This is a genomic window from Vibrio sp. YYF0003, assembly GCF_036350715.1.
In the GTDB taxonomy this organism is placed as follows: domain Bacteria; phylum Pseudomonadota; class Gammaproteobacteria; order Enterobacterales; family Vibrionaceae; genus Vibrio; species Vibrio natriegens.
Genome location: NZ_JAZDWA010000001.1, coordinates 1,243,622 through 1,301,292, shown reverse-complemented (window position 1 = coordinate 1,301,292; position 57,671 = coordinate 1,243,622). Strand labels below are relative to the sequence as shown.

49 protein-coding genes, 1 pseudogene and 1 riboswitch (1 of these 51 cut by a window edge) are annotated in these 57,671 nt (G+C 45.1%); of the genes and pseudogenes, 23 read left to right on the top strand and 27 right to left on the bottom strand.

The window, feature by feature from the left end:
• A pseudogene (locus V1U08_RS05685) lies at positions 1 to 1,410 on the top strand (M16 family metallopeptidase); it begins 1,321 nt to the left of the window's first position.
• 58 nt (positions 1,411 to 1,468) lie between these two features.
• On the opposite strand, the gene V1U08_RS05680 reads toward V1U08_RS05685, so the two are convergent.
• Positions 1,469 to 2,566 carry an AarF/UbiB family protein gene (locus V1U08_RS05680; RefSeq protein WP_330470144.1) on the bottom strand — a complete coding sequence of 366 codons (1,098 nt, stop codon included), beginning with the start codon at positions 2,564 to 2,566 and terminating at the stop codon, positions 1,469 to 1,471.
• A gap of 290 nt (positions 2,567 to 2,856) precedes the next feature.
• Between V1U08_RS05680 and katG the strand changes: the two genes are divergently transcribed.
• From katG to V1U08_RS05665, 3 genes are all read left to right on the top strand, one after another.
• Positions 2,857 to 5,028 (top strand): catalase/peroxidase HPI, encoded by a 2,172-nt coding sequence (katG, locus tag V1U08_RS05675; protein WP_330470143.1) that lies wholly within the window; start codon positions 2,857 to 2,859, stop codon positions 5,026 to 5,028.
• A 557-nt stretch (positions 5,029 to 5,585) separates the two neighbouring features.
• Positions 5,586 to 5,670: riboswitch (cyclic di-GMP riboswitch) on the top strand.
• A gap of 270 nt (positions 5,671 to 5,940) precedes the next feature.
• Positions 5,941 to 7,512, top strand: a complete 1,572-nt coding sequence (locus V1U08_RS05670) for a glycoside hydrolase family 68 protein (RefSeq protein WP_065298040.1) — start codon at positions 5,941 to 5,943, stop codon at positions 7,510 to 7,512.
• A gap of 72 nt (positions 7,513 to 7,584) precedes the next feature.
• Positions 7,585 to 9,207, top strand: coding sequence for a glycoside hydrolase family 32 protein (locus V1U08_RS05665; protein ID WP_330470142.1), 1,623 nt, complete (start codon positions 7,585 to 7,587; stop codon positions 9,205 to 9,207).
• Between the two features lie 310 nt (positions 9,208 to 9,517).
• Here V1U08_RS05665 and V1U08_RS05660 read toward each other — a convergent pair whose 3' ends face one another.
• The 6 genes from V1U08_RS05660 to V1U08_RS05635 all read right to left on the bottom strand — a co-directional run bounded on the left by V1U08_RS05660 (position 9,518) and on the right by V1U08_RS05635 (position 14,308).
• Positions 9,518 to 9,802, bottom strand: a complete 285-nt coding sequence (locus V1U08_RS05660; RefSeq protein WP_330470141.1) for a hypothetical protein — start codon at positions 9,800 to 9,802, stop codon at positions 9,518 to 9,520.
• Between the two features lie 80 nt (positions 9,803 to 9,882).
• Positions 9,883 to 10,293, bottom strand: a complete 411-nt coding sequence (locus V1U08_RS05655; RefSeq protein WP_330470140.1) for a hypothetical protein — start codon at positions 10,291 to 10,293, stop codon at positions 9,883 to 9,885.
• Positions 10,294 to 10,302: 9 nt separating this feature from the next.
• Positions 10,303 to 10,524, bottom strand: a complete 222-nt coding sequence (locus V1U08_RS05650) for a hypothetical protein (protein ID WP_014235041.1) — start codon at positions 10,522 to 10,524, stop codon at positions 10,303 to 10,305.
• Positions 10,525 to 10,535: 11 nt separating this feature from the next.
• Positions 10,536 to 12,101 carry a M6 family metalloprotease domain-containing protein gene (locus V1U08_RS05645; RefSeq protein WP_330470139.1) on the bottom strand — a complete coding sequence of 522 codons (1,566 nt, stop codon included), beginning with the start codon at positions 12,099 to 12,101 and terminating at the stop codon, positions 10,536 to 10,538.
• A 757-nt stretch (positions 12,102 to 12,858) separates the two neighbouring features.
• Positions 12,859 to 13,317, bottom strand: a complete 459-nt coding sequence (locus tag V1U08_RS05640; protein ID WP_118120848.1) for an exoribonuclease R — start codon at positions 13,315 to 13,317, stop codon at positions 12,859 to 12,861.
• A 157-nt stretch (positions 13,318 to 13,474) separates the two neighbouring features.
• Positions 13,475 to 14,308: a helix-turn-helix domain-containing protein gene (locus V1U08_RS05635; protein ID WP_065303139.1), complete on the bottom strand. Its 834-nt coding sequence runs from the start codon at positions 14,306 to 14,308 to the stop codon at positions 13,475 to 13,477.
• Positions 14,309 to 14,559: 251 nt separating this feature from the next.
• Between V1U08_RS05635 and V1U08_RS05630 the strand changes: the two genes are divergently transcribed.
• The 5 genes from V1U08_RS05630 (at position 14,560) to V1U08_RS05610 (ending at position 20,632) form a co-directional block, all read left to right on the top strand.
• The gene (locus V1U08_RS05630) at positions 14,560 to 15,699 is read left to right on the top strand and encodes a tyramine oxidase subunit B (RefSeq protein ID WP_330470138.1); all 1,140 of its coding nucleotides are present in this window, start codon (positions 14,560 to 14,562) and stop codon (positions 15,697 to 15,699) included.
• A 35-nt stretch (positions 15,700 to 15,734) separates the two neighbouring features.
• On the top strand, positions 15,735 to 16,154 hold the full coding sequence (locus tag V1U08_RS05625) for a RidA family protein (RefSeq protein WP_014235036.1): 420 nt from the start codon (positions 15,735 to 15,737) through the stop codon (positions 16,152 to 16,154).
• Between the two features lie 94 nt (positions 16,155 to 16,248).
• Positions 16,249 to 17,541, top strand: coding sequence for an NAD(P)/FAD-dependent oxidoreductase (locus V1U08_RS05620; RefSeq protein ID WP_330470137.1), 1,293 nt, complete (start codon positions 16,249 to 16,251; stop codon positions 17,539 to 17,541).
• 38 nt (positions 17,542 to 17,579) lie between these two features.
• On the top strand, positions 17,580 to 18,980 hold the full coding sequence (locus V1U08_RS05615) for an APC family permease (protein WP_330470136.1): 1,401 nt from the start codon (positions 17,580 to 17,582) through the stop codon (positions 18,978 to 18,980).
• Between the two features lie 728 nt (positions 18,981 to 19,708).
• The gene (locus V1U08_RS05610) at positions 19,709 to 20,632 is read left to right on the top strand and encodes an OmpA family protein (RefSeq protein ID WP_330470135.1); all 924 of its coding nucleotides are present in this window, start codon (positions 19,709 to 19,711) and stop codon (positions 20,630 to 20,632) included.
• Between the two features lie 210 nt (positions 20,633 to 20,842).
• Here V1U08_RS05610 and putP read toward each other — a convergent pair whose 3' ends face one another.
• Together putP and V1U08_RS05600 are read right to left on the bottom strand one after the other, a co-directional pair.
• Positions 20,843 to 22,294: a sodium/proline symporter PutP gene (gene putP, locus V1U08_RS05605; RefSeq protein ID WP_330470134.1), complete on the bottom strand. Its 1,452-nt coding sequence runs from the start codon at positions 22,292 to 22,294 to the stop codon at positions 20,843 to 20,845.
• A gap of 49 nt (positions 22,295 to 22,343) precedes the next feature.
• Positions 22,344 to 22,730 (bottom strand): ectoine synthase, encoded by a 387-nt coding sequence (locus V1U08_RS05600; RefSeq protein WP_014235031.1) that lies wholly within the window; start codon positions 22,728 to 22,730, stop codon positions 22,344 to 22,346.
• A 137-nt stretch (positions 22,731 to 22,867) separates the two neighbouring features.
• Here V1U08_RS05600 and V1U08_RS05595 point away from each other — a divergent pair, with 137 nt between their 5' ends.
• Positions 22,868 to 23,755: a LysR substrate-binding domain-containing protein gene (locus V1U08_RS05595; protein ID WP_020333509.1), complete on the top strand. Its 888-nt coding sequence runs from the start codon at positions 22,868 to 22,870 to the stop codon at positions 23,753 to 23,755.
• Between the two features lie 125 nt (positions 23,756 to 23,880).
• Here V1U08_RS05595 and V1U08_RS05590 read toward each other — a convergent pair whose 3' ends face one another.
• Together V1U08_RS05590 and V1U08_RS05585 are read right to left on the bottom strand one after the other, a co-directional pair.
• On the bottom strand, positions 23,881 to 25,080 hold the full coding sequence (locus tag V1U08_RS05590; RefSeq protein ID WP_330470133.1) for a type III PLP-dependent enzyme: 1,200 nt from the start codon (positions 25,078 to 25,080) through the stop codon (positions 23,881 to 23,883).
• A gap of 263 nt (positions 25,081 to 25,343) precedes the next feature.
• The gene (locus tag V1U08_RS05585) at positions 25,344 to 26,258 is read right to left on the bottom strand and encodes a LysR family transcriptional regulator (RefSeq protein ID WP_014235028.1); all 915 of its coding nucleotides are present in this window, start codon (positions 26,256 to 26,258) and stop codon (positions 25,344 to 25,346) included.
• Between the two features lie 83 nt (positions 26,259 to 26,341).
• Between V1U08_RS05585 and V1U08_RS05580 the strand changes: the two genes are divergently transcribed.
• Positions 26,342 to 27,682, top strand: a complete 1,341-nt coding sequence (locus V1U08_RS05580; RefSeq protein WP_330470132.1) for an aspartate aminotransferase family protein — start codon at positions 26,342 to 26,344, stop codon at positions 27,680 to 27,682.
• Positions 27,683 to 27,707: 25 nt separating this feature from the next.
• Entirely contained in the window at positions 27,708 to 29,204 is a 1,497-nt protein-coding gene (locus V1U08_RS05575; RefSeq protein ID WP_330470131.1) for a CoA-acylating methylmalonate-semialdehyde dehydrogenase, read from the top strand.
• 71 nt (positions 29,205 to 29,275) lie between these two features.
• Here V1U08_RS05575 and V1U08_RS05570 read toward each other — a convergent pair whose 3' ends face one another.
• The gene (locus V1U08_RS05570) at positions 29,276 to 29,923 is read right to left on the bottom strand and encodes a glutathione S-transferase family protein (protein ID WP_330470130.1); all 648 of its coding nucleotides are present in this window, start codon (positions 29,921 to 29,923) and stop codon (positions 29,276 to 29,278) included.
• Positions 29,924 to 30,041: 118 nt separating this feature from the next.
• Here V1U08_RS05570 and V1U08_RS05565 point away from each other — a divergent pair, with 118 nt between their 5' ends.
• Positions 30,042 to 30,875 carry a LysR family transcriptional regulator gene (locus V1U08_RS05565; protein ID WP_330470129.1) on the top strand — a complete coding sequence of 278 codons (834 nt, stop codon included), beginning with the start codon at positions 30,042 to 30,044 and terminating at the stop codon, positions 30,873 to 30,875.
• 87 nt (positions 30,876 to 30,962) lie between these two features.
• Here V1U08_RS05565 and V1U08_RS05560 read toward each other — a convergent pair whose 3' ends face one another.
• On the bottom strand, positions 30,963 to 31,277 hold the full coding sequence (locus V1U08_RS05560) for a DMT family transporter (RefSeq protein ID WP_330470128.1): 315 nt from the start codon (positions 31,275 to 31,277) through the stop codon (positions 30,963 to 30,965).
• 94 nt (positions 31,278 to 31,371) lie between these two features.
• Between V1U08_RS05560 and V1U08_RS05555 the strand changes: the two genes are divergently transcribed.
• The 4 genes from V1U08_RS05555 to V1U08_RS05540 all read left to right on the top strand — a co-directional run bounded on the left by V1U08_RS05555 (position 31,372) and on the right by V1U08_RS05540 (position 34,203).
• Entirely contained in the window at positions 31,372 to 32,259 is an 888-nt protein-coding gene (locus tag V1U08_RS05555; protein ID WP_065303130.1) for a LysR family transcriptional regulator, read from the top strand.
• 168 nt (positions 32,260 to 32,427) lie between these two features.
• A complete protein-coding gene (locus tag V1U08_RS05550; RefSeq protein ID WP_014235021.1) occupies positions 32,428 to 32,853 on the top strand; it encodes a DoxX family protein in 426 nt (141 codons plus the stop codon).
• A 243-nt stretch (positions 32,854 to 33,096) separates the two neighbouring features.
• Positions 33,097 to 33,429, top strand: a complete 333-nt coding sequence (locus V1U08_RS05545; RefSeq protein ID WP_014235020.1) for a YggL family protein — start codon at positions 33,097 to 33,099, stop codon at positions 33,427 to 33,429.
• A gap of 21 nt (positions 33,430 to 33,450) precedes the next feature.
• Positions 33,451 to 34,203 (top strand): alpha/beta fold hydrolase, encoded by a 753-nt coding sequence (locus V1U08_RS05540; RefSeq protein ID WP_330470127.1) that lies wholly within the window; start codon positions 33,451 to 33,453, stop codon positions 34,201 to 34,203.
• Positions 34,204 to 34,242: 39 nt separating this feature from the next.
• On the opposite strand, the gene V1U08_RS05535 is transcribed toward V1U08_RS05540, so the two are convergent.
• From V1U08_RS05535 to tnaC, 4 genes are all read right to left on the bottom strand, one after another.
• Entirely contained in the window at positions 34,243 to 34,590 is a 348-nt protein-coding gene (locus tag V1U08_RS05535) for a RidA family protein (RefSeq protein WP_065298059.1), read from the bottom strand.
• 250 nt (positions 34,591 to 34,840) lie between these two features.
• Positions 34,841 to 36,055, bottom strand: a complete 1,215-nt coding sequence (locus V1U08_RS05530; RefSeq protein WP_065298060.1) for an aromatic amino acid transporter — start codon at positions 36,053 to 36,055, stop codon at positions 34,841 to 34,843.
• Positions 36,056 to 36,122: 67 nt separating this feature from the next.
• Positions 36,123 to 37,583, bottom strand: coding sequence for a tryptophanase (gene tnaA / locus V1U08_RS05525; RefSeq protein ID WP_330470126.1), 1,461 nt, complete (start codon positions 37,581 to 37,583; stop codon positions 36,123 to 36,125).
• Between the two features lie 277 nt (positions 37,584 to 37,860).
• Positions 37,861 to 37,935 (bottom strand): tryptophanase leader peptide, encoded by a 75-nt coding sequence (gene tnaC / locus V1U08_RS22900; RefSeq protein ID WP_076633468.1) that lies wholly within the window; start codon positions 37,933 to 37,935, stop codon positions 37,861 to 37,863.
• Between the two features lie 507 nt (positions 37,936 to 38,442).
• Here tnaC and V1U08_RS05520 point away from each other — a divergent pair.
• Positions 38,443 to 39,456, top strand: coding sequence for an HlyD family secretion protein (locus tag V1U08_RS05520; RefSeq protein ID WP_330470125.1), 1,014 nt, complete (start codon positions 38,443 to 38,445; stop codon positions 39,454 to 39,456).
• Between the two features lie 6 nt (positions 39,457 to 39,462).
• Positions 39,463 to 41,001, top strand: coding sequence for an MFS transporter (locus tag V1U08_RS05515; RefSeq protein ID WP_330470124.1), 1,539 nt, complete (start codon positions 39,463 to 39,465; stop codon positions 40,999 to 41,001).
• A gap of 67 nt (positions 41,002 to 41,068) precedes the next feature.
• Here the strand turns inward: V1U08_RS05515 and V1U08_RS05510 are convergent, their stop codons facing one another.
• The 6 genes from V1U08_RS05510 to V1U08_RS05485 all read right to left on the bottom strand — a co-directional run bounded on the left by V1U08_RS05510 (position 41,069) and on the right by V1U08_RS05485 (position 45,484).
• Entirely contained in the window at positions 41,069 to 41,680 is a 612-nt protein-coding gene (locus V1U08_RS05510; protein ID WP_330470123.1) for a TetR/AcrR family transcriptional regulator, read from the bottom strand.
• Between the two features lie 13 nt (positions 41,681 to 41,693).
• Entirely contained in the window at positions 41,694 to 41,837 is a 144-nt protein-coding gene (locus V1U08_RS05505) for a hypothetical protein (RefSeq protein ID WP_155759769.1), read from the bottom strand.
• Positions 41,803 to 42,564, bottom strand: coding sequence for an iron ABC transporter ATP-binding protein (locus V1U08_RS05500; protein WP_014235012.1), 762 nt, complete (start codon positions 42,562 to 42,564; stop codon positions 41,803 to 41,805). Before V1U08_RS05500 ends, V1U08_RS05505 begins: the two co-directional genes overlap by 35 nt.
• Before the next feature lie 11 nt (positions 42,565 to 42,575).
• Positions 42,576 to 43,526, bottom strand: coding sequence for an iron chelate uptake ABC transporter family permease subunit (locus V1U08_RS05495; RefSeq protein WP_014235011.1), 951 nt, complete (start codon positions 43,524 to 43,526; stop codon positions 42,576 to 42,578).
• Positions 43,519 to 44,475: an ABC transporter permease gene (locus tag V1U08_RS05490; protein WP_330470122.1), complete on the bottom strand. Its 957-nt coding sequence runs from the start codon at positions 44,473 to 44,475 to the stop codon at positions 43,519 to 43,521. Before V1U08_RS05490 ends, V1U08_RS05495 begins: the two co-directional genes overlap by 8 nt.
• A gap of 88 nt (positions 44,476 to 44,563) precedes the next feature.
• On the bottom strand, positions 44,564 to 45,484 hold the full coding sequence (locus V1U08_RS05485; RefSeq protein ID WP_081280791.1) for a siderophore ABC transporter substrate-binding protein: 921 nt from the start codon (positions 45,482 to 45,484) through the stop codon (positions 44,564 to 44,566).
• A 196-nt stretch (positions 45,485 to 45,680) separates the two neighbouring features.
• Here V1U08_RS05485 and V1U08_RS05480 point away from each other — a divergent pair, with 196 nt between their 5' ends.
• Positions 45,681 to 46,619, top strand: a complete 939-nt coding sequence (locus V1U08_RS05480) for a LysR family transcriptional regulator (protein WP_330470236.1) — start codon at positions 45,681 to 45,683, stop codon at positions 46,617 to 46,619.
• 137 nt (positions 46,620 to 46,756) lie between these two features.
• Positions 46,757 to 48,787 (top strand): TonB-dependent receptor domain-containing protein, encoded by a 2,031-nt coding sequence (locus V1U08_RS05475; RefSeq protein ID WP_330470121.1) that lies wholly within the window; start codon positions 46,757 to 46,759, stop codon positions 48,785 to 48,787.
• Positions 48,788 to 48,858: 71 nt separating this feature from the next.
• On the opposite strand, the gene V1U08_RS05470 is transcribed toward V1U08_RS05475, so the two are convergent.
• The 3 genes from V1U08_RS05470 to V1U08_RS05460 form a co-directional block, all read right to left on the bottom strand.
• On the bottom strand, positions 48,859 to 50,070 hold the full coding sequence (locus V1U08_RS05470) for a multidrug effflux MFS transporter (RefSeq protein WP_020333488.1): 1,212 nt from the start codon (positions 50,068 to 50,070) through the stop codon (positions 48,859 to 48,861).
• Positions 50,067 to 50,711, bottom strand: coding sequence for a recombinase family protein (locus V1U08_RS05465; protein ID WP_014235005.1), 645 nt, complete (start codon positions 50,709 to 50,711; stop codon positions 50,067 to 50,069). The genes V1U08_RS05470 and V1U08_RS05465 overlap by 4 nt, the downstream gene beginning before the upstream one ends.
• 257 nt (positions 50,712 to 50,968) lie before the next feature.
• Positions 50,969 to 52,408 (bottom strand): sucrose-specific PTS transporter subunit IIBC, encoded by a 1,440-nt coding sequence (locus V1U08_RS05460; protein ID WP_014235004.1) that lies wholly within the window; start codon positions 52,406 to 52,408, stop codon positions 50,969 to 50,971.
• A 388-nt stretch (positions 52,409 to 52,796) separates the two neighbouring features.
• On the opposite strand from V1U08_RS05460, the gene V1U08_RS05455 reads away from it, so the two are divergent.
• A complete protein-coding gene (locus V1U08_RS05455) occupies positions 52,797 to 53,783 on the top strand; it encodes a LacI family DNA-binding transcriptional regulator (RefSeq protein WP_329354307.1) in 987 nt (328 codons plus the stop codon).
• Positions 53,784 to 53,884: 101 nt separating this feature from the next.
• Here V1U08_RS05455 and glgX read toward each other — a convergent pair whose 3' ends face one another.
• Positions 53,885 to 55,867 carry a glycogen debranching protein GlgX gene (glgX, locus tag V1U08_RS05450; protein WP_330470120.1) on the bottom strand — a complete coding sequence of 661 codons (1,983 nt, stop codon included), beginning with the start codon at positions 55,865 to 55,867 and terminating at the stop codon, positions 53,885 to 53,887.
• 456 nt (positions 55,868 to 56,323) lie between these two features.
• Here glgX and V1U08_RS05445 point away from each other — a divergent pair, with 456 nt between their 5' ends.
• Positions 56,324 to 57,601 carry a maltoporin gene (locus tag V1U08_RS05445; RefSeq protein ID WP_014235001.1) on the top strand — a complete coding sequence of 426 codons (1,278 nt, stop codon included), beginning with the start codon at positions 56,324 to 56,326 and terminating at the stop codon, positions 57,599 to 57,601.
• Positions 57,602 to 57,671: the final 70 nt, after the last annotated feature.

The window sequence follows — 57,671 nt, the reverse complement described above, 5'->3', positions numbered from 1 at the left end:
ATGAGCAAAAACGAAACGCGCGCGCAGTTTCCCGATGTATTCTCATCTCTAAATACGGCTTATTTCCAACCCGGAGAAAAACCATTGTCGATGGAAGCGAGAGCGGGTGGTTTCCTTCAGCCAGTTAAGGAAGGCAGCATTATCAGTGCTCGCAAAGAGGCGGGAGGGTTTGAGGTATATACACTCTCTAATGGCGTCGATGTATGGTTCCAAAAGGACGAAAAAGCGGGTGGGCGCGCTTACATTTACTTTGCAAGCCAAGGCGGTAAAGCGGCAGTAGATAAGCCGCTTTACCCAGCTTATGAGATAGCCACCATGGCAGCGGTAAGAAGCGGGCTCGGGTACTTTTCAGGTTCGGAGTTAGACAGTTACTTACGTAGCAACAATACTTCTATTGTTCCGATGTTAGATACCACCAGTCACGGCGTAAAAGTCACCACGCAAAAAGCACAGTTGGAAAGTGCATTGAATGCAATTTATAACCTGAGCACAGAAATTAAGGTCGATGAGCGCCAACTGACAGCGGTAAAGCAAGAATTTAAACAGCAGCGTCGCGCGTTTTTTGAGTCACCAATGGGAAAGTTGGTTCAGGAAGCCAATCAAAATGCTTATCTGCCGGAAAGTCGCCATCGTATTTTGGATAGCGATGGTGTCGAGAGCGTTACCGCAGAACAGATACTTGCGGTACACAAGCGTTTGTTTAAGTTCAATAACGGCTTCAAAATGGTGGTGGTTGCGGACATAGAACCAGAGCAACTTGAACCTCTGTTGACCAAGTTTGTTGCTTCTATCGAAATGACACCTGGTGAGCCTATTGATTACCACGTGGCTTTGAATCCGCAGGCATCTGGTCGCTCTGTAATGACGGATGGTCATGAGCCGTCTTCACTTTATTTGCAGCGTTTGACCAACGCCAATGATGTTACCCAAAGCGCGAGAGACACGATGGTTGTCGATATCTTACAGCGCATCAGTGCTGGACGCGTAATGGCTCAATTACGTGAAGATCTGAGTTTGGATTACAGTCCGAGTATTTACCCGATGATACAGGATCGTGAGCAAGTCTCGGATTGGATCTTTGAATCGCAAGTCGACCCAAAAGATGTGGCGATCATGGACAGTCAGTTAAATAAAATTTTTGATGATCTGGCGAAAAACATTACCCAGAAAGAGGTCGATATCGCAGCGAAACAATTGGTGGTCGCCATGCAAGGAATGAAGGACAGACCTAGCCAGCGAGCATGGGCATATGGTCGTTATCTGGTGCATGATTATGGGCTGGATCTGTTGTTGAATGTGGAACAAACGGCTAAAAGCATCACTTTGGAAGAGGTTAAGTCGCGTGCGCGATCAGTATTTGGACCGAAAGCAAAACGCACAACGATCATTCTTAATCCAATTAAGAAGTAGCACAATCGTCACTTAGCCCAAGTGAGAAGATGGACATTTTACTTGGGCTATTCAGTGGTTACTGGTGGTTTTTACTGAGCTGATATTCCTTCACCAAAGCAAGTTTGTCGCGGTAGGAGTCCATAAGTTCTTGCTTTGATTTCCCTTCATTTTGGTAGAACAGTGCACCTTGTTCGCTGAGAAAATCATAATGCTCGTTTACCATCTCAAGAACCGTATTGACGCGCTTTAGCGTTGTTGCAGTACAACTTTTCCCATCAATATCATCTTCGATATCCAAAACATGCGAGCGAAACATCTCAACAATAAATAAGTCCTCTAAGGCTTTTTTATTCTGAAGGGCGGTTTGGTATTTGGTCACTTGCGCTTCTTTGTGGTTTAAAACGGCAGAACTGGCGTGGTTAAGACGTAGCCACTTGCATTGCTCTAGTAAGACGCTAAGTGCTTCATGTTTAACGTTTTTGAATAGGGTTAATGATTCTTGGTGAGAATAACCTTGCTGCACAAGCCAGCCCGAAAGGAATCGAGTTTCAAAGCGCTCACAAAACTGAAAGATAGGCGCATTAAGGCCGTCACTGTTGAGCTCCGTTAGCGGGTCGAAGGGGTACATGTAACCGAAGTCGAACAGCCAGAGTTTATGGTCGTCATCTACGAGCAGATTGCCACTACATAAGTCCCACTCGAACAGGCCAATTTTTTCACACGCAGATAAGGTTGAGAATAGCTGGTAAAGCAATGAGGAAGATACATCGCTGACGGGTTCCCCTTCTATCCACTCAGAAAGAATGATGCCTAAGCGATAATCAGCGTACACGGTCGGCACGATGCATTCGAAGTCCACGGAGGTGTGCGTAGAATCTTTCTGCTTTTGCAAATCAGAACGACGCTGCACTTCATTCAGGAACGACAACTGTCCATTAAGATTTTGCACCTTGGCTTCAGGGCGCTTCTTTTTCAGAGTGTAGTCTTTTCCGCCAAACCGAACCCGAAATACTTCAGCCGTTAATCCACTTTGAAAAGCTTCCACCACATAAGGAGAAGCCTCCGTCGTCCGAGCCAATTGTTCCGGAGATATCGGACAATCGTCAATATTGCCAACGATGAGGTTTTCTCCGCTCTTTTCAAATTGCATCTGCTGCTTTTGACGTTTGTCCATGTGAATGCCCATCTTCCTATTGATTCTGATTATTTTATCAAGAGTGTCAGTTTGTAAATCCTCCTTACTTCATAAACTAAGAGGCTGAGTTTTAAGGCGCATATCGGGAACTGAAGTTTTGTGAGGATGATCTGTATGCGTGTGTCATACCTTTCTGACCAATTTGTCATACAGTTCTTAAACCATGATTAAAGGGGTAAGTGTTTGAAAATTAGCCTAGAGCTTATGCTAACTTAGCGATAAATGAGATTCACTTACAAAAAGATATTTATCTCTTTAAGGAAAACTTTATGAGTAAAAATAGCCATTCAGCAGGAAAATGCCCGGTGATGCATGGCGGTATGACATCTACGGGGTCTACTGTTATGGATTGGTGGCCGAATGCCCTAAACCTAGATATTCTTCATCAGCACGATAAAAAGACCAACCCTCTGGGTGACAGTTTTAGCTATCGTGAAGCATTGAAAACGCTGGATGTAGAAGCGCTGAAAAATGATCTAAAAGATCTGATGACAGATAGCCAAGAGTGGTGGCCAGCGGATTGGGGTCATTACGGTGGTTTGATGATCCGCATGGCGTGGCACTCAGCAGGCAGTTATCGTACTGCTGATGGTCGAGGCGGTGCATCTACCGGTAACCTGCGCTTTGCGCCACTAAACTCATGGCCTGATAACGGTAACTTAGACAAAGCACGCCGCTTACTGTGGCCAATCAAGAAAAAGTACGGCAATAAAATCAGCTGGGCTGACCTAATGATTCTGGCGGGTAACATGGCGTACGAATCAATGGGTCTTAAAACCTTTGGTTTTGCATTCGGTCGTGAAGATATCTGGCACCCAGAAAAAGATACCTACTGGGGTTCGGAGAAAGAGTGGTTAGCGCCTTCGGGTGTTGAGGGGAGTCGTTATTCTGGCGAGCGAGACCTAGAAAACCCTCTAGCAGCTGTAATGATGGGTTTGATTTACGTGAACCCAGAAGGTGTCGATGGCAATCCGGACCCGTTAAAAACGGCAGCTGATATGCGCGTGACCTTCGCTCGCATGGCGATGAATGATGAAGAGACGGTAGCACTAACCGCTGGTGGCCATACGGTGGGTAAAGCGCACGGTAATGGTGATGCTGCGGAATTGGGGCCAGAGCCAGAAGCTGCAGATATTGAAGAGCAAGGCCTTGGCTGGAACAACCATACATCGCGTGGCATTGGCCGTGATACGGTGACCAGCGGTATTGAGGGCGCGTGGACCACTCATCCTACACAATGGGATAACGGTTTCTTCAAAATGCTGCTTGAGCACGAATGGAAGCTGACAAAAAGCCCGGCAGGTGCTTGGCAATATGAACCAGTAGAAATTGCCGAAGAAGATAAACCAGTCGATGTTGAAGACTCCTCAATCCGTTACAACCCTATGATGACGGACGCCGACATGGCGCTTAAAGTCGATCCTGACTACCGTAAGATTTCAGAGCGTTTCTACCAAGACCCAGCTTATTTCAATGAAGTCTTCGCTCGTGCTTGGTTCAAACTGACTCACCGTGATTTAGGCCCTAAAGCTCGGTATGTTGGCCCTGATGTGCCGGCTGAAGACTTAATCTGGCAAGACCCTATTCCAGCAGGTAATACCGAATACGATGTTGAAGCGGTTAAAGCTAGAATTGCCGCAACTGGCCTGAGTGTTTCTGATTTGGTTGCGACAGCATGGGATAGCGCTCGCACATTCCGTCGTTCGGATCTTCGTGGTGGAGCAAATGGTGCGCGAATCCGCTTGGCCCCGCAAAATGCTTGGCAAGGTAACGAACCAGAACGTCTGGCGCGAGTGCTGGGAGAGTTAACGAAAGTGGCGGAAGAATTTGGTATCAGTGTTGCAGACGCGATTGTTCTTGCGGGTAACGTCGGTATTGAACAAGCGGTGAAAGCAGCAGGATTTGACTTTGACGTGCCATTTTACGCTGGCCGTGGTGATGCGACAGCAGAGCAAACTGACGCAGAGTCATTCGACGTTTTGGAGCCGCTGGCAGATGCTTTCCGTAACTGGCAGAAGACGCACTACACGGTTACTCCAGAAGAGATGATGCTAGACCGCGCACAACTACTTGGTTTAACCGCGTCAGAAATGACAGTCCTGATTGGTGGAATGCGTGTACTTGGTACAAACCATGGTGGTAGCAAGCATGGGGTATTCACTGACCGCGTTGGTGTATTAACGAATGACTTCTTCGTCAACCTAACTGATATGGCATACCTCTGGAAACCAACAGGCCGCAACTCTTATGACATTTGTGATCGCAAAACGGGTGAAGTGAAGTTCACTGCAACTCGCGCGGATCTTGTGTTTGGTTCAAACTCTATCTTGCGCTCTTACGCTGAGGTGTATGCTCAGGACGATAACCAAGAGAAGTTTGTCAAAGACTTCATCGCTGTCTGGACGAAAGTGATGAATGCTGACAGGTTCGATTTGGTTTAACGAACTAATTCTGTCAAATACAGACTGAGTAATCAGTGTTCTTGTTTAAAAGCCAGCAGTATCTCTGCTGGCTTTTTGCGTATCCATGCCAGACATTTTTTATTTGCATAACGTTGCTTGAATGAAAATCGTAACGGCAGATATGTATCGCTTTATCTTAACCAAATACACTTTTTGAACGACTGGTAACGTTCCCTTTTTATTCTTAGTTAAACCAATGTGAGTTTGTTGTTGCGTATGAAATTTGATCGATATTTAAATTGCTAAAATCATTGTCATAAAAATGACAGTTTTTAGTTAATAAATCAGTTGTTTATGAAGGGGACGTTAATGTATCTAAACAATTTTATTGTAACCGGATCCAAGTCAGTTTCATTAAGGGTTTGTTAGGTACGCGTATTCATATATAAAGGCGTTCGGATGTCTGACTATTGTCAGAGTTTTATATCCTTAATCTTATTGATCTTGAATTGTCATTTTTCGTTGTTATGCTTTTTCGCGTGGTTAGCAAAGGCTTACCCACACTCAGTTCATCATCTCTTCTCTTGTAGGATGCATGACTGAAAAGGCAAAACCTCCGAAAGGGGGTGACGCAAAGTCTCCGATCTAACGGACATTTCCTATGATAGCGGGACCGCCAGTTTTGTATTTCGACTTATTAAATTCGTTCGATTTTTAGTATCAAACTCTTTGGTCTGATATTTACATTCACGGATGCATTCAGTCATTTGTTGATTCTGTTTGTCTGTGAATGGCTAAGTTTTACCTAATTTCGGGAACGTTACCGAAATTAGTGTGATTTTTAGATGATTTCGAATGGGTTATGCCGTTGATAGTTTGTGACATTTCTGAGGGTTAACCACTTCTGGAAAATTGAATATTTTGAGAATTTTATTAACAGAGGTAAGTAAAATGCGTTCGACAAAAATGAAAGCGGGAGTCCCTATTTTAGGGATTTTAATGGGAACAGCGGCAAGTCAGTTAGCTTTTGCAGCACAACTTCAACCTGGTCCAGAGCCAACGTTACACACTCAAGAAGCTTACGCTCCTGAGAGTAATTTTACGGCTAAATGGACCCGTGCTGATGCTCGTCAGCTCAAGCGTATGTCTGATCCAATGGCTGGGTCACGTGAGAACTCTATGCCACAAGAGTACACGATGCCGAGCGTCCCTCAGGATTTTCCTGACATGTCCAATGAGCAGGTATGGGTATGGGATTCATGGCCACTGACTGATGCGGATGCCAACCAATATAGCGTGAACGGACAGGAGATTATTTTCTCTCTTGTTGCGGATAGAAGCCTAGGTTTTGATGAACGACACCAGTATGCGAAGATCGGCTACTTCTATCGTCCAGCGGGTATTCCAGCAGAGGAACGCCCAGAAAACGGTGGCTGGACTTATGGTGGCCTTGTTTTTGACGAAGGTGTCACCGGACAAATCTTTGAGGATCAGTCATACAGTCATCAGACACAATGGTCTGGTTCTGCCCGAATTTTCCCAGGTGGTGAAGTGAAACTTTTCTTTACCGATGTTGCGTTCTATCGTGACTCAAACGGCAATGACATCAAGCCATATGACCCACGCATTGCACTCAGTGTCGGTAAGATACACGCGAATAAAAATGGCGTAAAATTCACCGGATTCGATAAGGTGATTAATCTTCTGGAAGCTGACGGTACCTACTACCAAACGGCTGAGCAGAACCCTTACTTTAACTTCCGTGACCCGTTTACGTTCGAAGATCCTGCTCATCCAGGCGAAACCTTCATGGTGTTTGAAGGTAACTCAGCAATGGAAAGGGGCTCGGCTAAGTGTACCGAAGAAGACCTTGGCTATCAGGATGGTGACCCGTACGCTGAAACAGTCAGAGATGTGAATGCATCGGGTGCGACATTCCAGATTGGTAACGTTGGTTTAGCGCGAGCGACGAATGATGACCTTACCGAGTGGGAGTTTTTACCACCGATCCTTTCGGCGAACTGTGTTACTGATCAGACCGAACGACCTCAGATCTATCAAAAAGATGGTAAATACTACCTATTCACTATCAGCCACAGCACGACGTTTGCAAGTGGTATCACTGGTCCGGAAGGGGTGTATGGCTTTGTAGGTGATGGTATCCGCAGTGATTACCAACCACTGAACCAAGGTTCAGGTCTTGTACTTGGTAACCCAACCAACCTGAACTTCTACCCAGGAACGCCTTACGACCCAGACTACAACCAGCCAGCAGGTCACTTCCAGTCTTACTCACACTATGTGATGCCTGATGGGTTGATTCAATCATTCATCGATACTATCGGCGTTAAAGAAAACTTCCGACGTGGTGGTACTTTGGCACCAACAGTGAAAGTCCTGATTGATGGAGATACTACTGAAGTCGATTACTCTTATGGGACTAGTGGATTAGGTGGCTGGGCGGATATCCCTGCAAATATAAACGTTAATCCGAGCGGCGTGATCCAGAAAACGCTTAAATAGAATTCCTGAAGTTGTACATGTCATAAATCAGAGGGGCGGGCATTCCGCCCCTCTATGATAATAAGAAGGATTATGCGCTTTAAACTTAACTCACTGACGGGCATAACACTTGTCACTGTTGCCTGTGCTTCATTTGCATTGTTTACTGCCAGTCTCTCACTTTCTGGCGTTGAATTAGCGTCTGCGAGCTCGTCTCAATTTACTCGCCCTTCAGAATGGCCCCCTTATCGGCCAGCTATACATATTACTCCCAACAGACATTGGATGAATGATCCTCAGCGTCCTTTCTTTATCGATGGTGTCTGGCATTTCTACTATCTCTACAACGCTGATTACCCAAATGGGAATGGGACGGCGTGGTATCACATGACATCAAAAGACCTCGTCCATTGGCAGGAACATGGTGTGGCTATCCACAAATATAAAAACGGCCTTGGCGATATTCAAACGGGGAGCGTCGTCGTTGATACCAACAATACGGCGGGCTTTGGTGCCGGAGCGATTATTGCTATTGCGACTCAGCAACACGATGGTGTACAGCGTCAGTCACTCTTTGTTTCAACCGATGGTGGTTACCACTTTAAAGAGTATGACGATAACCCAATCATGGATAACCCAGGGGCTGAACATTGGCGTGATCCCAAGGTCATTTGGGATGAGGAGAAGCTTCAATGGGTAATGGCGCTTGCGGAAGGGCACAAAATTGGCTTCTATACCTCTTCAGATCTTAAACACTGGACATATCAATCCGATTTCCAGCGTGAAGATCTTGGTCTTCTCGAGTGTCCTGATCTGTTTCAACTCTCGCTTGATGGTGATCCTAATAATATTCGCTGGGTGCTTGCATCCGGAGCGAATGGTTTCAGAACAGGAAAAACGACGGGCACGGCTTACTGGATTGGAAGCTGGGATGGAAAGCGCTTTATACCAGAAAGTGAAGAACCACAATGGCTGGACGCAGGAGCTGATTTTTATGCGATGGTGTCGTGGCAAGATTCCAATTTAGGTGCTGACCAGCGTCTTGAATCTCGCTACGCGATTGGCTGGCTTAACAATTGGGGTTATGCCAACGAGTTGCCAATTAAAGCATGGCATGGAGCCGCGAGCTCTATTGTTCGTCAAATAAAACTGCGTACTGTAGATGGAAAACCTGTCCTTTTCTCCCAGCCGATTGAGGCAATAGCAGGGCTTGAAGGCGATGCTTATACTCGCTCGGCCGTTGAAGTATTAGAATCATCGAACACAAGTTTCCCCAAGCCGATATCTGACGCTTACCGCCTTAAAGTCGATCTTGACGCACACTCAAACGCTAGTGAGTTCCAGTTACAACTCAAAGGAAAGGACGGTAATTTTGCCATTGTAGGGTATGACTTCGAACACGAAACAGTGTTTATCAGACGTGATAGGGATGCAATAGCAAGCTCAATGCCTGATGTATATCGTGAGGAACGTAAAGCGGTAGTTCGTGCCCATAACGGTATCGTAAAACTAGACATCATTGTCGATACGTTCACCATCGAAGTGTTTGTTAACGATGGTGAGATGTCGCTGTCTAATCTGATATTTGGAACTCAGGACGCCAATGATCTTACGGCGGTATCTGTTGGAGGAACCACCGTACTCCGTAACCTAGAACTTACGCCACTGAAGGTTACTCCGATTCAGCGTTACTCTGGTGAGGGAGCGAAGAAATAAGAGTTTAATTTGGCAAGCTAAAAGGGCGTGATGGCTTGCCATAATTTGTTCATATTTGCCTCAGAGTCGCTAAACAGACTAACTAAAACATTCCGGCAATTAAGGCTAACGCAAAAATAACAGCCAGCATAACCAGAAAAAACTTCATCATTAATCCAAGATCATTACTACCACCACGTGGGGGTTTATTGCAGCAGCTCATGGTTGGTCCTTTATTACTGAGAAATGTCGATCTGATGATAATGGTTACCCTTGGGGGAAGGTAAAGGGGAGCTCTCAGGTAAGTCTACCTTTACAGAAATACTATAGACTAATGAAAATCGACACTGATACCACTTAGTAGACATTCCTGATGATGTGGCCCGCCGATAAACTCGGCCTGTCCCCGAATTTGGCTGCCGACCGTTAGCTCGTCGACGTTGTCAAAAGTGAAACAGTCTAAATGGGAGCCAGGCTCTGTAAAGCAAGGGCCAAACTGACGATCGACCTGCTCGATGAGTAAACGTACCCGATGCTTACCATTATCACTCTGGCTAATTGCCAGCACCTGGCCGGTTAGGGTGGATTGATTGGGGGCTGCCGAAACTCCGCTCATAGTTGGCTCCGTAAAAAATAACAAGATGCACACCAGCAGTGTAGAAGGTGTGCATCGGCTTGTTAAGTACCCGTTCAATTCTACTTCTTCGCTCGGGTGGATTTTTTCTTCTCAGCGACCGGTTGCTCTTTCGGTTCGGGGATGGCGACAATGGTCAACTCTGCATCCATGAAATCGTCAGGCATGGGTACATGCTCATCGAGCGAGTCGGAAAATGCCATTTCAACCATATCCGGTCGCGGAGCCACACTTAGGTCGCTTATTTCTTCGTGAAAGAAGTCTTCAGGACCTGGTGCGGGCACGTCGTCAAACGCAGCCGCTTCGTTGAACTCAGCAGAACCGTTGGGTGCCGGTGCACTCAGCTCATCGTGACTCTCTGCAACTTCTTCAACGCCTGTAGGGGGAGGACCGTCGTCTGTGACGAATGCCTGAGCCGATGTCTGAACATCAGGTTGTGACTCAGTAATATTGATATTAATAGTCTGTGCCATAGCAGCCCCCTAGAAATAAAGGATGGTGATTTGACTGGTACTGTCTTCAATGGTGCCGGATACAGTTTTACCGCTGCCTTTTGCGGCATTGAGCATCATAAACATATTAGTTGAGCTATCGGTATTGCTAGGCTTAATTTTCCGCCAGCCGATGGTATCGATATACCCCCAGACATTTTTTGAGTGTGGAGTCGAATAGGTACGAAGAATTTTTTTGTTGGAAAAGTTCATGAGTATTTCTCCTAATTCATGTATGCGGCATAAATTTTACTACCGTCGATTTGTACCGAGACGGGTCTATCGAAGGCTCGCGCGTTTACCAATAGATTGAATACATTACTGACGCCATCATTGCTGATACCATCTATTTTCCGCCAGCCGATTCCGGCGAGGTAGGCCCAGCAATTGTTCGTATGAACGGTGGCATACGTGCGTGAAACCGCGACGTTGTGCTTCCATTCTTTCGCCGCTGCACCGCCGACATTGACGTTAGCCGTGATATTGTTGCTCACGCGAGTAATATCGCTGACGGTTACCTTGGAGTCGGCACCGCTGTAGCTTTTGCTGTTGGGTGTCGAGGTATTGGAGAAGCGATTATTGCTGCCCGATGGATACGGGTCGTTACTGTCGCCTGAGTTAGCGTTGGTATTGAGATGGCGTTGCCCATCAGCTTGCTCAATATCGACCAGATAATGGCTTTCATCGGTGTTGTTGGTTTTGTTTTCATCGACATGCTCGATGATCATCCCCTCGCCGGGTAAGTATTGATCGTAACCGCTTTTTTGACGGTTGCTGAGCAGGAAGTACTCCTTGCTGTTGACACTACCGATCGGAAGCTTGTAAACCTGTGCGTTGTCGCTGTAGGGGGTGAGGTTAATAGCCTGGGCACTGTTGAAGATCACTCCAGGTGTGACCCATCCAGCTTGTACCTTACACCAAGCGGTCGGGTGCGCTGGGGTATTACCGCCATTGTTCCAGCTGCCGCCCGCCATTAAATCCCAGCTACCAGTACCGCGACTTGAATAGTCGGTGTCGTATAGATCTGGCCATCCCATTAGCAGATGCCCTAATTCGTGCGACATGACGCCGACCCGGCCATTTTCTGGTGCCATAAAATAACGATCGACCACTACACCATCTACGTTCTTGGGTGAGATGCTCCATTTATGTGACCATATGTCATCTTTATCACCAGATTGTTCGCCGCCGATGCCCGCACAAATGATCACCAAAGCTTCTACTTTGCCATTTCCGTTGTTGTCGTAGTTGGCGAAGTTGACATGAGGTGCAGCCAGATCAATCACATCCTCTGCCAGTTTTTGAGCGTTGCGAGGGTAGCTACCAAAGCCAAAATCGTTGTTGGTGTAATAACTTTTTGGCTGCGGCGCTCTATACCATCCGGCTGTTGGACCGCTGCCGGATACTTGGCCCTGTACATCTAACTTGTTGTAGGACACTTCGCGATAGTATTCACGCATACTGTTGCCACCGAGTGAAAACAGCAGGTTATTAAAGTGACTCTGTGGTTGCGTGGCGGTTTTATCTGAAAAGTCGACGAGCAACACCAGTGCCCGTCGCACTCCGGTTACCGGAGCCGACTCAAGAGTGTGGTTATGAGAGCGGGTTTTTGCCGGGCGTCCGGTGATAAGCGTATAAGTACGCATATCAAGCAAGTCGACCTGATCGACCTGGTCCAGTAGGCTACCGTGTAAGAAAGCATCCTTGGACTTGTCTATCTTGTTATGCAGCTCCGGGGCCGGAGGCATAATACATAAGTCTCTACACATAATATAAATTCCTTTTGCCATTATATTACGTTCGATTTCTGGTTATCTTTTAACTGCTTGGCCAGAACGATAGCACGTGCTTACAAGGGCAAGCTCGTTACCAAATGAAGCAGCTGATTCAGTCTTAAATAAGAACATGTCTTGTAAGATTCACGTTACTACTCCACCTGCCCCTGCATTGGCAGAGATGTCTCAAACTCTTCTTATTTATACTTTACTCAACTGCGTGCATAAAGCTTTAGTCAAGACAATCGTCAAGTCAAATACAGCAAGGGCTACAGCCTAGTTTGGCAAGACAGAAGAGGCGTTGAAAACAAGCTAAAATGAGCGGTTAAGAACGATAATATTGATTAAGTATGTAAATACTCACTAACAATGAGGCGGCGTAAAAATAAAAGATATTTTTTAAGTAATTGCTAGGTGTTAAAAGGAGAGTTTTTAAATGCTCAAAGTTGCATATTGATAAATGTGTAGAGGTTTGTTTAATTTTTTGCGTGATTCCAGACTGCTCGCATCTAATATGAAAATAGTATCACTATCGTGATTAATTTTCTGTTTGCTCAGATTGTTATAATACGAAAAAATTTATCTGATTTTTTTGTTGAAAGCAGGTGATTATCAGAGAGTGTTTGGGGGAAATGGATTCCTCAACTATAAGCTATTTTCTAGCCAAGTAGAGGCAGTCCTGATTACACTGCCAGCGTCTAAGAATAGCGTTGTAAAAAGGTGGACCGATGCTCCACCTTATTCAAAATAGCCTGAACAGATCGAAACAAACTTAGTCTTGGGAGCTAAGTTTTGCATTGAGCTCAGCATAAGTGTGCAGCAGCTCTGTCAGTGTCTTAACCCACACAAATACATCCGTTGGGGTGTTTTCAAGCAGCTTTTCTACTTGCTCACAATGCGTTTCCAAAGTGATGGCTTCTTCCAAACGAAATGAGATCGCATAGAAATGCCAAAGGATCAGGCGTGTCATTCTCTCGCTGTTTTGCTTCGCGTTCTCGGAGTCATCAAAAGCTTGTTGAACTTCACTCAGCGCAATAGCCGTCATACGCAGCATCGCATCGAGGCGGGCAGACAGCATGCGGTCTTCACTATCCACTTCTTCTTGATCAAAAGTAAACAGCTCATTCATCACGTCTTCTGGCACCATTTTGCTGATCATGCGAGCACTAAACTCTTCCAGCTCATGACGAGGCATGGTTACAAGGCAATCGAAGGTGTAATCACGAAGCATAAAATCACTCTAGTTTGGTAATAGGTTTCAGTCCTTGCATTCTAAGTGCTGAGATTTCGATTACCACTGTTTATTCTCGTTTAGGAGTGACTTTTATTGTGAGTAAAAGAACGCAGAAGTGTACGAATTTAGAGCAAAGCGCACCATTAAAGTGCTTTTAGTAGCAATGAATTCGCTCTAGATAAGTCTTTTCTTTTACTCTGTTTTGATACTCGAGCGGGGTCACATTCACTAGCTTCTTAAACTCTCGAAGGAAGTGGGGTTGGTCGCTAAAACCTAAATCTGTCGCTAAATTAGAAAACGTGAGATTGTTGCTGTGATTGATATCGTAAACGGCTGACTGGCAACGAATAGCGCGGCTAAAGCCTTTCGGTGTTAGTCCAATATCATTTTTGAACATACGCTGCAAAGTCCGGCAGGTATATCCTGAAAACCTCTCCAGTTCCTGAACTTGGATATTCCCTTTGTGCTGGCAAATTTTGGCTACGATTTGTCGGGTCACATTCGTCGAATCTCGCGGGCTTTTCCTAGTGAGAAACTGACTTACTGCGTCAACTTGCTTCGAAAAATCTTTTGCTGCTAAAACGTAGTCAATGAGTTCATTGGAGTGAGGCATAACATCTTGTAAACAATATTCTTTGTTCGTGAGTTCGCCTGCTGAGGCCTGTAAAAAATCGGGCTTAACTCCAGGGTTAAAACGGACACCGAAATAGCGATGGCCCCGTTCAAATAGTACCGACGAAGCCTCTAATCTCGTACCGCAGACTAATGCGCCGGATGTGTCTGCATCGCAGTCAAAGACGATATCGATACACCCATCTGGAATAGCAGTCGTTGAGGATTCTGAACTTCCGGCTTTAAAGCTGTAGAAGTGAGACACTTCGGGGTTGCTGGTTGATAGACGCGTAAGAAACTGCTCTGAACTCAAAACAAACCAAGGCTGTTTTGAGTGAATCCCCGAAATATTGAACATCATTGATGAAGCCACCATTCACTTCTCCTCACTGTTCAGCGATAAGCCGCCAAAGTAAGCAAGTAAAGCAAGCAAGGTGCCATATTTTTCCGCGAAGCCCCGTGTTCCCCAATGTCGCAAAAATTCAATACGCCAAGAACATTGCTCAATAGTATCGAAAGCAATGGCTCAAGAAGGAAACCGCCTGATTCACATATAACGGATTTCTTGAGCACATTGATGAATGCATGAAGCAGCAAACAAAAAACTATATGGATATAGGTGGCGTTATGTCAGACAGCACAAAAATTGATTTTATCTACCTTTCAGAGCAGGACATGATTAAAGCGGGTGTAACGGATATGCCTGCGTGTGTCGACACCATGGAAGAGATGTTCTCACTGCTCCAAAAAGGTGACTACCGAATGGCAGGTGCGAACAACGATTCGCACGGCGCAATGGTGACATTTCCTGATGAGTCCCCATTCCCGAACATGCCTAAACCCACCGCTGACCGACGTTTGATGGCGATGCCTGCATACCTGGGCGGTGATTTCCAGACTTGCGGCGTGAAGTGGTATGGCTCGAACATCGCCAACCGAGAGAAAGGCCTGCCGCGTTCAATCCTGATGTTCATCCTCAACGATATTGAAACCAGTGCTCCACTTGCCTATATGTCTGCAAACTTGCTTTCTGCGTATCGCACAGGCGCAGTACCCGGAGTGGGCGCGCGCCACCTTGCGAGAAAAGATGCCAAAGTGATTGGTTTGCTTGGCCCTGGTGTAATGGGCAAAACCACCGTCGCCGCCTTTATCGCAGCCTGCCCGCAGGTCGATACCATCAAAATTAAAGGTCGTGGCAAAAAGAGCCTGGACAGCTTTATGACTTGGCTCGCCGCTTCTTACCCTCAAATCACCAATGTACAGATTGTCGATACCATAGAAGAGGCGGTTCGAGATTCCGATCTGGTGACTTATTGCAACTCAGGAGAGACCGGTGATCCGTCTACTTATCCGGAAGTGAAACGCGAGTGGGTAAAACCGGGGGCATTTCTTGCGATGCCAGCCAGCTGTCGTCTCGATGAAGGAATGGAAAAGTCTGATGTTCGCAAAGTAATGGATAACAAAGGGCTGTATGAGGCGTGGTTTGAAGAGGTACCCAAGCCGACTCACAACATCATCCCTCTGGTTGGAATGCGCTTTATGGACATGATCGACGCTGAAAATATGTCTGCAAGTGAACTGGAAGATCTGGGTGAGATTGTCGCAGGTGCTACTCCGGGGCGAAAAAACGACGAAGAAATCATCGTGATGTCAGTGGGTGGCATGCCAGTCGAAGATGTGGCTTGGGCAACCAAAATTTACCGCAACGCTGTTGAGAAAGGCATTGGTGTTTCGCTGAATTTATGGGATGAGCCAGTACTTAGCTAAATCGAGTGGCATAACAGAACAAAGGAAATGTAGAGATGGCAAAAATAATCAAGGTAAAAACCGGCTCCCGATTCGAAGAGATTGCGAGTTACTCACGTGTCGTGACTGTCGATAACTGGATATTCGTTTCCAACACTGCGGGAAGAAACCCGGAAACCAACGAAATGCCAGACGATGTGTTCGAGCAAACTGATCAGGTGTTTCTCAACATTGAGCGGGCTCTTGCGGCTGTAGACGCGAGCTTGGGCGATGTCGTGACGTCAAAAGTGTTCATTCAAAATCCAGACGACGTCGGCGCTGTGATGGAACACATCGGCAGCAAGTTTAAAGGAATCGATCCTACGACCACAGTCACGTGTCCTCCTCTGGGCTCAAGTATTTACAAAGTTGAGTTGGAAGTGACGGCTTACCGAGGCGCTTCAAAGAGCGATACCGAACATCGGATTATCGGCTAACAAGGTAGATTCTTATCATTTTAACCTGAGCTTGGAACAAGCAAATCGCTGAGTTTTTGATGGTTCGAGTTCAGGTTACTAAAGGGATGTAGACATGATAAAAACACTCGAAATTGTAGAGACACCAAACGAGCTACCAGCATCGACCAGCGTCGTGATTATTGGTGGCGGCATTGTTGGTATTAATGCGGCACTGACATTAGCTGAGAGAAACATTCCAGTTGTTGTGATTGAAAAAGGCTTTGTTGGCGCGGAGCAATCTTCACGCAACCTGGGTTGGATACGTAAAACCAATCGTCATGCGGACGATGTTCCTTTGGCACTCGCTTCTGACCAGCTATGGGCGGGTATGTCAGAAAGAATCAACCGTGATGTGGATTACAAGCAAAGCGGCATTATGTTCCTGGCTGATAACGAAAAGCAGATGGGCGCTTATGAGTCGTGGCTTGAATCGGTTAAGTCGCTTTCTCTGGACTCCAAACTTTTGAGTGCTAAAGAAATCAAAGCGATGGTGCCAGGCGGTGAAGGCAAATGGCTGGGTGGAATCTATACCGCCTCGGACGGCAGAGCTGAACCTTCCATCGCCACCAGTGCGATGGCGAGAGCTGCCATTGAAAAAGGTGCGGTCATTATTCAGAACTGTGCGGTGCGTAATTTGTCTTTGTCAGGAGGAAAAGTCAGCGGCGTGGTGACTGAAAAGGGTGAGATTCGTTGTGAGCAAGTACTGCTGGCTGGTGGTGCGTGGTCTAAAGCTTTCTTGAGTCACCACGGTGTATCTTTGCCTTCGTTGCCTTTGATTTGTTCCGTGATGCGTTCTAAGCCGATGAACGGCCCGACGGACATCGCCGTTGCGGGACCTGATTTTTCATTTCGTAAACACTTGGATGGCGGCTTTGTCATCATGCAGCGCGGCGCGATAGAAGCGCGCCTGACACTCGATCACTTCTTGATTGGACACCGTTATTTAGGACAGCTGAAACAGCAACGCGATGCGCTGAGAATTTCGGTCGGGCGACATTTCATTGAAGATCTTAAAGCTTCAAAACGCTGGTCACGCAACAAATCTTCCATGTTCGAACAGATTCGCGTAATGAATCCGGATCATAACTCTGGATTAAACCAAGAAGCACTGAGAAATCTGCGCAAAGCATGGCCTGACTTTGAGCAAGCTGAAATTGCTGAAGAGTGGGGGGGGCTGATTGATATTACGCCAGATTCCAAACCCGTTATCGACACACTGGACGCGATACCTGGGTTGACTATTGCTACCGGGTTTTCGGGTCATGGGTTTGGTACAGGGCCAGCCGCAGGGATGCTCGCGGCCGATCTGATAAGTGGCACGACACCACTTATTAATCCCGAGCCATACCGATTTGACCGATTGTAGTTGGTTATCTTGATTTAACGAATCTAAGGAATAGAAATATGAACGATGTAGTCAACACTAACAACATTCATATAGCTGAAGGATCAGCGACTAAGAATCAAAAGTTAAAGATTGGGCTTGGAACAATGATGGCGATTTGTATCGGCCTGGTTATTGTTCAGGGTGCCATGATCTCGGCGACTCAGGGCATTGGCCTCGGTGGCATGGCGTTTGTTGCTGCTATGTTTGCTGCCTTTATCCTCGCCCAGTTTAATGCGATGAGCTTTGCGGAACTGTCTTTGATGTTTCCGCAGGAGGGGTCGCTTGCGACCTACACACAAAAAGCCATCGGCCACTTTCCTGCTATTGTCGCGGTATTTGCTGGCTATGTCGTGGTGTCCGTGCTGGCACTGCCGGTTGAGTTGTTCTTAGTCGACGCCATGCTAAGTGAGCTATTACCGGGTGTATTACCTGAAAAAGTGGTGCCTTTAGGTATCCTTGTTTTACTTAGTGTCACAAACATGGTTGGCGCGGATGTTTTTGCCCGAGTTCAAAACCTGCTGGCATTTATTCTGGTCGCAGCGCTTATTCTTGTCGGGTTGTGCGCAATCACCGGATTAAGTGAGCCACATCCTGAGTTATCAGGCACAACGGTGGATTGGAGTTTTGGTGGTGTCATTGATGGTAGTTTTGTCGGCTTGATTGCACTTGCAATGTGGCTGATGGTCGGCGTCGAGTTTATTTGCCCGATGATCAAAGAGGTGAAAAATCCTGTTAAGAATATCCCCCGTTCTATGCACCTTTCTTTGTTGTTGATCTTCCTAATATTTCTCGCTTTTGCCTACGGAGCCAGCCTTTATCTCAACGTGGATACGTTAGTGAGCTCACCAATCCCATATCTTGATTACATCAATGCTGTCTTCGGGCAAGCTGGTTTAGTGATTGCAACAGTGATGGCGCTGGCCGCAACCTGCAGCACGGTAAATACTATTTTAGTCTCTATCCCTAGAATGCTGCACGGAATGGCGATGCAAGATCAGGCATTCCCGCAGTTTAAAGCGCTTAATCGCTTTGATGTGCCTTGGGTAGGCATCGTGGTGATGGCTGGTTGTACCTCTATTCCGTTTTTGTTTCTCGATATCGACTCACTGATTGTGTTGGTGATTGCGGCAACCACAAGCTGGTTACTGGCTTACATGGTGGCTCATATCAATGTCATCGTATTGCGTAAACGTATGCCGGAACACAAGCGTCCCTACAAAACGCCTTTCTACCCGCTGCCGCAGATCTTAGGGATTATCGGGATGGGTTATGTCGCGCTGAATAACTCACCTTCACCGGAGATGACATCGTTGGTTTACACCATTACTGGAGGCATTTTGGCTTTAGTGATAGCGATAAGTGTTGTTTGGGTGAAGTTTTACATGAAACGTAAATTGTTTGAACCAGACATGAAGTAGCGAAACCTAGCGTTTAAACGTTAAGTGTATAAAAGTGAATTAAGAATAGAAGGACGCAAGTAATGCGTCCTTTTGGTTATTTAAAGACACTTTTACAAATTACGTAGAAATTTCATCTAAACTATATTTGATGAGACTAAACAACAATGATGATGGCTGACTAACCGACTGAGATTAGCTTTTCATCAACATAATTAAAAACATTAATCTTATTAAAGCCATTAATGGATTAATTTCTCAGGAAAAGAAAAGGATTGTGAATTTTCATCAGATCTAACGTATAAAACTCACTGTTAAAATACATACGGATGAATAATAATCTTCGATTTGGCGGTTTTGTAAGAACTATCTGAAATACATGTAGTTACAAGTATGGAATTTATAATTCCAAAAATGAGGCGTTCTCTTTCTATAAAGAGGTAATTTGTTAATTTAGTTTGATTTTTGAGCGAAATGGTATGCTTTTATGCATCTCGTGAATTAATGATGTTGAAATTAATTAGCAAGTGTAATGTGACTGGATTCTATAAATGTCATTTATGACAGAGATAAATTTGAGTTGTTAATTAAAAACCTGCATTCATATACCATGTAATTTCATTCTTATTACTAGTTGTTCCTTGTTTTAATTAAATTACACATTATTGACTCAATTAATTGATTATTTTATTTCGATAACGATCGATTTTAATTTTATATCGAATAATTGAATAAAGGCAGAAAAATATATGAAACTAAAAGTAGCAACGCTGGCAATTATTGTGGCTGGTGGTATTTCGGCAGCAAATGCAGCGGACTTAGATCAAAATATCGATAAATCTGGATTTTGGCTGGGTGCAGCAGCTGGTATGGGTCTATCTGATACTGATGCTGGAGAAAGCGAAGTACTGAGCCCTAAACTTGAAATGGGTTACGATTTCGGCAAGCATTTTGGTCTTTACGGCAGCTACGATTACATGCATAACCTAAGCGATGCAGAACTGCACCTTGGCACATTAGGCGTGAAAGGAAATCTGTACTTCACTGACAACTTGTCGATGTTCGGTAAGCTTGGTGCAACGTACATCTTTGCTGATGGCAGCGAACTAAAAACTGACAGCTTTAGTGGTACTGCAGGTGTGGGTCTTGAATACCAACTGACTAATGCTGTAACGACAAAAATCGGTTACGACTACTACAACAATCTTGAAGCGAAAAATGGCCATGACCTTGACCTAAGCCAAGTGTACTGGGGCATGACGTACAAATTCGGCCAACCTGAAACGCCTCTAGTCGTTGAAGAAAAAGTTGAAGTGCCAGTAGAAGTCGTAAAAGAAGTGACGCAGACTTCTCGTTCTACTTACACACTGCCTTACCAAGTGGGTCAGGTTGATGTAAATGACTACGGTCGTTACAACCTTGATGAAGTGATCACGACAATGCGCAGCAACCCTGAGTTGACTGCTGAAATCGTAGGCCGTACGGATGCGACTGGTTCTGCTGCTACCAATGAACGTGTTTCAACGCAGCGTGCAGAGCATGTTGCCCAATACATGATCGATCAAGGTATTGACGCTGAACGCATCCACACTTCTGGTGTTGCAAATCAACAGCCTTTAACGAATGGTAGTAACGCACAACTTGAGCGTTCTGTTCAGATCACGTTGAACTAACACAAATTCCTACAGTTCAAAGAGGCGAGTCGTGTACTCGCCTCTTTGTTATACAGGAAAGAGTAATCCGTCTTTTTTTGGGACGGTTTATACGTTCTGGGGCTGGGAGTTTTGTAAATTGATCCACCGTGTCGTCGGAGTCTTCCTGTAATAAAAAACTACCTTCGTCTGAAGGTAGTTTTCTAGAGACTCAAAAGTAGCCTTATTGCTTTACTTGAACTGCAATGATGTCTCGCTTTCTTTACCGTCGTTTTTGGCTGACAACAACGTTGATACAACAATCACGAGTGTGGACATCAGGAATCCTGGCACGACACCAAAGATATCAAAAATACCTCCGTCCAAAATTTCCCAAACTAATGCAATGGCTGCACCTGTTATCATTCCAAAAATAGCGGCCGCTTTGGTCATCGCTGGCCAGAACAAGCTCAGTAAGATGACAGGACCAAAGGCTGCACCAAATCCACCCCAAGCGAAGGCAACCATGCTTAATAGTGTTTGATCCGCTTTGTTGAATGCCAGCGCAAGGCCAATTAGTGCGACAGCGATGACACCAAAGCGTGCAACCAGTAACACTTCTTTGTCAGATGCATTTTTGCGCAAATAGGTTTTGTATAAGTCTTCAGAGATAGTGGTTGAACACACAAGTAGCTGCGAGTCTATGGTGCTCATAATTGCTGCCAGCACACCCGCAATAATCAGTCCGGCAACCAGTGGATGATAAAATGCCTGTGCCAATGCAATAAATACCGTTTCTGCATTATCAAGCTTTGGCTCAAAATAGTATGACCCGAGCACGCCAACAACGACTGCAGACATCATGGTTATGGTTGACCAGACCATGGCAATTCGGCGAGAAACTTTCACGTCTTCTACGCTGCGTACACTCATAAAACGGACGAGCACGTGAGGTTGACCTAAGTAACCAATACACCAGCCACTGAGAGATAAAAGACCCAAGAACCAGCCATTAGATGGTTTTAAGCTTTCCAGTGAAATCTCACTCATGATTTGGCTGTAGCTTACGCCTTGCTCTGGTGCACTAAACAGGAAGAACAAACTTAAAGCGGTAATGAACAGCGATAGCGCCATCATTAACCCTTGGAAAAAGTCCGTCCAGCATACCGCAAGGTAACCTCCCATGAAGGTGTAAGAGACGATAACAATTGAGCCAATAATTAGGGCTGATTCGTAACTTAAGCCGAACGTACTTTCAAAGAGAACCGCTCCGCCACTGAGTCCTGCTGCTACGTAAAGGGTAAAAAATAGCAAAGTGACGAGCGAGGACGTAAGTTGAAGAACATTGGTATTGTCTTTAAAGCGGTTGTGTAAATATTCTGGAATCGTCTGAGCATCGTTTAGTTTTTCCGTCTCTAAACGCAGCCTAGGTGCGATCAGCTTCCAGTTGAGATAAACACCCATCAGGGTAAATACAATAATCCATACGGATCCGAGGCCGCCGGCATAAAGCGCCCCCGGTAAACCCATCAACGCCCAACCACTCAGATCAGAAGCCCCTGAGCTTAATGCCGCGACACTTGGTGGTAGATTACGAGAACCTAATATGTAATCGGATACCGTATTCGTTTTTCTGTAGAAGTAGTACCCAATGGCCAGCATTCCCAGTAAATAGAGAATGAAGGCTGTATATAGATAACCCATAGACATTCCTCCCTGAATGTAGTTGTTTGTTATTTAAGGGGCGCTGAGATTAGTAGCTTGATGAGCCATCTCCAGAAAGGTTGTGTCTTTCTGTGCCTTTTAGTGGTGGGTTAAACACAGAGACTAGAATCATGTCGTTTTTCTCTGAAGCTCGCAGGTAGTGCTTATCATGCTTATCCAAAACATAAATATCGCCTTGAGAGATTTTGTAGACATTGCCTTCCATGTCTTCAACTTCGCCATCGCCAGCAATGCAGTAACATGCTTCTAGATGGTTTTTGTATTCAAGGATTGACTCTGAACCTTGTGCAACAACGGTGTGGCAAACGGTAAAGCCCATGCCATCTTGCTCAGTAAGCAGTCGGTGGCTCGTACCGTTACCCCAATCAACAAAGTAATCACTCGTCGCTACGTCTTTTAAACTTCTTACAAACATGTGTTTTCCTTATGAAATTAATTCACCAATCCTGTTGGCTTTGGCTAGTTTTTGTTACGAAAACAATGCTATCACTTGAGTTTTTTGTAAACAAATGATGAAATCTAGATTAAATGATGAGAAAAAGTTGACTATTGATGAGTAAAAATAAAGGGTTTTTAGTACCTCCTCTTAATGCTCTAAAAGCATTTAATTGTGCAGCAAAATATGAGAATTTTTCTAAAGCCGCCGAGGAGTTACACGTCACGAGTACGGCTATCAGCCATCAGATATCAAACCTTGAAGAGTGGTTTGGAGTTGAGTTATTCAAGAAGAAGGGCAGGAGCGTGATGCTGACCCAAACCGGACATGAGCTTAAGCATAGAACCGGGCGTGTTTTTGATGAGCTCGCGGATATAGCGACGGATTTTAAAGTCAGAGGCAGGAAAAGTTCGTTAGTCGTCGGGTGTATTCCTTCGATTGCAACTCGGTGGCTGGTTCCAAACCTGAAAAGTTTTACCAAGCTCTACCCAGACGTTGAAGTGCAGGTTCTATACGTGGATATGCGGGATCAACTGGCGGGAAGTACCTATGATGTACTCATCACCTACATCGAGCAGGAATCGGATGATGTGATTGAAATTCCATTCATCTCAAGGAACACCTACGCAGTCTGTAGCCCGAAGTTTTTGGAAGAATATGGCCCGTTTGATGAACCCAAAGACTTACTCCGTTCCGAGGTGATTCACGATGAAAACAAAGATGGTTGGACAGAGTGGTTCAAATTGGCGGGAGTCGATGTGGAGGGAGGGCTTCCAGGTAACACTTATGCCGATTTTAACTTACTCGTGATTTCCGCTATCGCAGGCCATGGCGTCGCACTTTGCCCTATTGATGCCTTCCGGGAAGAAATCAAAAGAGGCGATTTAGTTACTCTTTTTGATATCGCGAGTAATACCGATAAGTTTTACAACATCTGCAAAAGGAAAGATGCATCCAAAGACGTGATGTCTTTTGTCGAGTGGTTTGTCGATGTGTGTAAGTAACATGCGCTAGGGTGATATCGGAGCATTTAGATGTTGCTTGTGGCGAAGGATTAATTTGCTGTTTTATCAAAGAAAAAAGCTCCCAGGGTTGGGAGCTTTTGTGTTCTATCTCTATTTGCTTTTAATTAACCAAACAGACGTTCGCTGCGCTCATCACGCTCGTTAATCACAATCGTTTGAGCACGTTTGAAGAAGTTAAAATCCGTTGCTGTAGCGCTGGTGTAAGCGCCCATCATACGGCCAATGATCAAGTCGCCGTTTTCTAGTTTTGGTAGCATTACGTTTTCTGCGATCACATCAATGCTGTCGCAAGTTGGGCCAGACAACACACTTGGTAAGTACTCGCCTTCGTGCTTCAACGTCACCAATGGGTATTGCGCGTCATCAAACATCAAACCGCTGAATGAGCCGTAGATACCATCATCCAGGTAGTACCACATTTGACCGTCACGCTCTGCTTGACCCATTACTGATGCCACGCTGGTTACTGACTCTGCAACAATAAAGCGACCTGGTTCTGCAATGACCTGTACTGTTTCTGGCAACTCGTTTAACGCTTCGTTAATCGGTACGCAGAATTCATCAATTGGCATCACTTTTTCTGAGTAAGAAACCGGGAAGCCACCACCAATATCCAGTGTGCTCAATGCAGGTAAACCGCGAGCCACAACTTCGTCCATCACTTGCTTACAAGTACGGATTGCATCAACGTATTTCTGTGGGTTCATCGTTTGTGAACCAACATGGAACGACAGTCCCTTAATACGAATATTCCACTCTTTCGCCGTTTCGATGATGTTGAGTGCCTGTTCTGGCGTACAACCGAATTTTTTCGATAAGTCGGCAAACACGTCTGAGTTGCGGAAGCTCAAACGCACAAGTAGTTCCACTTTGTGGCTGTACGCTTTGAACTTTTCTAGCTCGTTCAGGTTATCAACAACAAACACATTGCAGCCATACGCTAACGCATCACGAATATCACCGTCACGTTTAATAGGGTGAGTGTGAATCGTACGATCTGCAGGCACACCTTGCTGTTTTACCAGGTCAACTTCACCTGATGTTGCCAAATCGAAACTTGCGCCTTCTTCCAATAGGGTTTTAACCACCGTTGGATGAGGCAATGGCTTCAATGCAAAGTGCAGAGTGACATTCGGTAATGCTTGGCTTAGTGCTCTGTAATTTTTACGAATCATATCGCAGTCGAGCATTAACAATGGCGCGCCAAATTGTTCAACAGATGTTTGAATAAGATCGACCGTCTCCGCTGGTAGAGCCGGAGAAGAAAAAGATTGAAAACCGAGTACAGACGCAGAATGAGCCATCGCAAACCTCCAAAGTTAAGTAGACACTTTTCATGTGCATTGTGATGAAAAGTGGAGCGTCAATAAGAGCGGGATTACCGCCGTCAAAGAAACTCTTGGATAGTTGCTCTATCGCCTTGCCACAAAACTGCTGTGATGTACTCGGATTGGCTATCATCAAGAAGCAGCGCGATATTAAGGTCATAAGTTTTCACGCGCAATAAAAAATACAGCAAATAAAGAACAAGTTTTTTATCGTCAGGATAACATTTATTAATTAATGTTTACTCTATGATTTCTAAGAATTTATCTAGTATTTGGTTGTGTTTTAACCCGCTTCTGGTCACCAAGGATATGTCTGAACTGAAGTGAAACGTATCGGTAAATAGAGGACGCATTTGGCCTTTATTACACCAATAATCGGCGTAATGCTGCGGTAGAAACCCGATGTAAGTCCCTGTCAATATAAGGAAAGCGATACCTTCATGATCGGACGCCGTCGCCGAGCATTTTAGCTTTTGATACAGATCGGTGACTTCGGGAGACATTCGGTGTCTTGTGATGACCGAATTGGTCTGTTTAAGGCGCTCTATATTCTGATCACTTTCCATAAACAATGGGTGCTCATTGCTGCAGTAGAGGAAGTAATTTTCGTTGTACAAAGTGCGGTAATCAAAGTTGTTACTTTTGTTATTGGCAGGGAATGCGCCGACATGAAACCGTCCGTCGATTAAGCCTTTTTCGATATCTGCTGGGGTCGACATCGTGATGTTGATATTAATTTTTTCACTCATCTTCCGAATATGCTTTAGCGCGCGGGTTATCTTCATGTGTGGCTGAGTGACTAAATTATTGACTAGCGCGATATTAAGTTCGCCACGCAGCTCATTATTGATTTGGTTTACGTCATTACGAAACTGCTCAATCGAAGCAAGCAGAATATCGGCGGATTCTAACACCGCTTCGCCTTCGTCAGTCAGGGTAATACCACCTCGTCCTCGATGACAAAGTTTCATATTTAACCGTTTTTCAAGATCACTCATTTGTAACGATATGGCTGATTTTGTAATGCCAAGAACGGGTTCAGCAGCGGTATAACTGCCGCACTCGACAACGGTTTTAAACAGGCGGATCAGTTTGATATCAAAGTCGGTGATCTGATTAATGATGCTTCGGTTTTTATTGTTGAGCTTTTTCATAACTAACGTAAAGTAAATTTATAATCTACTTAACATACTCATGTGCTAAAAATAAATCTAGTCACTACAAGGATGATATAGCGATGAGTAACTACAAATTTGCACAAGACGGAATCGATACAGATCTTTCTGCTCATTGGATGGCATTTACTTCCAATCGCAGCTTTCACCAAAATCCCCGCATCATCACTCAAGCTCAAGGCGCCTGGCTCAAAGGTGCCAATGGTCGTGATATCTATGACTCGCTGTCTGGTCTCTGGACATGTGGTGCCGGGCATGGTCGCCAAGAGATTCAAAAAGCGGTAGCAGAGCAGTTAGGGACGCTCGATTACTCGCCTGCGTTTCAATTTGGTCACGAGCTCTCCTTTAAACTGGCAGATAAAATCGTCGAGAAGATGCCAGAAGGGCTCGATCATGTGCTGTTTACTGGCTCTGGTTCGGAATGTGCCGACACCTCACTTAAGTTGGCAAGAGCTTACTGGCGTGTCAAAGGCAAAGCGTCGAAAACTAAGTTGATTGGTCGCGCCCGTGGCTACCATGGCGTTAACGTTGGCGGCACCAGCCTGGGTGGCATTGGCGGCAATAGAAAGACGTTCGGTCAGCTGTTTGATGCCGACCATATTCCTCACACCCTGCAACCTGATTTAGCCTTTACAAAAGGTTGCGCAGAAACGGGTGGTGTGGAACTTGCGAATGAGTTTTTGAAGCTCATTGAACTTCATGACGCATCCAATATTGCCGCAATTATTGTAGAGCCAATGTCGGGCTCTGCGGGCGTGATTGTGCCGCCGAAAGGTTACCTACAGCGTCTGCGCGAAATCTGTGACCAGCACGACATCTTGCTGATCTTCGATGAAGTCATTACGGCATACGGACGTATGGGATGCTGGACTGGTGCTGAGTATTTTGGCGTGACGCCAGATATTATGAACACCGCGAAGCAGCTTACCAATGGTGCAATCCCAATGGGCGCAGTGATTACGTCTCATGAAATCTATCAGGCATTTATGGAGCAGGATTTACCTCCTCATATGATCGAGTTTGCTCACGGCTATACTTATTCCGCTCATCCCGTCGCGTGTGCCGCAGGGTTGGCAACATTAGACCTGTTGGAAAAAGACGCGTTAATCCAACAGTCGAGCGAGCTGGCACCGATTTTTGAAAATAAACTGCATGCGATAAAAGGTGCAAACCACGTTCTCGACATCAGAAACTGCGGCTTAGCCGGAGCGATTCAGATCGCACCGAGAGACAATGATCCAACGATTAGGCCGTTCGAATGTACATTAGACCTGTGGGAAAAAGGATTCTATGTACGGTCTGGTGGCGACACGATTCAATTCGGTCCAAATTTTAATGCCAAAGCTGAAGATCTAGAGCGCTTATTCGACGCGGTTTACGAGACATTGAATCAACTAAATTAAAAAAATTAAGGAAGGAAGTCAGATCATGGAAGTTATTTCTCACTTTATTGACGGAGACAAGTTCTCACACTCAGGTTCGACGATTGATGTTTACAACCCGGCGACAGGTGAGCCGATTCGCCAAGTAGAAATGGGGACGTCTGAAACCGTGAATCAGGCAATAGAATCGGCGAAACGTGCCTATCCAGCCTGGAGTAAAACGCCTCCACTAAAACGAGCGCGTATCATGTTTGCGTTCAAGGATCTTTTGGAAGCGAATCAAGATCAGATTGCGCGTTTGATCAGTGAAGAGCATGGTAAAACGATAGAAGATTCTCTCGGCGAACTGCAGCGTGGTATCGAGAATGTGGAATACGCTTGTGGTGCACCAGAGTTATTAAAAGGCGAATACACCCGAGGAACTGGACCGGGCATTAATGCATGGAGTGATCACAAACCTGTCGGCATCGTCGCTGGTATTACACCATTTAACTTCCCTGCTATGGTGCCGCTTTGGATGTATCCACTCGCGGTTGTTTGCGGTAACTGTTTTATCCTCAAGCCGTCAGAGAAGGTACCGGCTTCAACCTTATTTATTGTCGAGTTATTGCATAAGGCAGGTTTGCCAAATGGCGTCTTAAACGTGGTAAATGGCGGCAAAGAGGTTGTTGACGCGTTGATCGAAGCTCCGGAAGTGAAAGCGATGAGCTTCGTTGGTTCGACGCCTGTTGCGGAATATATTTATTCGGAAGGCACTAAGCGCGGTAAACGAGTACAGGCACTTGGTGGCGCGAAGAACCACGCGATCATTATGCCGGATGCTGAAGTTTCGAGCACCATCAACTCACTGATGGGTGCGGCATTTGGCTCTTGTGGTGAACGCTGTATGGCGATTTCAGTTGCGGTGTGTGTGGGTGATGAAGTCGCAGATAACTTGGTGAAAGAATTGACCCCGCTTATCCAAGAATTGCGAGTCGGAGCCTTTACTCAGAACTCGGTGGACATGGGACCAGTGATTGCGAAAGAGCATTTAGAGAAGATTTCCGGTTATATTGAAAGCGGTGTTGAGGCTGGTGCTGAATTAGTTGTGGATGGCCGAGGGCTTTCGGTTCCTGATTTCTCGGCTGGCTACTTTATCGGTGGCAGCTTGTTCGATAGAGTGACACCAGACATGAAGATTTACACTGATGAAATCTTTGGCCCTGTGTTGTGTGTGGTCCGTGTTAAGTCCCTTGAAGAGGGGATTGAGCTTATTAACCAGCATGAGTTTGGTAACGGGACTTGCATCTTTACACGCGATGGTGAAACGGCTGAGATATTCTGCGACGAAGTGGAAGCTGGCATGGTTGGTGTCAATGTACCGCTTCCTGTCCCGGTGGCTTACCATAGCTTTGGTGGCTGGAAACGTTCGTTGTTTGGCGATCTCCATGCGTATGGCCCTGATGGCGTGCGCTTCTACACTCGCCGTAAATCCATTACTCAGAAATGGCCAAAGCCGCAAACTAACGAAGCGGCGCAATTTGCATTTCCAAGTAACAAGTAATAAATAGCGTTAATTTTCTTGGTTATTTACCTATCCCCTGGCTTTTTATCAGGGGATAGGTGATAAGCAGGCTAGATCGGCTCACCCGTTTCATCTTCTTCGACGATGTCCGTTTCAAGGCTGGCTTCCGTTAGCCAACGCTGCATGGTGTCGCTATTCAGGACTTTCTGCTGATATTGGGTTGCCTTTTCTGACAGTTTGATGCCGTAAGTAAGCGTGCGCAGTACCACAGGTGCATACATCGCATCTGCAATTGACCACTCTCCAAATAGCCAACCATCCGGGTATTGTTCCATTTGCAGTGACCAGATTTGGTCAATACGCTCGATGTCTTTAAGCGCGTCTTTGCTCAAAGTTACCGTTCTCTTAGCGCGACAGTTCATTGGCATCTCGTTACGTAGTGCCATAAATCCTGAATGCATTTCAGCTGATATAGCTCTTGCTTTGGCTCGCTCAGTAAGAGGTTGTGGCCACGCCTTACCGTCTAAGAAAGCTTCGTTTACGTACTCGAGAATCGCCAGTGAGTCCCACACGGTAACATCATTGCAAACCAAAGTAGGCACCTTGGCGGTTGGTGTAATGTCCTCCAGTGTGTTGTAAAATTCGTCCGTAAACAGTTTGATTTTCTCGATCTCAACGTCGATGTCGTATTGCATGAAGATAAGCCATGCTCTGAGAGACCAGCTCGAGTAGTTTTGATTGCCGATATAAAGTTTCATCCATGCTTCCTTATTTCTGAGTGATGGTTTGGAACATTTACGGTAATAGATTGTTTTATCGAAAACTAACGGATAGTTTTGATGGGACACATTAATAAAACCGATAGATAAGCTTAGTATGGATATTGACGCTTTAAGAAGCCTTCTGGCATTTGCAGAAACAGGCAGTTTTACGCGAGCAGCGAAGCAGATTAATCGAACCCAGTCGGCATTCAGTGCTCAGATGCGTAAATTGGAAGATGAACTGAATATTCGCCTGTTTGAAAAAGAAGGACGTAATCTGGTGCTCAGCGAAGCTGGCCTTGCGTTACGAGCTCATGCTGAGCAACTGGTCGCTTTACACAACAAAGCGGTGACCCAAGTACGCCGTTATCACGATAAGCTGCCACTAAGGTTAGGCTGTCCGGAAGACTACAACGATGCCATTTTGCCGAAAGTCATCGCGATTCTAAAAAAGGCGGAACCAACCTGTTCTATTCAAGTGTTTAGCCAACCCAGCGTCACACTGAGAGAATGGCTGGATGAAGGCAAAATAGACGCCGCTATACTCACGCGCTCCGCTGAAAGTGAAGAAGGGCATTGGCTTGCTCACGATAAAGGGGTATGGATTGCCAGTCAGGATTACCGAACGGATAAGACTAAGCCTTTACCATTGGCACTTTTCCAGCCGGATTGCAAATACCACGCTGCTGCAATCGATGGTTTAACTAAAAGAGGTATCTCTTACCAGCTGTTAGCGTGTTGTAATACCGCATCAGCGCAAAGGGCAATAGTTCGAGAGGGGCTGGCTATTGGTGCAATGGGACGATTAAGTGTCACAAACGATCTACAGATTCTCGATGATATGCCACCGTTGCCTGCGGTCGACATTGTGTTAGTTTCTGGAGTAACGCCGCACCCACTGCTCAGCTCGTTCGACCTGACTATCGCTGACTTTTCTTTGATTGAGTAAAGAACTTTGGTTGAAGAAAGAACGTTATATGATGTTTAGGTAAGCATTAACGCTTGCGATATAAGGCTGCGTTAATGCTTTTTCTCATTAGTGACCAAGCTTCAACATGACCACGCCAGACAAAATCAGCATGATGCCGATGTAGCGAACCATGGAAGTCGGGTCTCCGTAGAAATAAACGCCGACAAAAAATGTTCCGGCTGCGCCAATGCCTGTCCAAACTGCGTAGGCGGTACCCATAGGGATCGCTCGCTGCGCTGCAAATAGCAACGCGCCGCTTATCGCCATGAATACCACTGCCATTGTTATCCCTAACACCTTGTGCCCAGATTGAGCAACTTTCAATCCAACCGGCCATCCAATTTCCGTAAGACCAGCTAAAACTAAATATAACCAGCTCATAATTTCCACCTAATTAGATAAAGGAAAAACATTTGCAGGCTATGGTATCGATTATTATGATGGATAAAAGTTAATAACTATCGATTTTTTTCATATGTTGAGTTTGGAACAAGTTAGGATGTTGGTACTCTCTGCGGAGCTAGGGTCATTTTCTGCCTGTGCAAGGAAAATGGGCAAGGTTCAATCTGCGGTTAGCCATGGTATCAGTACCTTAGAGATTGATTTAGGCATCGAATTGTTTGATCGTTCGGCCAGAAGCCCCAAGTTAACCCCCGCGGGTGAACGTTTGATACGCAGTGCGAAAAACTTGTTGGCGCAGGCAGACGAATTCGAAAAAATTGCTCAATCCATTGAACGATCGGAAGAAAGCCAGCTGACGATAGCCATTGACGACGGCGTGTATAATCCAAAGTTCGCCGATTTGTTTAAGCGTTTGGATAATCAATTTCCTACGATTCAAATCGATGTGTTGAGTTTAGCGTCTGGCGATATTTCTGCTGAAGTTGCAAATGGTGATGTTGATATCGGAGTGATGTTCACCGAGTTTGAACAGTTAAAGCAAGTCGACTTCTGTTATGTTGGAAGCATTGATTACCTTCCTGTTTGTCATCCGAATTATCCGCTTGCAGATATTGATGTCGAGCTGCAATCTGATTTGGCACCGTTTCGACAACTGGCGATCCGAGGAAAATCAAAAGTAGAATCGCAGGCTTTGATTAGCATTGCACCTAAAGTTTGGTGGAGTTCAAGCCATTACAGCGCGTTAGAGCTCGTTAAACAGCAGGTTGGCTGGGCTTATTTGCCATCATTTTTGGTCAACGACTTAATAAAGTCTGGTGAACTACATAAAATTAAAGTGGCATTCGACCACAAGCCCTGGAATGCACCTGTCGATTTAGTCTTTAAAAAGGGAAGAATGCATGGGCCGGTATTTCAGTGGTTATTTGACGAACTCAAACAGATATTCACACCGACTACTTAAGTCCTTCCCAACGACACATTTTCATACCCCAATGTGCTGGTGGTCTAATTGATTTATGTCAATGATGTTGTTCGGAAAAATTGATGAAGTCAGTTAATCTTTTAAGCTGATAATCGCCTTTCCAGACCTCTATAGTGTTAATTATTAGACATAAAAAGGGCAGTGGTTATGGGTGAACTATTAAATTTTATCGATAGAATATTGGCAAAACCCGATCTGGGTAAATTGGTGTTACGTGTCAGTTTTGCATTCCTATTTTTATTGCACGGCATCCATAAAGTGATTGGCGGAACCGAGTTTATACAAGGCTTGTTGGTCGACCATGGTCTGCCTGCATTTGTAGCCTACGGGGTTTACTTAGGTGAAGTGGTTGCCCCAATCCTAATGATTATTGGCTTATACACTCGCTTGGCTTCTGTTGTTGTCGCTGGCACTTGTTTAATGGTTATCTATCTCTTAAACATGGGAGATTTGTTCGCTTTAAATAAGTTTGGCGCATGGGCGGTTGAAGGCATTGGTGTTTATTTGTTTGCTTCAATTGCAATTATGTTTCTTGGTTCAGGCAAGTACGCATTAAAGCCTGACGCACAGTAATTATTTACTCCTAATACTCTTGATAAAGCTGGGAAATACCCGGCTTTATTTTTATTAATCTGATCTGTTTAGTCCTTGGCATTATAACAATGACGGCGTAATTTGAGTCTGCCTCTTTCTTAGCTTCATACCTTTCACCGCGTATCTTTAGCTCAAAATATTTATCCCCCGTTTTAATCAGGCTACTACACTGTATAAAAGTAAATTCTTGTACTCCCGTTTAATAGTGTTTGAGGCAATATTATGGCGACTAAACGATCGAGAAGATTAAGAAAAAAGCTGTATGTCGACGAGTTTAAAGTGTTGGGGTTTTCATTTTTTTGTCATTTGAACTTAACGAATGAAGAGGAGTGCGATCTTCTTATCAATGATTTCTTGTCGTTTTTAGAGGGGCGAGGTTTAGTCATGGGTGGTGGTGCTGATCTCTCTAGCTTTGATGGTTTTGTGGTTCCTGAGCGTAGGTATGATTCAGCTTCAGAAGATGACCGTGTCGCTGTTGAACAATGGTTAACAGCACACAATGCATGCTCTGAAGTCGAGGTTAGCCCTTTAGTTGATGCCAATCAACCCGAATAAACGAGCCGTGAGTAAAGCTTCATGAGTAATGACATCGTCTTAATTAGAGGGCTTTTTCGTGGTCAGTACCATTGGGGCGAGTTTTCACTGCTGCTGAGTGAACTCCTTCCAAACCAGAGAGTTATCGCTGTAGATATTCCCGGTACTGGCGCTTTGTCGGATGAGAAATCACCATGCTCAATAGAGGAAATGGTCGAGAGTATACGTTTTCAGCTGGCAACCAATGCTCAGGTTGATATCGTTGCGATTTCAATGGGAGGAATGATTGCGCTGAAGTGGGCAGAGCTGTACCCCAATCAGGTGAGGCGGGTTGTTTGTATTAATACCAGCAGTCGGGTATTTAGTCCTTTTTATCAGCGATTAAAGCCCGTGAACTATCTCAAAATCCTGAAAGCGTTGTTTTCGCGCCCAGAGCAAAAAGAGTCGATCATTTACTCCATGGTATCGAATAAGCCGATAAGCGAAACGGTAATCGATGATTGGGTTATGCTGAATAGACTCTACCCAACCACGGCTTCGAACTTTTTTCGGCAATTACTCGCGGCCATGACGTTCAGGGCGAACAAACCGGTAAACGAAATCCTATTTATCTCGTCTCTCGAAGATAATCTCGTCAGTCATACCGCGACAGAAGCCCCTGCTAAGGCTTGGAACATGCCTATTATCTACAACCATAGTGACGGGCACGATATTTCTTTGGATAATCCTGAATGGTTGGCTTACAAAGTGATTCGGTATTTAAAGCTGGATGAAGAAGGACAAACGCCACCTTAGAATAGGTGGCGTTGAAATGTCTAACTAAGCATTTACAGACTATTGAGCGGCCGTCACGGACATTTCTACCAGAATAACATCTCTTGCCATGCGAGCTTCAACACATGCGCGCGCAGGTTTTTCTCCGTTCGCAACCCATGCATCCCACACTTTGTTCATCTCGGCGAAGTCTTTCATGTCGCGAAGGTAGATAGTAACGGATAGGAGTTTATCGCGATGGCTGCCTGCTTTTTCAAGCAAGGCATCGATCTTAGCGAGGCAGCGCTCTGTTTGCTCGGTAATATCCCACGCTGCATCACCAGCTGTCTGGCCACAAAGATAAATAGTACCGTTGTGTTTAACAATACGGCTCATACGCTCTGTAGATTCTATTCTTTCAATTGTCATTGTTTTCCTTTTTACTGCTTTTTTTTAGGATTTAGTGATAGTTATGATATACCAACCTAATATCGTGACTTAATAAGCCAATTTAATTAGGTTGGTGTAGTCGTCAGCTTCGACTCAACATGAATATTAACAAAATCAGCCTTTCGTAACAGTGATCGTTTCTTGTTGACCAATCATTTCTTACTTTTCTTATGTTTTAGCTGACGTTCCTGTAAGCATTCCCTGATTGTCTAGCCGTAAGTCATGACATCTAGCCAGAATACGTCGGCAGTATCCCCATCATGTTCATAAAATGGAAGGCGGCAGTCACGACACCAAAGAAGATGACGCCCATGAGCATTGGTTGCCCACCAGGAGCTCTAAACCCGTCTTTCGTGCCGGATGTTTTGCGCGCTTTTCTCACTAACAGTGCTGGAATGATGCAGGTCCATACGGTTGCAGCGGCTCCGGCATAACCAATGGCGCTAACAAATCCAAATGGAAACAGCACAGATAAAACCAGAGGTGGGACAAAAGTTACGGCCCATGTTTTCGCTCGACCTGTGCGGTTGTCTTCAAATTTAAATAGGTCAGCCAGAAAATCAAACACGCCTAAACCCACACCAATAAAAGAAGAAAGAATCGCGGCCATTGAAAAGCTGTTAATCGCCTGGCTCACTTTTTCTGATTCAATCACAGAGCCAAGTGAACTTAGCAGCACATCTACGTTACCCCCTTGTTCAATGACCGGGCCAAAATCAACGCGAGGCAAATTACCAAAGATGCTTGTCAGCCATAATAAATACAGAACAGAAGCGATCACAGTACCACCCAAAATTGCATTTTTAGCTTTGTTTTCTTCACCGTAGTAGGCACGCATAGAAGCCACGGAGTGGTGGTAACCAAATGACGTCAGAGCCACAGGTAAAATTGCCATTGCGTAGGGTGCGTACTGTGATTCCTGACTGATGGTGTCTAGCAGAATAGAGGTGTCTATATTGGCTGCCAGCCCCGAAACACCAAACACGAAGCTAAGTATCATGAACAGAATCAACAGAACTGAGATTCGGTCTACCGCTCTCGTTGAATGCCATACGAAAGCAGAAAAAACGGCCACAAAAATAACAGAAGCGCTTTTGCCATCGATATCGAGCAAGTTCTGAATAATTAACCCAGAGGATGTAATATAGGCATAAAGTAAAATGCCACCGACAAAATAGACGGTCAGGTTATTAATAAAGTTAACTTTTTTACCCAGTAGCTCTTTGGTTACGGTATTAAAGGAAACTTTTAAATCATATTCTTTAAACGCTTCTAACAACATCCATCCCGATATTGTCATCACGACCATGGTCAATAAAATCGCGAGAATGGACCACACTGTCCAGGCACCTGCACTGGCACTTGGCAAGCCAAGCATACCTGCACCAACACAGACACTGGCAATAATGCAGGAGCCACCGACTAAAGATGGGTTTTTATTCATGATGCTATTCCTTTATCAAAATAAATAAAAAGCGCAACCTTCCACGCTGCGCTTAAATTTTTAGTTTTTATACTGTTTCTGCTGTCGTGATGGATGGAGTTTGAGTCTCTGACTCAACCTCTTTTAGACGCGCGGTGAAGTGACGTAAAACTTCCGGCTCATAAGTAAAGTCCAGGCCTTTTACATTGGCTGCATTTTCTTTTACCGCCTGGAAAGCTTCGACAATAAAATCCATATGCGTTTGCGTATAGGTCGCGCGAGGAATGGTGAGACGAAGTAGTTCAGCCGGACACGGGTGTTGTTTACCTGTCGCAGGATCTCGGCCCAATAGAAGGGAGCCTATTTCTACAGCTCGAATACCGGCGACTTTATAAAGCTCACACGCCAGTGCATGTGCCGGGAATTGCTCTGCAGGAATGTGAGGCAGGAGTTTGCTTGCGTCAACGAAGGCAGCATGGCCACCCGCTTGCTGACAAACGATGCCAATCGCTTCCAGTTTATCAACCAGGTACTGAACCTGACCGATTCGGTACGCCAGCCAGTCCTGACGCATGCCATCATAAAGGCCTACGGCAAGACGCTCCATAGCGCCACCTTCCAGACCACCATAGGTCGGGAAGCCTTCCTGAACAACACACAACGTGCGACATTCTGTGTACACGTCCATTAAAGAGTCGTCTTTAAAGCAAAGTAAGCCGCCCATTTGAACCATGGCATCTTTCTTTGCCGACATCGCCAGACCATCGGCGTATTTGTAGCTTTCTTTGGTGATGGCTTCGATTGACCAGTCAGCGTAGCCAGCTTCACGTTGTTGAATGAAGTAAGCATTCTCGGCAAAACGAGCCGAGTCCATGATCACTGGAATATCGTATTTCTGACCAATTTCATAAACCGCTTTTAGGTTAGCAAGCGATACTGGCTGACCGCCGGCAGAGTTACATGTGATGGTGCTGACAATATAAGGTACATTTGCTGCGCCAGCTTCTAGGATTGCCTGTTCTAGTTTCTCCAGATCAAAGTTGCCTTTAAAGTCTGCTTCGATCGAAGTGTCGAATGCTTCTTCGGTATAAACGTTTTTCGCAACACAGCAGTTTAACTGTGTATGGCCTTGTGTGGTGTCAAAAAAGTAATTCGACAACGCCACCATCTTGCTTCTGTCTAGTCCTTTCTCTTTCTCACGTTTTTTAATCAGAACCGGAATGTAAATTTGCTCTGCACCACGTCCTTGGTGAGTTGGAATGGTGTATTGGTAGCCAAAGATATCCTCAACGGCTTGTTGAAGTGCATGGTAGCTTCGGCTGCCGCTGTATGCTTCATCGCCGCGTAACATGGCTGCTTGCATCTCTTGCGTAATGGCACCAGTGCCACTATCAGTAAGAAGGTCGATAAACACATCTTCGCTATCCAGAAGAAAAGGGTTCATACCCGCTTTTAGAATCGCTTGTTCTCTATATTCACGTGTAGTGCGTTTTACTGGTTCAATAACGCGAATACGAAACGGCTCTGGTAAGTGTTTAAAGTTTTCCATTTTATTTTCCCTAAAAGGTCATTTTTTGAATATTTTTAAGGCATACAGATGGGTTGAAATAAAACAGTGCCTTCCCAAATCTAAAATTTAGAAATAAACGCACTGCGGTAAATACCTGACTTATTGCTTGATCAACACCAGAGGTGAGTTATCGAACAAAATAAGTCTCTGATTTACTGTTCTGTATGCTTGATATTTGGTTCGGGCTAATCGAGTGGTACTGCTTTTAGACGTAATAGCAGTACAGTGCACATTGCTGTGCGCCCAATAAGAAGTGTTATTGCGCAGGGAAAAAGAAGGCGATTTTAAAATCGAGGGTTATCCAATTAGCGATATGGTTTGTAGACAACATACTAAGTCACCTTGATAGAACTAAGTAAACAAAACAATCTAACTAAGCAACCTAAAACAACGCGAACGTTTTTAAGTTGCTGATGGTTGATGCATCTATATCGAAGCATCGATTCGATATTCGTTTAGCAAAATACAGACCAACTTATATCTCATTGTTTTGTAAAGAAATCACCTTTAGTTCCTTCTGGTGATGTAGAGGTGGTGCACCATTGTGAAACGTACTTGTTCTCTTTTGAGGCATTACAAACGAGGCATTACAAACAGTTTGATTGAAAAGAGTTGAGTTGCTGACACGGCCTCCAGTGTTCAATCTGCTTAAACTGGAGCAACCACACATTAATATCTACTCCAATTATCAAACAAGCTGCGTGGCGCTCCATATTTTCCCAGAAGATCGTTCAACTCATCCCCTTAGATCCTCACTTTTCAAAATGATCAAAAGTTGCTTTACTAAAACTGTACCGTACAGTACAGTTTGTGCGAATCATTAGTTGAGGTGTTCAGTATGAAAAAGAGAGCCATCGCATTATTGCTTGTTTTTGGATCATTATTCGGCGTTGGTTACAGCTTGTATCAGCCGAACATAGTTAAGACAGACAACGCTTACGTCCATTCTGACGTGACAGCGGTTTCACCAGAAGTCGCAGGACAAGTTAGCCAGCTATTCGTCAAAGACAACCAATGGGTGAGCAAAGGTACGCCTTTGTTTTCAATTGACGACGAGGATTTCATCGCAAATCTGGAGATCGCAGAATCGGCTTTAGACGTCGCCAACGCAGCAATCACAGCGAACCAGACCAAAACGGAAATGCAATTAGTCAAAATTGAACAGGCGAAGCAAAGCATTACTAGCGCAAGAGCTAATTCCGATCATCAGGCTGCGGAGTTAGAGCGCTTGTCACGTCTGGTACAAAAGCAATCAGTCAGTAAGAACCAATTTGAAGCGCAAAGAACGCGAGCCATCGAATCGCGCAGTCATTTAGAATCGGTTAAATTGGCGTTAAGCGCAGAGCAAAAGCAATATGAGGCATTAAAAACCGAGAAAAAGCAGCTTATTGCACAACAGAAACGAGCTCAGGCAAATCTGAAACTTGCTAAAATTGCGCTAGCGAGAACGGTGGTAAAAGCGCCATTTGATGGTTTTATTGCAGACAGACAAGTGCAGGTTGGTAAGTTTGTTCAGCCTGGTATGGGGCTCATCGTGATGGTTCCGGACTATGTTTGGGTAGAAGCCAATTTTAAAGAAACTCAGTTAGAAAATGTCATTGAAGGACAGAACGTTGAAGTCGTTTTGGATATGTTCCCTGACAAGCCACTGCATGGCAGAGTTGCTTCGATTACACCTGCAACGGGTGCGCAGTTTAGTTTGCTCCCGCCACAAAATGCGACGGGTAACTTTGTCAAAGTCGTTCAGCGCGTGCCAGTGCGAATTGAGTTAGATATTCCCCAAGAGCTGAGACAGCGTATCTATCCGGGCCTGTCTGTCGAGGTAGCGATTAAAACCGAAAAACAAGGTTAAATTGCCATGAAGTCACGTATCCGTTTATTGACTTGGGTGTTATTCGCGCTTGCGGCATTTGGTATTAACTCCGTGATGTTTAGTGAGCTTTCGTATGAAATGGCGGCGACTGTAGGTTTGTCTCTTGATGAAACAGAGCTGGTTAAAATCGGATTTATGATTGCCCAAGTGTTGGGCTTTATCTGGGCACCGAAGTTGGTTCGTCACTGGTGTGCTTACCGGATTTTGATCACTGCTCTGCTCATAGAGATAACGGCAAGTATGATCTTATACTGGCAACTGCCGAGCCCATGGTTATTCAAACTGACTTGGCTGTTCGTTGGCTTTTTCATGAGTGTATTGCTGGTGGTGGTTAATCTCTTTTTGCTCGATGTGTTTGAGCAACGTTGGTTGCCCGTAATCATTGCTTTGACTTTAGTCTTCTCGACGTTGGTGCCGATGGGTTTGTATCCTTGGTTAATGGCACATGTATTGGAGCGATTTGACTGGTCGCTATTTTGTGTTCTATCGGCATGGTTGTACTTTTCAGCGCTTATTCTTGTGAGTATTTACAAACCTGAACCAGTTAACATGGTCGAAAAGCATAAATCGCATGTTGGTGTTTATACTATTGCAGCGTTAGCCACAGGTTTGGTCGTTTATCTGTTAATGCGAGGCCGTTACTATAACTGGTTAGATTCAGAGGCGTTTATTCAACTTACGCTGGTCGCGACCGCATTAGGGCTAAGCCTGATTTACCTCTTAGTTAAAAGACGGCGTTTAAATACCGCGTCATCGCAATTGCATAATACGCTGAAAACCAATGTCTTTATGTATAACGCCTTTTTGGCGGGTTTTGCTGTAATGGCGAGTTCTGCGCTGTTTGGGAATTTCCTTAAAATGGCGTTGAACTACAATCATCTGAACGCTGGGTATGCGCAGTTGCCATTCTTCTATGCGATGATTGTGGGCATGCTGCTGAGTGTGATGGTGTTTTACCTAAGACGAACGCTGGTTGATGCGGTTGTTCCATTAGGTGTTTTAATGATCTTGCTCTCTGTATATCGATTCAGTCTGCTACCAAGTGAGGCCGGGCCGGAATCGTTGCTTTTACCTATGCTTTTGCGTGGCTTTGGGGTAGGGATGCTGAACGTGTCGGTAACCATTGCTGTGTTAACCTATTTTAAAAATCATGAGCGCCTTGAGGGGATTTGTAACTTCTACTTGTTCCGAACCATGGGCAGTGTTATCGGCGGTGGATTTTTTTCTGGCGTAATTCAGACTCATAGTGCACAAGCATCGGGTGAAATAGGGCGAACGTTAGAGCAATCGAGCCATGCCTTTTCTGCTTATGAACAGGCACTTACCAGTACGATTCTCACTCATGGACATTTGCCTAATTCCTCCATGGGAGCGGGCCAAGTGGTTGCTGTCGTCAAAGAGCAAGCCACGACTTTGGCATTAAGCAATTCATTGATTATGTTTATTTTCTCGATTTTGGCGCTGGCCCCAGTGCTCCTTATCGGCAAGAAACTGGTAGCAAAGCGAGAAGCGAGTCTAAACTAGGGTTTTTTTAAGTTGAGGCATAAGCCGACTTCCATGTTCGAAGGCGGCTTCTGCCTTTAATAAGGAGTTACGCTGATTGTTGCTGGTAGAGTGAGAGAAAAGCGGTGACGGCTTTACGAGCATGAGTATTCAACTCTGCATCACTGGGTAACTCAAACCCCAATAGCGCCTTGGTCTGATAATCGAGTTTGATTAGAGCGAGGAGTTGCCCGCACGCGAGATCTGGATCGTCGATGTCTAATTGTTGGCTGACGACGTCTGTCTTTAAAAACTCAATTAAGTGTTGATGAATCCGCATCGGACTCGTTTGCCAAAACTGCTTTGGTATTGAGTCGTGCTGATAAAAATCGGCAGAAATAATTCGGTAAAGTGACAGAACAGGGTTGGAACAAATTCCGCGTAGATACTTCTTGGCGAAGTCTTCTAACGTTTGTTGTAGCGACTCATTTTGTTGAGTAGAAAGCTGGAAAGCCGACTCTAAACTGGTTTGAGTGTTGTGCGCCAACACTTCTGTAAATAGACCTTCTTTATTGGAAAAATAGCGGTATAAGGTTTGCTTTGAACCACCGCAAATGGCGACTATTTGGTCCAATGACGTTTCTTTGTAACCTTGCGTAATAAAAAGCTCAGTGGCTACTTCGATGATGCGAATTCTTTTTTGTTGAGTGGACGCGCGCATAACAAAACCTAGCTTAAATCAGACTGTTCAGTACAGTACCACTATTGGCAAGGAGAGACACATCTTTTTGTCTTGCGGTACAAAAATGGCGACCTGATGTCGCCATTTCGTAAAGTGCTATTTTAACGTCGATAGTACAAAGAAATACGATTTCCATCGATTTCCTGAACGACAAAACGAATCTCATAAATATCGCTTAGTACCGCTTCATCAATGACTTCGTCTACAGTGCCCGCCTTAATGACTTCACCCAACTTCATTGCGACAATATGGTCAGAGTAGCAAGAAGCAAAGTTTATATCGTGAATTACGATCACCACGGCTTTGTTCTTCAGTTTAGCTAACTTGTGCAGTGTACTCATGATATCGACGGAGTGCTTGATATCGAGGTTATTGAGTGGCTCATCAAGAAAAATGTAATCGGTGTCTTGTGCGACGACCATCGCAATAAACGCCATTTGTCTCTGACCACCGGACAGTTGGTCAATAAAGCGATCTTGCAAATGGTCGATTTCAAGGTGCTGCATAGACTCTTCAATGATGCGATGGTCTTGTTCTGTTAAGCGCCCCTGAGAGTATGGGAAGCGCCCGAATGCGACTAAATCACGCACAGTAAAACGCATATTGATATTGTTGGACTGACGCAGCACGGAAAGGCGCTTGGCCAAATCTTCCGTGTTCCATTGGTCGAGCGGTTTGTCACCGATCACGACGGTACCAGCATCGCTTTCTGTCAGGCGACTTGCCATGGAAAGCAGGGTACTTTTACCTGCGCCATTTGGGCCAATAATACTGGTCACTTTACCAAGTGGGAAAAGGGCATCAGCATTTTTTACCACGTATTTTTCATTATATTTTTTACTTAAACCTTGAATACGGATCATGTGATGTACCTTTAATCGAATTTATTTTTCATAAGTAGAACTAAGAAGTAACCGCCGCCAAAAAAGTTGATGATGACACTGATGGTGGTATCGAAATCGAATAGGTTTTCAACTACCCACTGGCCACCAGACAGCAATACAACAGACAGTACAGAACTGGCGACGATCAGCAGGCGATGCTGGTAACCAGTGAAAATTTGACGCGTCAGCGCGACAACAATTAAACCAAAGAACAGGATTGGACCAATCAACGCGGTGGAGATAGACACCATCAACGTGATGATGAACATCACCTGCATCGTCAGTTTGTGTGTGTCGATACCTAAACTCTTGGCATTGTCCACACCCAGCCACATCACATCCAACTTATGTGAGATACGAATTAAATAAGCGCCGCAAAGCAACATCGGAGCGACACACCAGTAAACCAGTTCACCGTTTATGTTGTTAAAGCTGGCAAACATGGAACCTTGAATGAAGTTAAACTCATCTGGGTCTGTCACCATAGTGAAGAAGCCAGTAATACTGCTGAACAAGCTGCTAAGCACGATACCAATCAATAACAGGGTGAAGATGTTGCGCTGACGGCCTCTGAAGTAGAAGCTGAATAGGGTCATGGCACACACAATCATGATGCCTGTAGACAGGACGAAATTGAGTTTGCTGTTGATGACCCAAACACTCAGGCCACCAAACATTACCACCAATACCACCTGAATCATCACGTACAGGGAGTCAAAACCGAGAATTGAAGGAGTGAGGATTCGGTTATTAGTGATGGTCTGGAAAATCAATGACGATGAAGCAATGGCAATTGCTGCCAATACAATCGCCAGAACTTTAGGCACACGACGAGACAAGAAAAATTGGTAGTTGTCCGGTGTTAAACCTTTGCCGATAAATACGGCGCATATCAGTACTGCGACAGCCGCGAGTACGATGACTTTAATGGAATCACGCATTCGCTTTGTCTCTCAATACCAGGTAAATGAAAACAGAACCGCCTAAGATGCTGATGATCATCGATATAGGGATTTCATAAGGGAAGATAATCAAACGGCCTAAAATGTCACAGGTCAGTACCAGAATGACGCCTGCATAGGCAGTCCAAGGCAAGTTGCGACGCATGTTATCGCCGATAAATATCGACACAAGGTTCGGCACGATAAGACCCAGGAACGGAATCATCCCCACGATCATCACGACAGACGATGACAATACCGCGACCAAGATAACGCCAATAAGTACGATGCGCTGGTAGTTTAAGCCGATGTTTTTCGCGAAACTCTCACCAACACTGGCAGCACTAAAGCGGTTGGCATAAGCGTAAGCTAGCACCGATACAGGGAGCGCCAAATATAAAAACTCGTAGTTACCCTGTAAAACAGAAGCGAAGTTCGCGACCGTCCAGGAGCCAAGTGTCTGTACTAAATCATATTTATACGCGACAAAGGTCGTCATAGAAGAGACCACATTGCCATACATGATGCCGATCAGTGGTACTAAAACTGTGTTTTTGAACTTCAAACGCTGTAGAAAGCGAACAAAAATCACCGTACCAAGCACAGAAAAAGCGAAGATGGTAATGAGGTGAACCCAGCTGCTCATATCGGCAAAGAAGATCAAAGCGATGATGTAACCGAACATTGCCCAGTCCACGGTGCCAGTTGTTGACGGCGCAGCGAAGCGGTTCTGAACAATTTGTTGCATGATCAATCCAGCAATACTCAAACCTGCGCCGGCTAAAACAATGGCAATTAATCGCGGCAGTCGACTGACTAACAAGATGTTCAAACTGTGACTGTCACCAGCCAAAATTTGCGAGATTGATACGTTCGCTACCCCGACTAGCAATGAGATGCCAGCGAGGCTGATGAGCAAAGCAAACGCCAAAATATGATGTAATTTCATAGTGAAGATTTAGGTTTATAAATACGACAATGACCTTTCACGCCATAAGCGGAAAGGTCATTTTTATAGGGTGATTAACGTGCGCTTATTAGTTAACAACGACTTGGTTTAGCTCTTTAATCATGGTTTGAGTTGAGTGGTAACCGCCAGCAGTCAAGTACCAGGCCGCCGGGTCAATAAACATCACGCGACCATTTTTCGCTGCTGGTGTTGATTTGACGAGGTCGTTATCAAACAATGCTTTCGCTTTACCGTTGCTCTGGCCAATAGCCTGCTCACGATCTAAAACCAACAGAACTTCTGGTTGTGCATCGGCAATGTATTCAAATGAGATCAGGTTGCCGTGATTACCGGAGACGGATTTTACGTTTTGAGACGTTGATGGCGCGAAACCAGCTTCATCATATACAAACGAGAAACGGCTCTTTTCGCCGAACATAGCTAGGCTATTGCCGCTGTTCGAAACAGTTAAAGCGCGAGGAGGATGTTGTGCCACTTTACTGTGAAGCGTATCTATTTGACCTTGAACGTCTTTGATCAATTGATCCGCTCTATCGCTCTTTTCGAAGATTTCGCCTAGTGTACGCCAGTGTTTTTGTGTGGTTTTCCAGTAGTCTTTGGTATCAATCTCGAACATGTACGTTGGTGCGATGTCTTTTAGATCTTTATAGATGGTCGCCATGCGCGCTTCTGCAATGATCAGATCAGGTTTCAACGTAAACAAGGTTTCGAAATTCACTTCTTTCACGCTGCCTGTGTTTTCCACAGAGTCGCCTTTGTACTTTTCCAGTGTGGTTGGAAGTAGTGTCTTTGGTACGCCAATTGGTGTAACACCCAGAGCATCGACGTAATCAAGGCTGCCGTAGCCGAGAACGACTACGCGTTTCGGTACTTCATTAATTTCTACCGATCCCATGCTGTGTTGGTAGGTTTTTGCGAATGCCCCGATAGGCGCTAATGCCAGTAGTAGCGCACTTGTTGCTACACGAAGAGAAGTTTTACCAAACATAATGATTCCCAAAAAGGTCTATAAGTCAGTCATCTAACTGGAAAGCGTTTAAAAAAGAAAACAGAGCAAAAGATGATCTGAAAGTACTGAAACTTAAGTTGATTAAAATCAAATAAGAATGATTATTGATTGCAGACACGTTATCAGATAGGTTATAACCAGCAACTGAATTGTCAGAATAGTGAGTATTCAAAAAGTGAATTTAGCCCAGGTAGATTTAAACTTACTGTTTATTCTCAAGAGCTTACTTGAAGAGAAACACGTATCTAATACCGCAGTTTTGTTGAATATGAGCCAACCCTCCGTCAGTCGGTCTTTACAAAAGTTGAGAAGTTTGTTTAACGACGAGCTACTTGTGAGAACCGCTCATGGCTATGAGTTGACTCCCAAAGCCGAAGTCATCAAACAAGATCTAACCACTGTGCTAACGGGTTTAGAGAAGTTAATGCATGGTCAGTCTTTTGTTCCGGAGAAGAGTAAAGGTACGATACGCTTCTATGGTTTAGTCCCTCAAGTGACTATGTTATTGCCTAGTGTGATTTCACGTATTCGCCAAGAAGCACCCAACATGATTGTCGATGTCGACTCTATTCCTAAAAGGCATTTTGATGGTTTGATCACGGGGGATGTGCATTTTGTGCTTTCTACCGCTTCGCCCCCTAGTTCTGAGCAAAACTTGTATCGCATGAAAGTTGCAAGCCGCGACTATCGATTCTTGATGAGCGAGTCCCATCCGTTAGCGGATGTTGAAGATTTGACGATAGACATGTTACTTGAATGCAACTTTGGCCAGATTTCTCTTCAGGGCGGCAAAACGCTGTCTATTTACCATCGGTTTGCCGAACTTGGTGTAGTGGATAAGAGCCGAAGTTTGTCGATACCCATACAGCTTTCCAATTTTAATGCAGCACCAGCCATTGCTGAAGAGACGGATGTGATATTCCATTTGCCGACCCCATTTGCGGAAGGGGCATGTGTTGGACGTAAGCTGATCACGAAAACGGTACCCGAAGAAATTCGTCTTGATAGTGAATCGGTTTATCTCTATTGGCATAAGCGCTACCACAATGATCCGATGTGTAACTGGGTTAAGTCCTTGTTTAAAGAAATATACGGGTCCATCGAAAGTGAATGATTAAATTTTTAGTTATTCATTTTCTGCATAGTGGTAATTTACTGTCTGTATACGGGGAGACTTGTTTTAGCAAAATAAAACCTATTTAATGCGAACCATTATCATTATAACTTTCAATAATAATAACAGGTTTTAATATGTCTAAAACTACTCTGGTAGCACCAAAACCATTAGCAGTGGCGATCGGTGCACTATGCGCCTCAATGTCAGTTTTTGCTGATACAACCCCAACCAAAGTCGATGAACAAATGGTTGTGACGGCAACACGTACGCAGATGGAGCTGAAAAGCGCACCTGCGTCTATGTCCGTGATTACGGCAGAAGACATCGAGAATGATCCGGGTATTACGTTAGCGGATATCGTTGCGAACCAAACCAGTGTGGAAGCCGATTACGACAGTACGCGAGCTGGGCGTCAGCAGATTTCTATTCGTGGTATGGATTCAAAATACACTCTCATTATGGTGAATGGGCGTCGTATGAGTTCTGCGAGTGCGATTGTCCGTGGTAACGATTTCGATCTCTCTGCGATTCCAATGGACTCAATCGAACGTGTTGAAATCATCCGTGGTCCTATGTCTGCACTTTACGGTTCAGATGGCATGGGTGGTACGATCAACATCATCACTAAGTCGCCGGAAAATGACTGGAGTTCACAGTTAAGTCTGGATAACGCGACACCAAACGATGGTGATGGTGGTCAAAAGTACACCGTTGGTTTAACCACATCAGGTGCCTTAATTGATGACACATTGTTCGCGCGTTTTTCCGTTTCTCAAACCAGTCGTGATGCGTGGCAGCCATATTCAGGCACTAAGACTGCGCGAGGCGTTGAATATGATCGTTCGGATATCACGGCTTTAGAAGGGCGCGATACGTTAGCGATGTTTGGTACATTGTCATGGCACTTATCCGACACTCAGTTTATTGATTTAGACTTAGGTTACAGTAATGACGAGCGTGACACGGTTGCTGAAAGCGCAACGACGGTCTTGTCTTCAAACTCTCGAGTTCGACGTGATAGCCAGGCAATTTCACATACTGGCTTATGGTCTTGGGGTGATACACAAGTACGTTACTCACGCGAAAACGTTGAGAATATCGATGCGGCAAATGACGGTGTGGATTCCATCGAAGAACTGACACAGATTGTGGAAGCATCGGCAACAACGTATTTTGGCGATAGTCATACGTTCACGTTTGGTATGGACTACCAAAACAGTGAGCTGACTAACCCAGAAAACCTCGTGGGCAACAAAGCAGAAGCTTACCAAGGCGCTGTGTTTGCTCAGGATCAGTGGGAAATGACGGATACTTTAACCGCAACCATTGGTGGCCGTTTGGACAAGCATGAGCAATTCGGTGAAGAGTTCAGCCCGCGTGTTTACCTGGTACACCAAACCACAGATTCACTGGTTCTAAAAGGTGGCGTAGGCAAAGCATTTAAAGCGCCAACCATGACACAAAATAACCCAGACTTTAAGTTGATCAGCTGTAAAGGTAACTGTGACATTCAGGGTAATGAAGACCTGGAAGCAGAGACCAGCATCAACTATGAGCTTTCTGCACTGTACAGTGCGCGTAACTGGGATATTGAAACGGCGTTATTCCGTAACGAGGTTGAAAACCTGATTGAGCAAACCGATGTGTTCTGTGAAACAGGAACGTGGTCAAGCTCTGTTATGAGTTGTATTGACGAGAATGGTGACCCAATTGATCGTGAGCTTTCTAACCCATACAAGTCATTTAAAAACGTCTCAAAAGCCGTTATCCAAGGGGTTGAGCTGTCAGGCAATATCCAGTTTTCTGAGCAGTGGGCAATGTCGGGTAACTACACTTACCTGGATACAGAAGACAAGTCGACTGGTGAAGAGCTGAATGAGCGCTACAAGCACTCGGCATTTGCTCGCCTGAACTGGTATCCAACCAAAGACTTGGATCTGTTTGCGAGCGCTCGTTACCGTGGTGAACGTAAGATTGACTCTGAGCTGACTCAAGACTCTTACACAACGTTAGATATGGGTACGGTATATCATGTGAACGATTCACTGCGCATTCGCGCGGGTATCACCAATCTAACTGATGAGAGTGTGTCGAAAGAGCTTGAAGACATTGGTTATGTTGAAGCGCCACGTACTTACTATGTTGGTATGACAGCAGATTTCTAACCAGAAACTCAAACGATAAAGGGGCGTCGCAGTTTGCACTGTGACGCCCCTTTTCGTTGCCTATTCAGATATTAACTAGCCTGAGTTACTTCATCGGCTATGTGCTCTGTAGGTAGGGATGAACTGAATCCTCGCAGGATATTCATCAATGTAATTGCAGTAAACAGTGCGATGACCAGTGACAGGTGCCACGCCTCACTCAAACCGAACTGGACTAACGTCAAACTCACCAGAGAAGAAGCGATCATTTGGCCACCACCGGACATTGCTGCGGCCGTTCCTGCTTGTTCCTTATAAGGTTGCATGACCAAAGCCTGAGCACACGGCAAAGCAATACCGTTACCCAATATCATCAGTAGTTGCCCCAGCATCAAATACAACGGCTCTACCGGACAGAAGAACAACCATATCGCCGCACTGATATGCAACACCGGCGTACATAGCAGCATCTTTTTGTTGCCAATGATCGGGCGGGCGCGGTTACAAATGGTTGTGCCGCCCAGCATACCCAGAGCGGGAATGAGTGCCCACATCGCGTATTCATCGGAAGTCATACCGATTTGATCCTGCATAATAAATGGCATGACAGACACGGTTGTGATCATCAAACTGAAGTTAAGCCAACTTATGCTAGCAAAGCTCATGAAGTAACGTGAGGTCAGTAGATTTCGGTACTGACGTAACATCGTCTTAGGTGACGGAATGGAAGAACGCTTTGAAATTGTCTCGGTGAAGCGAAATGCAATGATTACCCAGGCGATCGACACATAACCTAACAACGAAATAAACACCATACTCCAGCCGAAATGGAAGTTGATAAAACCACCAATAACGGGTGCCATCAGAGGTGTTATAGAAGCTGCCATCGCAATGTAAGACATCGCGACCGGAAGTTCGCTACCGCTAAAGCGATCACGGGTAGAAGCTCGGGCTAATACAGCGCAGCAGCCAGTACCTAATCCTTGCAGAAAACGCCCCATGACCATGCCAGTAAAAGTCTGGCTCATAAATATGATCATCAGTAGCCCTGACATGGCAATCAGCAGTCCGGTTAACAAGACTTTTTTTCTGCCTAAAGCATCGGATATTGGGCCATAGATAAACTGGGACGGGCCAAAACCAAGTAAGTAAATACTTACTAATAGCTGAGCTTGGTCGAGTGAAATCGAGAAGTCTTTTGCTATCCATGGCAAAGATGGCATCACCAATCCCATACTCAGCTGACCGACACTGATAATCAGGCAGGCGAGTAAAATGGAACGAAAGTTAATGGCATTTTTCATGATGATTCACCATTTGAAAGACCAGATCTTCCACGTGTTCTCATTCCGCCCTCATCGTCAAATTCATTCAGTTTGGCTTTAACGCGTTTTACTGTCGATAAGCTGACATCACACTGCTGGGCAACACTGTGTAGCGTGTTACCTTCAAGCAGTAGTGTTGCGATTTGTTGATGCTTGGCTTTGTCTGCAGGGCGACCGCGAAATTTTTGTTTCCATCTATCGGGCTCACCTTTAATAGCACGTCGACCTTGCTCTGCGGCAAACAAGCGATGCTGGGTTTGTACTTTTCCGTAACCAGACAGCAAGGTGGTCAAGGTCTTGGTTTCAACCGATCCTGGCTCGAAACAAAGTGGCTCGCACACCGTTTTCAGTGTCACGTTTTTATTTAGTAATAGCTCGATGGTATTGAGTGACTGACTGAAATCACGTCCAAAAGTCGTTAGCCACCAAATGATGATGGTATCGCCAGGTTTGATGATTTCGAGTAATTGTTGGAATGACTCACGCTCGGTCGGTGGTATGCAGCCACGCGCTTTGTCTTCAAAATGTTGCGCGTCAGGAGCCGCCGCTTTCAAAATTGATAGGTTCTCGCTGTAAGCACGATTTCGAGGCGAATAGCGAGAATAGAGGTAGGTTGTCATGATGGTTTGCCTCGTAAAGAATTTGGTTCATATAATGTAATGGTTCATAAATATACGCTGGTTCATTAATACTTACAACACCAAATGAACCAAAGATAAGGAAACCAGCAGAAATAAAAAAAGCCAGTCAAAAAATTTTTGACTGGCTTGGTATTAAAACCTAATGGCAGGGGGGGCCGTATTTCATCTTATCTATCTCCTCATTTCTCTGGGGCGAGAAATGAGATAGGGCAGTGGTTAACTAAGAGACGAAACGTTTAAGCGGTTGCTTGCTTATTCTGTTTTGCCTTTTCACGCATGCCCAATACGACGGTCAGGGCAAATGCGGTGATGAAAGAGATAATCATGCCAATGATGTAGTAGCTTATTTTGTCTGGTGAGATAGAGATTATGCCAGGTAAGCCTGCTGCACCAAGTGCTTGCGCTTTCACGTTAAATAGGGTGATAAACGCACTCGCAACGGCTGAGCCTACGATTGCTGCTAAGAACGGGTAGCGAAGCTTCAGGTTCACACCGAACATTGCTGGCTCGGTAATACCCAATAACCCAGTGATACCAGATGGGACAGCGATGCCTTTCATTTTCGTATCGCGCGTTGTGAAACCTACCGCTAATGCAGCTGCGCCTTGAGCGACATTCGACATGGCAGCAATAGGGAAAATAAATGTACCGCCGGTGGTTGCGATGTCTGCCAATAGCTGAGTTTCAATTGCGATGAAGCTGTGGTGCATACCGGTAATAACAAATGGAGCGTAGATAAAGCCAAACAGAGCGCCACCAACAAAACCAGCCGAATCGTATAGCCAGTTCAGACCATCACCCAGCATAAAGCCAAGGTCACGAGTAAACGGACCGACCAAAGTGAACGTCACAAAGCCAGTAATAAAGATAGCCAGCATTGGGGTTAGCAAGTTATCCAATACGGAAGGGATAATTTTACGCAGGCCAAGTTCGACTTTTGCCAGAATAAACGCAGACACGAGTACTGGAAGTACTGAGCCTTGGTAGCCGACTTTTTGGATCTCCAAGCCCAGAATGTTCCAAGTTGGGACCGTGCCCGAAACTGATGCACTGCCGAAGCCCCAACCATTCAGTAAGTCTGGGTGAACCATCAGCATGCCGAGTGCAGCACCCAAGAATGGGTTACCACCAAATTTCTTCGAAGCAGAAAACGCCAATAAAACAGGTAAATAAACAAAAGGCGCGTTGGCGAATGTGTTGATCATGCTCGCTAGGTCTGCCAGGCCTGGGTACGCTTCGATGATCGACTGACCTTCAATAAACAAACCTTGTGCGGTAAGCAGATTGAAAAGACCCATAAGCAGACCGCCGGCAACGATCGCGGGGATGATTGGAACAAAAATATCCGACAGTCCTTTCACTGCACGTTGAACGATATTTTGTTTCTGAGCACCTGCTGACGCGACGTCGTTCGTAGACATTTCGGCCAGGCCAGTCTGTTTCGCCATTTCGGCGTAAACCTGGTTTACAATGCCAGAGCCGAAAATAATCTGATACTGACCAGCAACTTTGAACTGACCTTTAACCCCGTCTAATTCGCCTATGGCTTCTTCATTGACTTTTTCTTCGTCTTTTAGCGCTAAGCGTAGACGCGTAGCGCAGTGAGCAAGTGCTTGTAGGTTATCTTTACCGCCTAAGTGCTCTAGTAATTGTTTTGCTATGACTGGATAGTTCATTGCACACCCCGATTGGTATTACTGAAATTTAAAATGTATCCAAGTGCTATCGCCAATATTACAGATCGCTCATTGTTACTGAATCACCTGTTTTACCACTCGTTATCGAGGGGATGTTTGACTTTATAATACTCAAGCCAACCTGTGTTTGTGGTCTGAGTACCTATTAGCACCTGATTTATCGTTTTTGTATTTTTTGGGAACGTTTGCAAAATGGATTTTTGATGATTATTCACAAGCGGTCAAAACAAAAGACTAAAATGTGTGAGTGTGATCCCCATATTCGTCAACAAAATTCCGCTTAACGAGGGTAAAATCACGTTAATTGACTAGGGATACAGAGCGCTTTCTGCAAACAATCCCAATAAATAAGTGGAATAGGGGCAATATGGCAAGTTTGCACGACGTTGCGCGTTTGGCTGGTGTGTCGAAATCCACCGTATCTCGCGTGATAAACAACGAGTATGGGGTAAAAGAAGCTACCAAAGTGAAAGTACGTAAAGCGGTGGAAGAATGTGGTTACGTAGTGAATCAGGTTGCTAAGGATCTCAAATCTCAGAAGACAAACCTTATTGGCGTGATCGTACCGCGCGTGTCTTCTCATGCTATTTCTCAGGGTGTTGATGGGTTGACCGCTGTTATTGAACGGTCCGGAAAACACGTCTTGTTAGCCAATACACATCAGGTTTATGAAAAAGAAGTTGAGTATATTCAGATCTTTAATCAAAAAAGGGTCGAAGGAATTATACTCTATGCAACGCACCTAGATGCGAAACTAGTGAAAGCCATTCAACAGTCTAATGTACCTGTTGTTCTGGTGGGGCAAGATGGCTCTCTGCATAATGTACCAAGTGTTGTCCATGACGATGTACGTGTTGGTTTTGAAGCGGGTAACCGCCTGATTGCAGCAGGTTGTCAGCATGTCGCTTTCATTGGTGTTCAGGGCGATGACATCGCGGTTGATGCACAGCGTTCTCAGGGACTTGAGCAGGCTTTAGCCTTTCATCAACAATCATTGCTCGTCCATGCCAGAGGCGACTTCACCATAGAGTCAGGCTATCAGCAAGCGCAAGAGTTGATCAGAACCTATCCAGAAGTTGATGGACTGTTTTGTGCGACTGACCGTATCGCCGTTGGTGCTGTTAAGGCACTGCGTGAAATGGGTATAAAGGTCGGTGAACAAGTACGTGTACTGGGTGTTGGTAATGATGAACTTTCGAGCATCAGTATTCCGAGTTTATCTACTTTCAACTATGCCTTTGATAAGGCTGGGGAAAATGCCGCGAAAATGTTGCTTGAACGTATTGAAGGCCGTGGTGAAGAGATGAGCAAAGTGGTGCTGACGTTCCAAAACATCGAACGTGAAACGTGCTAGATGGAAACATCCTTTTAGGGAACGTTCCCCTAAGCTAAAAATAAAAAACCGATGCGAATTAAAGCATCGGTTTTTTATTGTTATTTCATCCAAACAAACGCTTATTCTGCTGAAGGTTTAGCTTTCGAGTTCGGTTGGTAATGTAATATCACCATTGACGTCGGTGAAAGCAGCACTTCGCCTTCAGCGTGGCCTGGATTTAAGTTGCGTACATTGGTATCACAAATCGTTATCCAATTTTGTTTGCGATCATTTGGCAACTTAAAGCGCGCAGTCGCATTGGTTTGGTTGATTAAGTACACCAACTCTTGCCCGTCTTTGCCAATCCCAAGGTGAAGTGCAACAGAGCTAAGCCGGTTCCAGTCATCATGTTCCATTAAGTGGCCATCAGTTCTTCGCCAGAAAATACGATTGTTATTGCGGCTGTCACCACTGAACGAACGAATAAATGGCACCATGTATTTCTTACGATTGGCAACCATTTGCGACATCCAGACTTTGAAATGTTGCTTACGCTCTGTTTGGCTCCAGTTTAACCAACTGGTTTCGTTGTCCTGACAGTAGGCATTGTTATTACCTCCCTGTGTATGAGACAGCACATCAGCGGTTAGGATGTGAGGAATGCCGAATGAAAACAACAAGCTCGCGATCAGATTACGTTTCTGCTTTTCGCGAGTCGCAATGATCATCAAGTTTTCCGTCTCACCTTCTACACCGTAGTTTTCTGAGCGGTTATCACCGTGTCCATCGCGGTTCTCTTCGCCGTTGGCTTCATTGTGTTTGTGTTTGTAGGACACCAGGTCTTGCAGAGTGAAGCCGTCATGATAAGTGATGTAGTTGACGGTCAGTTTGTAAGGCCAGTTTGCAGCGCTATAGATATCTCGCGAACCCATCAGGCGAGTCGCGAACTCTTTTAAGTAGCCTTGATCTCCGCGCCAGAAGCTACGAGAGATGTCACGAAGCTTATCGTTACATTCATTCCAGCCAAACGGAAAGTTACCCACTTGGTAGCCGTTAGGGCCGATATCCCAAGGCTCTGCGATTAACTTGGTTTCACGAAGAATAGGATCTTGTGCCACCGCTTTGAAAAATGCCGCTTCAGGGTTGTAATTGTCTCCCTGACGGCCAAGTGTGGCGGCCAAATCGAAGCGGAAACCATCCACTTTGAACTCACTAACCCAGTAACGAAGCGTATCCATCACTAAGTTTAGAGCCGGTTGATAAGTGAGATCGACGGTATTGCCACACCCGGTATAGTTAGCAAAGTGGGTGCCATGCTTAATGTAAAAACGTGAATCTAGGGCTTTGAGGTTGAAAATTGTTGGGCCTTCGCCGCCTTCAGCGGTGTGGTTATAGACCACATCAAGAATGACTTCGATCCCGTTTTTATGAAGCTCACGAATGGTTGTTTTTAGCTCTGTAACCGCGTCCTTTTTCGCATAGCGGGGATCAGGGGTCATGAACAGGTAGGGATTATAGCCCCAGTAGTTCGCTTTCTTCATTTCGAGTAAATGGGGCTCGTGCATACACGCGGCGACAGGTAGCAACTGCAACGTGTTAATGTTCTGCTGCCTATAGAAAGCCAACATCTCTGGTGTAGACAAACCGAGATAATGTCCTTTCTTGGCGGCATCAACTTTGGGGTGAAGTTGAGTGAGACCTTTTACGTGGGTCTCGAATAGCACCATTTCTTCTCTTGGGATTCGCGGGTGTTCCGTTTTCTGCCAGTCAAAATCATCTTTGATAACCACACACTTTGGCATATCAAAGCTTTTCTTTGCAGAGTAAGGGGGCTGGTAATGGAGCGCCTTATCGATTGATTTCGCGTAAGGGTCCGAGATGAGCAGCGGTTCATCATTATGGGAGACGATGTAGCCGTACTTCTGACCAGCCTTAACTTTTGGAATAAAGGTGTGCCGTATACCAGCGTATTCGCCTGGTAAATCGTGCAGCGTGTACTTGTCGTCGTCGGAAAACAACGCCAGTTTTATGTCTTTATTCTCGGGCGAATGAATAGAGAAGTTACAGCCTTCTTTATTCAGTGTTGCACCCAAGGGGTATGGGCGAGATCGAAATTGCGTCATCTGAGATTCTTTATTTAATAATTATTGCTACCTATAGGAAACTATAAGTTAAAAACTTTGTCTTACTAAGGTCAACAGCCTTAATTACAAAACAAGATAAAATATTCATGTAATTTAATTACTTTAAATATTCACTTTTGTGTTTAAAATTTGATCCTCCTATCATTTTGTACGAGTCCATAAATAAAAATACTTACGGACTACGCCCTATATCCGTGATATAGCTAGATGAAACGCCATACGGTATATTTTCTACGCCTTTCTCATCCCCCTTAATTTAGTTTAGGGCGGAGGAAGTCATCCTTGTACGCCTCGGGTAATCTCGATTCTGTTGAAACAAACGGGGACTTGTTCCCATCTTACCTCTCTTTCTCTAGGTGAAGTTAAACTGCCTTTTATTCATCTTTAGAGCGAGCAGGGAAGACAGAATTATAAATACCCTTAATGGAGTTAAGAATGAAAAAAGTAAGTGTAATTGCTGCAGCAGTGGCTGCTTCTTTAGCTGCTGGCTCTGCATTCGCAGTGGATTTTCATGGTTACATGCGTGCTGGTGTTGGCGTGAGTGGTGACGGTGGCCAACAAGTAACATTTGAAAAGAACAAAATTGGTCGTCTTGGTAACGAAGGCGATATCTACGGTGAAGTACAACTAGGCCAAGAAGTTTACAACAACAACGGTAAAACGTTCTACGTAGACTCTATGGTTGCAATGACTTCTAACGGCTCTAATGACTGGGAAAGTACTTCTACTAACTGTGGTTTAAACGACGCTGGCGACGCAGTTGAGTGTGTTGATGATGCACAGTTCGCTCTACGTCAGTTCAACGTTCAAGCAAAAGGCCTGCTAAACTTCGCTCCTGAAGCAACACTTTGGGCAGGTAAGCGTTTCTACCAACGTCACGACGTTCATATCTCTGACTTCTACTACTGGAACATCTCTGGTGCTGGCGCGGGTATCGAAGGTATCGAAGCTGGCCCTGGTAAACTATCTTTCGCATGGGTTCGTAACGACCGTTCAGACATCACTGATGAAGGTAACGACGGCGATGCAGCAAACGTTAACACGCTAGACCTTCGCTACGCAGGCCTTTCTCTATGGTCAAATGCGTCTCTAGAAATGGGTCTGGATTACGCAATCGTAAACGAAACTGAAGATGCGTCTAACAGCACTAAAGATGCGAAAAACGGCGTTATGGTTACTGCTGAGTTGACTCAAGGTCTAGACTCTGGCTTTAACAAAACAGTATTCCAATACGGTACTGAAGGTTACTCTAAAGCATTCGCATTCTACGGCGATGGTAGCTGGTACGGTGCAGAAGCTAACGACGGTGCAGACGGCTACCGTATCATCAACTGGGGTGTAATTGGCCTAGGCGACAACTGGGAACTTGGTCACCAGTTAGTGTACGGTGTTGGTAACGACATGTGGGATGGTCAAGACAAGTGGGAAACATTCTCTGTAGTTGCTCGCCCAATGTTTAAATGGGATGAAAACAACAAGACTATCTTCGAAGCGGGTTACGCAATCGACGACAACGATGGTTTCGAAAGCACTTACGGTAAGATGACTGTTGCTCAAGCTTGGTCTGCTGGCTCTAGCTTCTGGGCTCGTCCAGAAATCCGTCTATACGCGACTTACCTAACAGCTGACGACGACAACGATACGCAAAAATTTGACGGCGGTCGTTCAGACGATACATTCCAATTTGGTGTACAAGCTGAAGCTTGGTGGTAATCATCTAGCCACTAAGTCCTAAATTGTCCTAGAATGATACAGCCAGAACCTATCTGGCTGTATTTATTTC

Excerpts from the sequence above, each read along its gene's own strand:
- V1U08_RS05545 (WP_014235020.1), top strand. The coding sequence starts at position 33,097 with ATGGCGACTAAACGATCGAGAAGATTAAGAAAAAAGCTGTATGTCGAC.
- V1U08_RS05530 (WP_065298060.1), bottom strand. The coding sequence starts at position 36,055 with ATGAATAAAAACCCATCTTTAGTCGGTGGCTCCTGCATTATTGCCAGT.
- glgX (WP_330470120.1), bottom strand. The coding sequence starts at position 55,867 with ATGACGCAATTTCGATCTCGCCCATACCCCTTGGGTGCAACACTGAAT.
- V1U08_RS05600 (WP_014235031.1), bottom strand. The coding sequence starts at position 22,730 with ATGTTTGTAAGAAGTTTAAAAGACGTAGCGACGAGTGATTACTTTGTT.
- V1U08_RS05445 (WP_014235001.1), top strand. The coding sequence starts at position 56,324 with ATGAAAAAAGTAAGTGTAATTGCTGCAGCAGTGGCTGCTTCTTTAGCT.
- V1U08_RS05625 (WP_014235036.1), top strand. The coding sequence starts at position 15,735 with ATGGCAAAAATAATCAAGGTAAAAACCGGCTCCCGATTCGAAGAGATT.
- V1U08_RS05540 (WP_330470127.1), top strand. The coding sequence starts at position 33,451 with ATGAGTAATGACATCGTCTTAATTAGAGGGCTTTTTCGTGGTCAGTAC.
- V1U08_RS05520 (WP_330470125.1), top strand. The coding sequence starts at position 38,443 with ATGAAAAAGAGAGCCATCGCATTATTGCTTGTTTTTGGATCATTATTC.
- V1U08_RS05560 (WP_330470128.1), bottom strand. The coding sequence starts at position 31,277 with ATGAGCTGGTTATATTTAGTTTTAGCTGGTCTTACGGAAATTGGATGG.
- V1U08_RS05505 (WP_155759769.1), bottom strand. The coding sequence starts at position 41,837 with ATGGAAATCGTATTTCTTTGTACTATCGACGTTAAAATAGCACTTTAC.
- V1U08_RS05555 (WP_065303130.1), top strand. The coding sequence starts at position 31,372 with ATGTTGAGTTTGGAACAAGTTAGGATGTTGGTACTCTCTGCGGAGCTA.
- V1U08_RS05455 (WP_329354307.1), top strand. The coding sequence starts at position 52,797 with ATGGCAAGTTTGCACGACGTTGCGCGTTTGGCTGGTGTGTCGAAATCC.
- V1U08_RS05490 (WP_330470122.1), bottom strand. The coding sequence starts at position 44,475 with ATGAAATTACATCATATTTTGGCGTTTGCTTTGCTCATCAGCCTCGCT.
- tnaA (WP_330470126.1), bottom strand. The coding sequence starts at position 37,583 with ATGGAAAACTTTAAACACTTACCAGAGCCGTTTCGTATTCGCGTTATT.
- V1U08_RS05475 (WP_330470121.1), top strand. The coding sequence starts at position 46,757 with ATGTCTAAAACTACTCTGGTAGCACCAAAACCATTAGCAGTGGCGATC.
- V1U08_RS05470 (WP_020333488.1), bottom strand. The coding sequence starts at position 50,070 with ATGAAAAATGCCATTAACTTTCGTTCCATTTTACTCGCCTGCCTGATT.
- V1U08_RS05595 (WP_020333509.1), top strand. The coding sequence starts at position 22,868 with ATGAGTAAAAATAAAGGGTTTTTAGTACCTCCTCTTAATGCTCTAAAA.
- V1U08_RS05575 (WP_330470131.1), top strand. The coding sequence starts at position 27,708 with ATGGAAGTTATTTCTCACTTTATTGACGGAGACAAGTTCTCACACTCA.
- V1U08_RS05465 (WP_014235005.1), bottom strand. The coding sequence starts at position 50,711 with ATGACAACCTACCTCTATTCTCGCTATTCGCCTCGAAATCGTGCTTAC.
- V1U08_RS05460 (WP_014235004.1), bottom strand. The coding sequence starts at position 52,408 with ATGAACTATCCAGTCATAGCAAAACAATTACTAGAGCACTTAGGCGGT.
- V1U08_RS05615 (WP_330470136.1), top strand. The coding sequence starts at position 17,580 with ATGAACGATGTAGTCAACACTAACAACATTCATATAGCTGAAGGATCA.
- V1U08_RS05655 (WP_330470140.1), bottom strand. The coding sequence starts at position 10,293 with ATGGCACAGACTATTAATATCAATATTACTGAGTCACAACCTGATGTT.
- V1U08_RS05495 (WP_014235011.1), bottom strand. The coding sequence starts at position 43,526 with ATGCGTGATTCCATTAAAGTCATCGTACTCGCGGCTGTCGCAGTACTG.
- V1U08_RS05590 (WP_330470133.1), bottom strand. The coding sequence starts at position 25,080 with ATGGCTCATTCTGCGTCTGTACTCGGTTTTCAATCTTTTTCTTCTCCG.
- V1U08_RS05500 (WP_014235012.1), bottom strand. The coding sequence starts at position 42,564 with ATGATCCGTATTCAAGGTTTAAGTAAAAAATATAATGAAAAATACGTG.
- V1U08_RS05640 (WP_118120848.1), bottom strand. The coding sequence starts at position 13,317 with ATGCTTCGTGATTACACCTTCGATTGCCTTGTAACCATGCCTCGTCAT.
- V1U08_RS05630 (WP_330470138.1), top strand. The coding sequence starts at position 14,560 with ATGTCAGACAGCACAAAAATTGATTTTATCTACCTTTCAGAGCAGGAC.
- V1U08_RS05610 (WP_330470135.1), top strand. The coding sequence starts at position 19,709 with ATGAAACTAAAAGTAGCAACGCTGGCAATTATTGTGGCTGGTGGTATT.
- V1U08_RS05635 (WP_065303139.1), bottom strand. The coding sequence starts at position 14,308 with ATGGTGGCTTCATCAATGATGTTCAATATTTCGGGGATTCACTCAAAA.
- V1U08_RS05565 (WP_330470129.1), top strand. The coding sequence starts at position 30,042 with ATGGATATTGACGCTTTAAGAAGCCTTCTGGCATTTGCAGAAACAGGC.
- V1U08_RS05670 (WP_065298040.1), top strand. The coding sequence starts at position 5,941 with ATGCGTTCGACAAAAATGAAAGCGGGAGTCCCTATTTTAGGGATTTTA.
- V1U08_RS05650 (WP_014235041.1), bottom strand. The coding sequence starts at position 10,524 with ATGAACTTTTCCAACAAAAAAATTCTTCGTACCTATTCGACTCCACAC.
- V1U08_RS05585 (WP_014235028.1), bottom strand. The coding sequence starts at position 26,258 with ATGAAAAAGCTCAACAATAAAAACCGAAGCATCATTAATCAGATCACC.
- putP (WP_330470134.1), bottom strand. The coding sequence starts at position 22,294 with ATGGGTTATCTATATACAGCCTTCATTCTCTATTTACTGGGAATGCTG.
- V1U08_RS05645 (WP_330470139.1), bottom strand. The coding sequence starts at position 12,101 with ATGGCAAAAGGAATTTATATTATGTGTAGAGACTTATGTATTATGCCT.
- V1U08_RS05485 (WP_081280791.1), bottom strand. The coding sequence starts at position 45,484 with ATGTTTGGTAAAACTTCTCTTCGTGTAGCAACAAGTGCGCTACTACTG.
- V1U08_RS05680 (WP_330470144.1), bottom strand. The coding sequence starts at position 2,566 with ATGGACAAACGTCAAAAGCAGCAGATGCAATTTGAAAAGAGCGGAGAA.
- V1U08_RS05665 (WP_330470142.1), top strand. The coding sequence starts at position 7,585 with ATGCGCTTTAAACTTAACTCACTGACGGGCATAACACTTGTCACTGTT.
- katG (WP_330470143.1), top strand. The coding sequence starts at position 2,857 with ATGAGTAAAAATAGCCATTCAGCAGGAAAATGCCCGGTGATGCATGGC.
- V1U08_RS05510 (WP_330470123.1), bottom strand. The coding sequence starts at position 41,680 with ATGCGCGCGTCCACTCAACAAAAAAGAATTCGCATCATCGAAGTAGCC.
- V1U08_RS05660 (WP_330470141.1), bottom strand. The coding sequence starts at position 9,802 with ATGAGCGGAGTTTCGGCAGCCCCCAATCAATCCACCCTAACCGGCCAG.
- V1U08_RS05535 (WP_065298059.1), bottom strand. The coding sequence starts at position 34,590 with ATGACAATTGAAAGAATAGAATCTACAGAGCGTATGAGCCGTATTGTT.
- V1U08_RS05580 (WP_330470132.1), top strand. The coding sequence starts at position 26,342 with ATGAGTAACTACAAATTTGCACAAGACGGAATCGATACAGATCTTTCT.
- V1U08_RS05570 (WP_330470130.1), bottom strand. The coding sequence starts at position 29,923 with ATGAAACTTTATATCGGCAATCAAAACTACTCGAGCTGGTCTCTCAGA.
- V1U08_RS05515 (WP_330470124.1), top strand. The coding sequence starts at position 39,463 with ATGAAGTCACGTATCCGTTTATTGACTTGGGTGTTATTCGCGCTTGCG.
- V1U08_RS05550 (WP_014235021.1), top strand. The coding sequence starts at position 32,428 with ATGGGTGAACTATTAAATTTTATCGATAGAATATTGGCAAAACCCGAT.
- V1U08_RS05620 (WP_330470137.1), top strand. The coding sequence starts at position 16,249 with ATGATAAAAACACTCGAAATTGTAGAGACACCAAACGAGCTACCAGCA.